The organism is Ornithinimicrobium tianjinense (assembly GCF_014636495.1).
GTDB lineage: Bacteria > Actinomycetota > Actinomycetes > Actinomycetales > Dermatophilaceae > Ornithinicoccus > Ornithinicoccus tianjinensis.
In genome coordinates, this window is sequence record NZ_BMEM01000001.1 from 1053773 (window position 1) to 1109947 (window position 56175).

51 protein-coding genes (1 of these 51 running past the window's edge) are annotated in these 56175 nt (G+C 73.1%); 30 read left to right on the top strand and 21 right to left on the bottom strand.

All coding sequences use genetic code 11. The features are described 5' to 3' along the window. Positions 1-155: 155 nt before the first annotated feature. Entirely contained in the window at positions 156-404 is a 249-nt protein-coding gene (locus IEV65_RS04935) for a ribbon-helix-helix protein, CopG family (protein ID WP_188428441.1), read from the bottom strand. Positions 405-668: 264 nt separating this feature from the next. Between IEV65_RS04935 and IEV65_RS04940 the strand changes: the two genes are divergently transcribed. Continuing rightward, positions 669-1313 carry a methyltransferase domain-containing protein gene (locus IEV65_RS04940; protein ID WP_188428442.1) on the top strand — a complete coding sequence of 215 codons (645 nt, stop codon included), beginning with the start codon at positions 669-671 and terminating at the stop codon, positions 1311-1313. A 62-nt stretch (positions 1314-1375) separates the two neighbouring features. Here IEV65_RS04940 and IEV65_RS04945 read toward each other — a convergent pair whose 3' ends face one another. From IEV65_RS04945 to IEV65_RS05000, 12 genes are all read right to left on the bottom strand, one after another. Beyond that, the gene (locus IEV65_RS04945; protein ID WP_188429479.1) at positions 1376-2353 is read right to left on the bottom strand and encodes a double zinc ribbon and FHA domain-containing protein; all 978 of its coding nucleotides are present in this window, start codon (positions 2351-2353) and stop codon (positions 1376-1378) included. Beyond that, entirely contained in the window at positions 2353-3639 is a 1287-nt protein-coding gene (locus IEV65_RS04950; protein WP_188428443.1) for a vWA domain-containing protein, read from the bottom strand. The genes IEV65_RS04945 and IEV65_RS04950 overlap by 1 nt, the downstream gene beginning before the upstream one ends. After that, complete coding sequence (locus IEV65_RS04955) at positions 3632-4762, bottom strand: PP2C family protein-serine/threonine phosphatase (RefSeq protein ID WP_188428444.1); 1131 nt, start codon at positions 4760-4762, stop codon at positions 3632-3634. Before IEV65_RS04955 ends, IEV65_RS04950 begins: the two co-directional genes overlap by 8 nt. Continuing rightward, positions 4759-7014, bottom strand: a complete 2256-nt coding sequence (locus IEV65_RS04960; RefSeq protein WP_188428445.1) for a tetratricopeptide repeat protein — start codon at positions 7012-7014, stop codon at positions 4759-4761. Before IEV65_RS04960 ends, IEV65_RS04955 begins: the two co-directional genes overlap by 4 nt. Then, entirely contained in the window at positions 7011-8141 is a 1131-nt protein-coding gene (locus tag IEV65_RS04965) for a hypothetical protein (protein ID WP_188428446.1), read from the bottom strand. Before IEV65_RS04965 ends, IEV65_RS04960 begins: the two co-directional genes overlap by 4 nt. Then, positions 8138-9565 (bottom strand): hypothetical protein, encoded by a 1428-nt coding sequence (locus IEV65_RS04970; protein ID WP_188428447.1) that lies wholly within the window; start codon positions 9563-9565, stop codon positions 8138-8140. The genes IEV65_RS04965 and IEV65_RS04970 overlap by 4 nt, the downstream gene beginning before the upstream one ends. A 28-nt stretch (positions 9566-9593) precedes the next feature. Next, a complete protein-coding gene (locus tag IEV65_RS04975; RefSeq protein WP_188428448.1) occupies positions 9594-10754 on the bottom strand; it encodes a hypothetical protein in 1161 nt (386 codons plus the stop codon). Beyond that, positions 10751-12334, bottom strand: a complete 1584-nt coding sequence (locus IEV65_RS04980) for an AAA family ATPase (protein WP_188428449.1) — start codon at positions 12332-12334, stop codon at positions 10751-10753. The genes IEV65_RS04975 and IEV65_RS04980 overlap by 4 nt, the downstream gene beginning before the upstream one ends. Next, positions 12331-12936 (bottom strand): hypothetical protein, encoded by a 606-nt coding sequence (locus tag IEV65_RS04985; protein WP_188428450.1) that lies wholly within the window; start codon positions 12934-12936, stop codon positions 12331-12333. The genes IEV65_RS04980 and IEV65_RS04985 overlap by 4 nt, the downstream gene beginning before the upstream one ends. Continuing rightward, on the bottom strand, positions 12936-14177 hold the full coding sequence (locus tag IEV65_RS04990) for a toxic anion resistance protein (RefSeq protein WP_188428451.1): 1242 nt from the start codon (positions 14175-14177) through the stop codon (positions 12936-12938). Before IEV65_RS04990 ends, IEV65_RS04985 begins: the two co-directional genes overlap by 1 nt. A gap of 70 nt (positions 14178-14247) precedes the next feature. Beyond that, entirely contained in the window at positions 14248-14805 is a 558-nt protein-coding gene (locus IEV65_RS04995; protein WP_229734906.1) for a GNAT family N-acetyltransferase, read from the bottom strand. Further along, positions 14802-15098, bottom strand: a complete 297-nt coding sequence (locus IEV65_RS05000; RefSeq protein ID WP_188428452.1) for a DUF1905 domain-containing protein — start codon at positions 15096-15098, stop codon at positions 14802-14804. The genes IEV65_RS04995 and IEV65_RS05000 overlap by 4 nt, the downstream gene beginning before the upstream one ends. Positions 15099-15147: 49 nt before the next feature. Between IEV65_RS05000 and IEV65_RS05005 the strand changes: the two genes are divergently transcribed. From IEV65_RS05005 to IEV65_RS05030, 6 genes are all read left to right on the top strand, one after another. Beyond that, on the top strand, positions 15148-15786 hold the full coding sequence (locus IEV65_RS05005; protein WP_229734907.1) for a cation efflux transmembrane domain-containing protein: 639 nt from the start codon (positions 15148-15150) through the stop codon (positions 15784-15786). 102 nt (positions 15787-15888) lie between these two features. Beyond that, entirely contained in the window at positions 15889-16539 is a 651-nt protein-coding gene (locus IEV65_RS05010; RefSeq protein WP_188428453.1) for a PadR family transcriptional regulator, read from the top strand. Continuing rightward, positions 16536-17258, top strand: coding sequence for an ABC transporter ATP-binding protein (locus tag IEV65_RS05015; RefSeq protein WP_188428454.1), 723 nt, complete (start codon positions 16536-16538; stop codon positions 17256-17258). Before IEV65_RS05010 ends, IEV65_RS05015 begins: the two co-directional genes overlap by 4 nt. Further along, entirely contained in the window at positions 17255-20059 is a 2805-nt protein-coding gene (locus tag IEV65_RS05020; protein WP_188428455.1) for an FtsX-like permease family protein, read from the top strand. Before IEV65_RS05015 ends, IEV65_RS05020 begins: the two co-directional genes overlap by 4 nt. Before the next feature lie 46 nt (positions 20060-20105). Next, positions 20106-20900 (top strand): DinB family protein, encoded by a 795-nt coding sequence (locus IEV65_RS05025; protein WP_188428456.1) that lies wholly within the window; start codon positions 20106-20108, stop codon positions 20898-20900. Next, the gene (locus tag IEV65_RS05030; protein ID WP_188428457.1) at positions 20893-21186 is read left to right on the top strand and encodes a DUF1905 domain-containing protein; all 294 of its coding nucleotides are present in this window, start codon (positions 20893-20895) and stop codon (positions 21184-21186) included. Before IEV65_RS05025 ends, IEV65_RS05030 begins: the two co-directional genes overlap by 8 nt. On the opposite strand, the gene IEV65_RS15585 is transcribed toward IEV65_RS05030, so the two are convergent. Then, entirely contained in the window at positions 21176-21520 is a 345-nt protein-coding gene (locus tag IEV65_RS15585) for a DUF202 domain-containing protein (RefSeq protein WP_229734908.1), read from the bottom strand. The two genes, IEV65_RS05030 and IEV65_RS15585, sit on opposite strands and share 11 nt — an antisense overlap. Then, on the bottom strand, positions 21517-21888 hold the full coding sequence (locus tag IEV65_RS15590; RefSeq protein WP_229734909.1) for a YidH family protein: 372 nt from the start codon (positions 21886-21888) through the stop codon (positions 21517-21519). Before IEV65_RS15590 ends, IEV65_RS15585 begins: the two co-directional genes overlap by 4 nt. A 101-nt stretch (positions 21889-21989) precedes the next feature. Between IEV65_RS15590 and sqr the strand changes: the two genes are divergently transcribed. The 6 genes from sqr to IEV65_RS05065 all read left to right on the top strand — a co-directional run bounded on the left by sqr (position 21990) and on the right by IEV65_RS05065 (position 27142). Continuing rightward, positions 21990-23225 (top strand): type III sulfide quinone reductase, selenoprotein subtype, encoded by a 1236-nt coding sequence (gene sqr, locus IEV65_RS05040; RefSeq protein ID WP_188428459.1) that lies wholly within the window; start codon positions 21990-21992, stop codon positions 23223-23225. A gap of 2 nt (positions 23226-23227) precedes the next feature. Beyond that, positions 23228-23542 carry a TusE/DsrC/DsvC family sulfur relay protein gene (locus IEV65_RS05045; RefSeq protein WP_188428460.1) on the top strand — a complete coding sequence of 105 codons (315 nt, stop codon included), beginning with the start codon at positions 23228-23230 and terminating at the stop codon, positions 23540-23542. A gap of 12 nt (positions 23543-23554) precedes the next feature. Continuing rightward, a complete protein-coding gene (locus IEV65_RS05050; RefSeq protein ID WP_229734910.1) occupies positions 23555-24202 on the top strand; it encodes a DsrE/DsrF/DrsH-like family protein in 648 nt (215 codons plus the stop codon). Between the two features lie 57 nt (positions 24203-24259). Beyond that, positions 24260-25372: a PLP-dependent cysteine synthase family protein gene (locus IEV65_RS05055; protein WP_308642559.1), complete on the top strand. Its 1113-nt coding sequence runs from the start codon at positions 24260-24262 to the stop codon at positions 25370-25372. Next, a complete protein-coding gene (locus IEV65_RS05060; RefSeq protein ID WP_229734911.1) occupies positions 25369-26631 on the top strand; it encodes a DUF445 domain-containing protein in 1263 nt (420 codons plus the stop codon). Before IEV65_RS05055 ends, IEV65_RS05060 begins: the two co-directional genes overlap by 4 nt. 76 nt (positions 26632-26707) lie before the next feature. After that, complete coding sequence (locus tag IEV65_RS05065) at positions 26708-27142, top strand: hypothetical protein (protein ID WP_188428461.1); 435 nt, start codon at positions 26708-26710, stop codon at positions 27140-27142. A 9-nt stretch (positions 27143-27151) separates the two neighbouring features. Here the strand turns inward: IEV65_RS05065 and IEV65_RS05070 are convergent, their stop codons facing one another. Beyond that, positions 27152-28336: a glycerophosphodiester phosphodiesterase gene (locus IEV65_RS05070; protein WP_229734912.1), complete on the bottom strand. Its 1185-nt coding sequence runs from the start codon at positions 28334-28336 to the stop codon at positions 27152-27154. Positions 28337-28478: 142 nt separating this feature from the next. Here IEV65_RS05070 and hrpA point away from each other — a divergent pair, with 142 nt between their 5' ends. Beyond that, positions 28479-32492, top strand: coding sequence for an ATP-dependent RNA helicase HrpA (gene hrpA / locus IEV65_RS05075; protein ID WP_188428462.1), 4014 nt, complete (start codon positions 28479-28481; stop codon positions 32490-32492). A gap of 142 nt (positions 32493-32634) precedes the next feature. Continuing rightward, positions 32635-33354 carry a 4a-hydroxytetrahydrobiopterin dehydratase gene (locus IEV65_RS05080; RefSeq protein WP_188428463.1) on the top strand — a complete coding sequence of 240 codons (720 nt, stop codon included), beginning with the start codon at positions 32635-32637 and terminating at the stop codon, positions 33352-33354. A 14-nt stretch (positions 33355-33368) separates the two neighbouring features. Here the strand turns inward: IEV65_RS05080 and IEV65_RS05085 are convergent, their stop codons facing one another. Beyond that, positions 33369-34523: a PucR family transcriptional regulator gene (locus IEV65_RS05085; protein ID WP_188428464.1), complete on the bottom strand. Its 1155-nt coding sequence runs from the start codon at positions 34521-34523 to the stop codon at positions 33369-33371. 129 nt (positions 34524-34652) lie between these two features. On the opposite strand from IEV65_RS05085, the gene glyA reads away from it, so the two are divergent. The 11 genes from glyA (at position 34653) to IEV65_RS05140 (ending at position 47215) form a co-directional block, all read left to right on the top strand. Beyond that, entirely contained in the window at positions 34653-35984 is a 1332-nt protein-coding gene (glyA, locus tag IEV65_RS05090; RefSeq protein WP_188428465.1) for a serine hydroxymethyltransferase, read from the top strand. A gap of 57 nt (positions 35985-36041) precedes the next feature. After that, positions 36042-36605, top strand: a complete 564-nt coding sequence (locus tag IEV65_RS05095; protein WP_188428466.1) for a hypothetical protein — start codon at positions 36042-36044, stop codon at positions 36603-36605. 15 nt (positions 36606-36620) lie between these two features. Beyond that, complete coding sequence (coaE, locus tag IEV65_RS05100) at positions 36621-37826, top strand: dephospho-CoA kinase (RefSeq protein WP_188428467.1); 1206 nt, start codon at positions 36621-36623, stop codon at positions 37824-37826. Positions 37827-37886: 60 nt separating this feature from the next. Then, positions 37887-40043, top strand: a complete 2157-nt coding sequence (locus tag IEV65_RS05105) for a S9 family peptidase (protein ID WP_188428468.1) — start codon at positions 37887-37889, stop codon at positions 40041-40043. Positions 40044-40115: 72 nt separating this feature from the next. Next, entirely contained in the window at positions 40116-41066 is a 951-nt protein-coding gene (locus IEV65_RS05110) for a PAC2 family protein (RefSeq protein WP_188428469.1), read from the top strand. Positions 41067-41184: 118 nt separating this feature from the next. Continuing rightward, entirely contained in the window at positions 41185-41907 is a 723-nt protein-coding gene (locus IEV65_RS05115; protein ID WP_229734913.1) for an EcsC family protein, read from the top strand. A gap of 72 nt (positions 41908-41979) precedes the next feature. After that, on the top strand, positions 41980-43134 hold the full coding sequence (locus IEV65_RS05120; RefSeq protein ID WP_188428470.1) for a DUF4192 domain-containing protein: 1155 nt from the start codon (positions 41980-41982) through the stop codon (positions 43132-43134). Positions 43135-43219: 85 nt separating this feature from the next. Further along, on the top strand, positions 43220-43627 hold the full coding sequence (locus tag IEV65_RS05125) for a universal stress protein (protein WP_188428471.1): 408 nt from the start codon (positions 43220-43222) through the stop codon (positions 43625-43627). Positions 43628-43898: 271 nt separating this feature from the next. Continuing rightward, entirely contained in the window at positions 43899-45608 is a 1710-nt protein-coding gene (locus IEV65_RS05130) for an RNA polymerase sigma factor (RefSeq protein ID WP_443093927.1), read from the top strand. A 5-nt stretch (positions 45609-45613) separates the two neighbouring features. Then, positions 45614-46186: a GNAT family N-acetyltransferase gene (locus IEV65_RS05135; RefSeq protein ID WP_188428473.1), complete on the top strand. Its 573-nt coding sequence runs from the start codon at positions 45614-45616 to the stop codon at positions 46184-46186. A 120-nt stretch (positions 46187-46306) separates the two neighbouring features. Beyond that, positions 46307-47215: a right-handed parallel beta-helix repeat-containing protein gene (locus IEV65_RS05140; protein WP_188428474.1), complete on the top strand. Its 909-nt coding sequence runs from the start codon at positions 46307-46309 to the stop codon at positions 47213-47215. Positions 47216-47325: 110 nt separating this feature from the next. On the opposite strand, the gene arfB is transcribed toward IEV65_RS05140, so the two are convergent. From arfB to IEV65_RS05160, 4 genes are all read right to left on the bottom strand, one after another. Then, positions 47326-47790, bottom strand: a complete 465-nt coding sequence (gene arfB, locus IEV65_RS05145; protein ID WP_188428475.1) for an alternative ribosome rescue aminoacyl-tRNA hydrolase ArfB — start codon at positions 47788-47790, stop codon at positions 47326-47328. A 133-nt stretch (positions 47791-47923) separates the two neighbouring features. Continuing rightward, positions 47924-50347, bottom strand: coding sequence for a transglutaminase TgpA family protein (locus IEV65_RS05150; protein ID WP_188428476.1), 2424 nt, complete (start codon positions 50345-50347; stop codon positions 47924-47926). Then, the gene (locus IEV65_RS05155; protein ID WP_188428477.1) at positions 50344-51615 is read right to left on the bottom strand and encodes a DUF58 domain-containing protein; all 1272 of its coding nucleotides are present in this window, start codon (positions 51613-51615) and stop codon (positions 50344-50346) included. Before IEV65_RS05155 ends, IEV65_RS05150 begins: the two co-directional genes overlap by 4 nt. 18 nt (positions 51616-51633) lie before the next feature. Then, entirely contained in the window at positions 51634-52608 is a 975-nt protein-coding gene (locus tag IEV65_RS05160; protein WP_188428478.1) for an AAA family ATPase, read from the bottom strand. Positions 52609-52864: 256 nt separating this feature from the next. Here IEV65_RS05160 and IEV65_RS05165 point away from each other — a divergent pair, with 256 nt between their 5' ends. The 4 genes from IEV65_RS05165 to ftsL form a co-directional block, all read left to right on the top strand. Then, entirely contained in the window at positions 52865-53884 is a 1020-nt protein-coding gene (locus IEV65_RS05165; protein WP_188428479.1) for a hypothetical protein, read from the top strand. A 453-nt stretch (positions 53885-54337) separates the two neighbouring features. Further along, complete coding sequence (gene mraZ, locus IEV65_RS05170) at positions 54338-54772, top strand: division/cell wall cluster transcriptional repressor MraZ (protein ID WP_188429491.1); 435 nt, start codon at positions 54338-54340, stop codon at positions 54770-54772. A 220-nt stretch (positions 54773-54992) separates the two neighbouring features. Further along, entirely contained in the window at positions 54993-56093 is a 1101-nt protein-coding gene (gene rsmH, locus IEV65_RS05175) for a 16S rRNA (cytosine(1402)-N(4))-methyltransferase RsmH (protein ID WP_188428480.1), read from the top strand. Then, positions 56090-56175 carry the start of a cell division protein FtsL gene (ftsL, locus tag IEV65_RS05180; protein ID WP_188428481.1) on the top strand. The gene runs 382 nt beyond the window's last position, so only the first 86 of its 468 coding nucleotides appear in the window; it begins with the start codon at positions 56090-56092; its stop codon lies beyond the right edge, outside the window. Before rsmH ends, ftsL begins: the two co-directional genes overlap by 4 nt.

Below are 56175 nucleotides of genomic sequence, written 5' to 3' on the forward strand. Positions count from 1 at the left end.
CGTCTCCAGGAGCCGCGCCTGAGTGTCGAAGCCGAGCCGCAGCTCCCTGTGCGGCCATTCCTCGTCCTCGAGCGGCTCGATCCACAACGCCAGGTCCGCGGCCTGCGTCGCGTCCTCGGGCAGCACCCCGTGCTTGCGGGCGCTGCGGTGGACCTTCACGCGGCGTAGCCGGCGAGCGCTCGCCGGATCGCCTCCGAGCGTGACAGGTGCTCCCGGGCTGCGTAGGCGTCCAGCGCCGCGACCTCCTCGGCCGTAAGGCGCACGGCGATCACCTGCATCGGCTCAGCTCCGCGCCCGGGGCGTCCTCGCCCGCGGCGCTTGAGCTCCTCCACGTCATACCCGGCCTCGGCCTGGTCCGCCCACTCCTGGACCTGCTCATCCGTCACTCGGTCCTCACCTGCCATGAACAAATCGTATAACGAAAATCTGCCACGGGGTGTCCTCCTTCGGTGTGATTTGCGAGCGCTTTGGCAGCGCAAGGGGCAGCGCGCGATCGGGCCGGTCGGGCGTCCGCAACTCGGCGGTTGAGTGCTGTCATGACCGTCACTCTGGCCGCCTCTCCGGCCGCATCCTCCACGAGGCCCCGGCCCTGCCCTGGCCCTGCGACGCTACGCCGACCAGACAGCCGCGTCCGCGCGCAGCGATCCGTGCGGGGATAGGCTCGTCAGATGAGCGGCTGCTGCGACCCCCTGGGTTGCGACGCGGTGTTCGGCCGGCGTTATGCCCGCGCGACAGCGAGGACCTACCTCCGCCGCGGGCTCGACCCGGCTGCGCAGAGGATGGTCGACTGGGTGGTCGGCCGTGGCATCGAGGGGGCGAGCGTCCTGGAGATCGGTGGCGGGATCGGTGGCCCCCACGTGGAGCTGCTCCGTCGGGGTGCCGCCCACGCGACCAACGTCGAGCTGGTCCCCGCCTACGAGGAGGAGGCTGCTCGCGTGCTCTCGGAGGCCGGGCTGGTCGCCAGGGTGGACCGACGGATCGGTGACCTGGCGGTCGACCCCGACGTGGCCGGGACGGCCGACGTGGTCGTCATGAACCGGGTGGTGTGCTGCTATCCGGACCCTGTCGCGCTCGTGGGTGCCGCAGCCGACCACGCGACGCGGATCGTCGCGCTCACGCACCCGCCGCGCAACGTGCTCACCCGTGCGCTGCTGGCTGTGCAGCGTGGCGTCGGGCGGCTGTTCGGGATGCGCTACCAAGCCTTTGCGCACCCGCCGGAGCTGATCCTGGACACCCTCCGTCGGCACGGCTTCACGGCGCAGCACCTTCCCAGCCGGGGGCTGTGGCAGATCGTGGTCGCGACGCGGGTCTGACTCTGACGCGGGACCGACCTCGGGGGCCTGAGCAGGGTGCCGCGTCAGCTGGCCCCGGCTGCTCAGCCCTCTCCGCGCTTCTCCGCCTCGGTGGCCTGACGCAGCACGAGACGGGTCCACGCCCCGACGTAGATGCGGTCGTCCCGGTCGATCTCGACGCGCTGGCCGGGGCTGAGAGGCTCGGTCGGCAGCGGCTCGCCCACGGTCCCGACAAAGGTCCCGTTGCTGCTGCCCAGGTCCTCGATCCACCAGCGGCGACCGTCGCTCGTCAGTTGAGCATGACGCCGCGACACCGCCGAGTCGGAGCCGGCATGCACCTCGGGCCGGACGCCGAGGCTGCCTGAGGGGCGCCCGATCAAGGCCGTGCTCCGGGTCAGCAGCACGATGTCCGGCACGCCGGCGCTGGGGCACGCGTCCTCGGTCTGCTGCACGGCATACCAGTCCGGGTCGATCCAGACCTCCACCACCCAGGCGTCCGCCAGCTCGCGTGACGGAGGGGTATGCCGCGCCGTGCGGCCTGGCGGTGCCGCAACCGCAGGGGGCGCTGGGTCGGCGACCGGCTCGGCCTCGGCCGCGGGCGGCTCGCCATCATCAACGGCGGTCTCCGGCTCCACGACATCAACCGCCGGCTCCACGACATCAACCGCCGGCGCCACTACATCAACCGCCGGCGCCACTTCGTCAACAGTGGCCGCCGGCTCCTCGTCGGTGGTCTCGGCCGCGTCCGCCAAGGCTTCCTGGACTACCGGCCCGAGCGTCGGAGGCTCCTCGGCGTCGGGCGGTTCGGACCCCAGCGGAGGCGTCCCTGTCGTGAAGTCGTAGCCGCAGGACTCGCAGAACAGCGCGTCCTCGACGTTCAGCGCACCGCAGTGAGGACACGTCTGGGTCGGGACGGCCGCCTCAGGCTCAGCCTTGTCCGGCGCCGAGACGTCACCGGCGCCCTGCCCGGACGCGGGGCTCGTGCCGGTGGCACCCATGGGGGAGCCGCACGTGTCGCAGTAGTCCGTCGACGCGCTCTCGTGACCCTCGGGGCACAGCATCACTGAGGCCGCACCCGCGTCGTCTTCGTCGAGGCCGTGTCGAGCTCCATCTCGTCGAGCTTGTCGACGTGGCGGCGCAGCCGGACCCGGCCGGTGGCGGCGTCCTCGATGTCCACGACACGCGCCAGGCGGGAGGTGGCGGCCTCGTCACCGGTCTCGCGCGCCAGCTGCACCGCGCGCCCCAGCTTGGACGTCGCGGTCACGTCGTCGCCGATGGCCTTGGCCCGCAGCCCGTCCTGGATCGCCGAGGCCAGCTCGGTCTGCCCGGTGTAGTGCGCGACCTCGGGGCTGATCTGCGCCGTCAGCAGGCTGTCTGCCGACCAACGGGCCTTGACCAGCCCCTGCGCGGCCACCTCCCCGCCCACGACGAGCTGCACCCGCGCCGCCAGCTGCTCCTGCCCGATCGCCTTCGGCGCCAGCCGCACCGCCACGTGGTAGTCGCGCGTCTCGTCGCCCCACGCGCCCGTGTCGTAGCCGCCGGTCAGGGCGTTCACCTCGACCCGTCGCCCGGACAGGTCCTCGAGCGTGGGGGAGACCTGCTTGACGAAGAGCACCTCGGCTCCCTGCGGCGCCCACACCCTCAGCTGCGTGTCGCTGATGCCGCGTCCCATCGACTGCTGCATGAGCTGGGCGAAGTCCTGGGGCAGTCCGTCCCACGTGCGGATGAGGTCGACGGTGCCCATCAGCGCCTCGGCGATCCGCCGCACCTCGGCCACCTGCCACGCCGCGCCGAGGCCGCGGCAGTCCGCCTGGAAACGGCCCCGCACCTGCTCGATCGCCCAGGACAGCTCGTCGGGAGTCTCGTGCTGGTTGGCCCCGTCGGTGAGCAGGATCGCGTGCCGCTTGGACAGCGTCGGGACGGTCCCGAAGAGCTGGCCGGCCGCGAGCAGCCAGCGGCCCATCGCCGTGCCGCCACCGGGCGCGAGCCGCTGCAGCGAGCGCTTCGCCTCCAGCCGGGTCTGCGGCGACATCCGTGCCATCGCCGCCGTCGTCCCGTTGGGGTAGCAGAGCGCGGCCTCGTGGTTGCCGGCCACGATCGCGAACCACACGCCGTCGATGATCTGGTCGAGGGCGGCGGACGCGGCATACGCGGCGGCCTGCACGCCCTGCACGTCCATCGACCCGGACACGTCGACGATGATGATCTCGCCGCTCTCGCCCGAGGCCGAGCTCATCGGCGCCACCGTCCCGGCGCCGGAGCAGGTGACCGACACGATGCCGTGCACGTCGGTGCCGCCGTCCGGCAGGAACTCGTTCTGGTGGACGGTCGCCGTGAAGTCAGCCATGTGCCCCATCCTGCCCCGCCCCGTCGGCGGGTTTCATCTCGGTCTGACCCGTGCCCTCCGGCACGCTGTCCGGGTATGCCGCGCGCCCCGCCTCCGCAGGGCGCTCGCCGCCGCCGGTCCGGAGCAGCGCGACCGTGATGTTGTCGGCGCCGCCGCGGGACACGGCCCACGCGACCAGAGCCTCGCCGAGTGCGAGCGGGTCCGTCCCGACCCGCTCCTGCTCGGCCAGCAGCACGTCGTGCAGCGCGACCGGCTCAGAGGCGTAGTTCCAGAGCCCGTCAGAGCAGAGCAGCAGCCAGCCGGGTGCAGAGACGTCGGCGGTCGCGACCCGGGGCGTGTGGTCGGGGGCGTCGGGACCGAGCCACCGGGTGATGGTGTGGCCGAGGGGGCCCGCCTCCGCCACGGACCGCTCGAGGCCGGCGTCGACCTGCTCCTCGGCCATCGAGTCGTCCCGGGTCAGTCGGTGCGGCTGCCCGAGGTCGGGCATCCAGTAGGCACGGCTGTCCCCGACGTTGCCGACCGTCGCGAGACTGCCCTCGACCACGCCCGCGACGAAGGTGCACGAGGGGGCCGACTCCGGGAACTCCACGCCGACCCGGGCCACCGCCTGGGCCGCGGCGTCCGTCGCCGTGACGAGACGGTCCTGGGGCGGCGCATCGCTGGTGGAGAGGACCTCCAGCGCCGCGTAGGCCGCCGCCAGGCTGGCCTCGGCGGACCGGGTGGCGCTGCTCACCCCGTCGCAGACGACCAGCGCGGCGCGCAGTCCGCCCTCGGCGTCCCGCTCTCCCCAGACCGCCATCGCGTCCTCGTTGTCGGCGTGCCTGACGCCGCGGTCGCACACCGCGGCGAGCTCGGGGAGCGGGTGCGCCGTGAAGTGGTGCCGAGGGTCGGGCCGCGGCTCCCCGCAGCTGGTGCAGTAGCCGTCAGCGTCGAAAGCGCCGCCGCACCGGCACGTGCCGTGGTCGACAGGCTCGGCTGCGGGGGCGTCGGGGAGGTCGGGCAGCTCGCCGTCGAGCACCAGCATGGGCCGGGGCAGCGGCGGGGGACCGTCCGAGAACGGCTCTGGCTCCTCGGCCGAGCCGTCGGTCGTCGGGTCCGGCGTGCTGTCGGGTGCGTCGGTCATGTCCAGCTCCAGGGGCGGACCGCGTTGGCGCGGTCGATGAGGGCCGCCCGTTCGAGCGGGTCGGGGGTGTAGTCGGCGAGGTAGCGGTACTCCTTCTCCAGGGCGCGGCGCAGCCCGTCGTGGGTCACCGGCACCTCGCCCAGCCGCCAGCCCGGCTGCTCGCCGTGCTCGTCGACCTGCCGGAGCGCCTGCTCGTAGATCGTCACGTTGAAGGAGGAGCGTTGCCGCGGGTCGAGGGTCAGGCGCGAGACGCCGTGCACCGACTCGCGCAGGTCGGCCAGAGAGCCGCGCTGCCGCAGCAGCTCGGCGCGCAGCCACCGGGCCCTCGGGTGCGCCCGGCTGCTCGCCGGCACCGAGTCCAGGGCCGCGATCGCGCCGTCCTCGTCGTCGCGCGCCCGCCGGACCCGGTACAGACCGAAGGCGGCGGGAGCGACATACCCGGCATCGGTGCGCCAGACCCGCTCGTAGTCGAGCTCGGCCGCCTTGCTGTAGCCGCCCAGCTCGCTGGCCAGCGCGAGCGCCAGCCGGGGCGCCACCTCGCCGGGCAGCGCGTCACGCACCGCGGAGAAGTGCCCGGCGGCGACCTGACCGGCGGCGCGGACGGAGTCTGGCGCCTCGCCGGCCTGGGAGAGGGCCCACAGCCCGCGCAGCCAGGAGGCCCGCCAGTCCCACGGGTCGTGCTCGATCATGCCGCGCACGGCCTCGTCGAACCACGCCTGCTGACCGGTGCGGATGCCCGCGTGGGCCCGCGCGACGAGCACCTCGGGGGTGACCTCCGCAGCCTGCAGCAGCGCGGCATGCAGGGCGATCGGGTCGGCGGCGGGCAAGGAGGCGACCCAGTCCATCTGCGGGTCGCTCTCGTCGTGCGAGAGCGCCGGCAGCTCCCACCAGCTCAGCGTCTCGGCGGTCGCGACCGGGGGCTCGAAGGTCGTCGAGTGCGCGGACAGCGTCGCGGCCTGGGTGGCGCCGGCGGCGACGACCTGCCGCAGGACGCCGATCATCTGCAGGCGCAGCTCCTCGACCGTCAGGAAGCGGTCGTTGGGGTCGGGCGCGCAGCACCGCGCGACCAGGCGGTAGAAGGCGTCGTGCTCCTGGAAGGGCGGGACCTCGCTGACCGGGGGCAGGGAGGCGGCGTACTCGCTCTGGTAGCCACGGAACTCGAAGGTCAGCACGCACAGGGTCCGCCCGATCGTCCAGATGTCGGAGGCCACCGAGGGTCCGACCTCCGCCACCTCCGGCGCCTGGTAACCGACGGTGCCGTAGATGGGGGACTCGAGGTCGTCCTGGCGGCGCACGCCGCCCAGGTCGATCAGCTTGACGGCGTCGCCCTCCTGGATGAGGTTGTCCGGCTTGAAGTCGCAGTAGAGCAGGCCGAGGTCGTGCAGGTGCGAGAAGGCCGGAAGCGAGTCGAGCACGAACGCCAGCGCCTGGTCGACGGGGAAGGCGTCGTAGCGCCCCCGCCGCGCCATCCGCTCCTTGAGCATCTGCTTCAGGCTCGTGCCGCCGACGTACTCCATGACGGTGTAGGCGTCGCCGTCGTGGGTGACGACGTTGTAGATCTCCACGATGAGCGGGTGCTTGACCTGGGCGAGGAACTGCTGCTCGGCGACCGCGGCCGCCAGGGCGTCGGCGTCACCGGTGTTGAGCAGGCCCTTGAGGACCACCCAGCGGTCCGAGACGTTCTTGTCCCGCGCCAGGTAGATCCAGCCCAGGCCGCCGTGCGCGAGCGCGCCGACGACCTCGTACTGGCCGGCGACGAGGTCCCCGGGGGCCAGCTTGGGGGTGAAGGAGTAGGGGGCGCGGCACTGCGGGCAGAACCCCTGCTGACGGCCGCCGGCCTCGCCAGCGGCCTGCCCCACCTTGGCGCCGCAGTTGGGGCAGACGCGGCGCTCCTCGGGGACCACGGGGTCGGTCATGAGCGCGCGGGTCGGGTCGCCGGTGGGCACCGGCGCGACCTGGGTGAGCCCCATGCCGAGGCGGGACCGCCGCTGGGCCGCCTGCGCGCGCTGGCGCCGGACGACCGCCGCACGCACCGCGCGCGTCGACCTGCCCGGGGCGGGCGTGGCGACGTTGGGGGCCGCCGAGGCCGGGTTGCCGGTCTCCTCGCCCGGGTCCGCACCGGTCGGCGCCATGGCCTGGGCCGGGGTCGGGGTCACGGTCTCCGGCACCTGCGACGGCTCGGGCGAGCCGCAGACGTTGCACCAGCCGTCCTCGTAGAAGCCGGGGCAGCCCGGCTCGACGCACGGGTTCACCGGCTCGCTCCCATCGTCCGCGCGAAGGTCTCCTGCGCCTGCACCAACGCCTCCAGCCGGACCAGGTCGGTCGGCCTGGCGTCGAGCAGCGCCTGCACCTGCTCCACCAGCGGCGCCATCGACGCCGCGGCGTCGCCGGACAGCCCCTCACGCACCCGCTGGGCACGCTCGGCGAGGTCGTCGCGACGGGCGAGGGCGGCGGCATACGTCGTCTGGGCGACGGTGAGGGCCCGGTCGACGCGCTCGAGGCGGGCCAGGAACTCGGTGAGCTCGGTGGGGTCGCCCGGCACCTCCCCGAGGGCCCCGACCTCCGGTATGCCGAGGGTCGGCGCCGGGGTCACGCCCGCCCGGGCGCGCTCGGCGAGGGCGCGGACGGCCTGACCGCGGGCGGCCAGCTCGGCGACCTCGCGGGTCGCCTGCGCGTGGTCGGCCCGGGCGTGGGCGCGGGCCGACGCGGCGACGATGAGGTCGCGCTCGGCGGTGGCCGCCTGGGCCTCGAGCGGGCCGAGCAGCCCGCCGACATCGGCGCCCCGGCGGGCTCGTTCGGTCACGTCGTCGAGGCGCTCGTCGAGCTGACGGTGCATCTCCGACGCGGAGCCGCGGCGCTTCTCGGGGATGAGCGCCACCTGGTCCGCGATCCGCTCGACGGTCTGGCGCAGGTCGCGCAGCCGTCCGGCCAGGTCGGGGTCGGAACCCTCCAGGCGGAGGCGTGAGCGGAGCGAGGAGGCCAAGGAGTCCGAGAGGCGGCAGGCCTCGGGGAGGGAGACGGCAAGGGCCTGGCCGCCACCGCGGGAGCCGGGCTGCTCGAGGCTGCCCCACACCAGCGTGGTGATCCGGCGTCGCTCGCTCTCGCCGACCCGGCCGCTGTCCCAGGTGGCGAGCAGCAGCTCAAGCCGGTCCGAGACGGCCTGCCACAGCGTCATCGACAGGGTCACGTCGGGGGTGACCGCGGCCCGCTCCTCGGGCGTCCCGAGCTCCATCGCCGCCTGGTCCAGCGCGTGCAGCTCGCTGCGGCGCTGGTCCCTCCAGCGCAGCAGGGCGTCGAGATAGCGCAGGAGCTCGGGGGCCGGGACGTCGCTCCCGAGCGACCCGGGGGCGGTCGGGGCGACGGCATACTGCGAGGTCACGTGTCGCGCCCCCGCCCCCGCGAGAGAGCGATCCCCACCGCGGCGAGCATCGCTCCCAGGGCGCCGAGGCCGAAGGCGGGCGCCCACGCGGAACGCGCCCGGGCGAGCTCGTCAGCCAGCTCGACCCCTGCCGACCGCGCGACAGGCAGCTGGGCCTCGACGACGGTCCGCCCCACGGCCACGAGCCCCAGCGCCCCCTCGGCCATGACCTGCTCGTCCGCCTCCATGAGCTCGCCCATCCTGGCGCGCTCCGCGACGTAGTCGCCGGCGACGGCCGGGACATCGCCGTAGAACGGCCGGTGGGCCCAGTACTCCTCCCGGAAGGAGTAGATCGAGGTGCTGATCCCGTAGACGACCTCCAGGTCCCTGCCGATCTGGTCGTAGACCTCGTCGGCCACGTCGGCGGCCTCGTCCTGGGCGGCTGTGGCACGGCGCAGGTCGGCGTCGGCCACCCCGACAACGGACAGGGAGGTGACCGCCAGGCCCAGGGCCACGACGACCATCGCCAGCGAGACCCACGAGCCGGCGACGAGGGCGAGGACGCACAGACCGAGCAGGCCGAGCACCCCGACGGCGAGGAGCACGTAGGACCAGGCGTCCGGGCCGCGAGCCTCGTCGGCGAGGTCCCCGACCTCCCAGGAACCGACGGCGTAGCCCGCACTGCGCCGCGTCTCGGCCCACGTTGACAGGGCACGCACGTCCGAGGTGTCGGCGTCCACCATTGCCTCGGTGCTGGACTCCATCTCCTCGACGTAGTGCTCGTTGCCGGGGCTCAGCAGCTCCGCCTCTCGGGCCAGGCGGACGCTCTCGTAGGTGCCGTCGGGACCTGTCGGGACGTCCTGGCCTGCCATGCGGAGGGCGATGATCTCGTCCGACGCCAGACCCGACCGCAACCACGTCGCCCGCGACTCGGTGGCGGCGACGACCTCCGAGCGCAGCTCCTCGCCGTCGCCGGAGGGGACGGCGGTGAGCAGCCCGACGAGCAGTGCGGCGGCCCCGCCCAGGCCGAGCACCTGGGCCCAGCCGGAGCCGCGCAGCCCGCGCTCGCGCAGCGGGGGGGTGGGGGGCCTGCTGACCAGCCGCTCCTTGGGGGTGCCCCCGCTGGCCGACAGCTTGCGGCGCAGCGTGGACTCGCGCCGGAAGAGCGTGCGCTGGGCCCGGTCCAGCTCGCGCTGGCGGGCGGCGAGCTCGCGCTCCTTCTCCGCCTCCAGCTGCTCGATCTCGCGCTGGGCCGCACGTCGCTTCCGCTCGATCTCCTGCTCCGCCCTGCGGCGGGCCTCCGCGATCTCGCGCTGTGCCTCCTCGTGCTGCCGGCGAAGCTGCTCGGGTGTGGTGTCCTCCACGTCCAGACGGTCCTCGCCCAGGACGAGCATGGGCCGCTCGTCCGTGCGGCCGGGGGTGGTGTCGTCGTCGGTGCTGCTCACCGGCATCCTTCCCTGTCGACGGCGCAGGTCATCGGTAGTCCCTCAGGCGGCGGGTCAGGCCCGTCCAGGCGGCGGCGGCCGCGACGATGCCGAGGACCAGCGCGAGCCCGGAGGTGATGCTCGCCGAGCGTCCCAGGGCGACGTCGACCGTGGTCACGTGCTCGCTCAGCGACTGCTCGACCCGGGCGAACTGCTCCTGCGTCTGCTCGATGGCTGCGAGCTGGGCCTCCGCGCCGTCGGCGGACGAGAGCTCCGCCTGCCCCGCGGCGACCTGCGCCCACTGGGCCTCCACCGCCGGCATGTCCAGGTCCTCCACGGTCTCGGCCGTGGCGTCGACGGCCTCGTCGGCAGCGCCCAGACCCATGACCTGGGCGTACTGCGCGGACCGGGTCTGCCGGACCTCCTGCAGCGCGTCGGCCGCGGCGACCGTCGACTCGATGCGCTGGTCGTACTGCACCGGCAGCGCCGCAGGGTTCAGGGAGACGTAGGTCAGCCCCCCGGTGATGGCCGTCGCGACCAGCAGGGGGACGTTGAGGATGCGTCGGGTGACCAGGGCCAGCCAGACGAGCAGGCCCAGCAGCAGGAGGGTCGACACCCCGCCCACGACCGAGGTGAGGACCGACCGGGAGCCGGTCATCAGGGCGTCGGCGCGGTCGGCGGCCACCGTGTCGGTGACCGTGAGCGCCCTGTTGGTGAGGTCCTGGAGCTCGACGTACTGCTGGGTGGCCGCGTCCGGGTCCGCGGCGGCTGAGCGGATCGCCCGGTCTCCCGTGATCGCCAGGTCCGTGAGGCCCGCCGACGTCGTCACACCGGTGTGCGAGTGGTCGTCGGCGGCGGCGAGGACAAGGTCGGGGAACGTCGTGGGAGCCTCGTCGGCCTCGAGCCCGGCCACGGCCTCGGCGACGGTGCGCGCGACCTCGAGGTCGGCGGCGGCGACCTGCGTGCCGGCACGCTCGGCGGCCTCCCACTGCGCCGCGACGACGTTGGGGGTGGCGTTGACGCCGTCGGTGTCGAACGTGCCGGTCGCGACCACGCCGGTGAGCAGCGCCGCGGCCGTGGCCAGGCCACGGGCCAGGCGCAGGCGCGACGGGGTGCTCGACCGTTGCGCGGTGGCCGGCGACGGCTGTGCTGCGGGCAACGGTGCCGACGCCGGGGCGGGCGCCGGATGCTGGGCCGACGGCGTGCTCACGTCGCGTCCTCGGACGGGTCGATGCCGTCGCGGTCCTCGAAGTCCTGGCGCTCCAGGGTGCGCAGCTGCTCGACGGTGGCGTCCTCGACGTCGCGCAGGCGCCAGGCGTGCCGGCCGATCGCGGCCTCCAGCAGGTTGCGGGCGAACCGCCCGTTGCCGAACGACGGGCCGCGCGGCGTGGCGGCCAGGATCTCCCGGAAGCGTTCGGTCGCCTCGGGCGCGAGGTCGTAGTCCATCTTCTCGGCGAGCACCCGCTGGATGGCGACCAGCTCGTCGTCGGTGTAGTCGTCGAACTCGATGATCGTCCGGAACCTGCTCTCCAGCCCCGGGTTGATCGCGATGAACTCCGCCATCGGCTCGGGATAGCCGGCCACGATGACCACGAGGTCGTCTCTGTGGTCCTCCATCTCCTTGACGAGCGTGTCGACGGCCTCCTTGCCGTACTGGTCGCCACCGAGGCTGTAGGCCTCGTCGATGAACAGCACGCCGCCGAGCGCGGAGGCGACGACCTCGGAGGTCTTGACGGCGGTCTGCCCGAGGTAGCCGGCGACCAGTTCGGAGCGGTCGACCTCGACGAGCTGGCCGGTCGACAGCAGACCCAGAGCGCGGTAGATGCCGCCGACCAGGCGTGCGACCGTCGTCTTGCCCGTGCCGGGGTTGCCCACGAAGACGAGGTGGCGGGTCAGCGTGGCCACCTTGAGGCCGGCCTCCTGCCGGCGGGCGTCCATCTTGAGCACGGCCACCTGCCGGTGGATCTCGGCCTTGACCCGCGCGAGCCCGATCAGCGCGTCGAGCTCGGCCAGCAGCTCCTCGAGGGTGCGCTCCGGCTGCGGCGGTGCCTCAGGCCCGGCAGGAGACGTGTGTCCGGGGGCTTCCTCCTGCGCCCCCACACCCCCACCGAGCGCGTCATGTGCTTGCCCCTGACCCCCACCGAACGCGTCATGTGGTTGCCCCTGACCCGCACCGAACGCGTCATGTGGTTGCTGTCCACCGATCCCGGTCTGGCTCCCGAGCTGGCCCAGCATCTCCCGGACGCGCTCTGACTGGTCCATCGCCCGGTGCAGCAGCTCGGCGGACCAGTCGCGCAGACCTCCCGCCGGTGCCGTGGACGGGGAAGCGTCCACGCCTGAGGAGACAGGGGCGGGCTCGAGCGTCGGTGCCACGGCCGGTGCAGGCGGCGCGAAGCCGGCGGCAGCGAGCTGCGCGGCGCTCACCGACGCCGCCCGACCGATGCTCGTCGGCCCCGCGCCCGGAGCGGTCACGGCCGCCTGCGCGACATCGGCGAGGGCACGGGCATATGCGCCGGCGGAGGGGTGCCGCCCGGCGACGAGCGTCTGCAGCGACGACGTCGCGATGTGGGCGTAGCGCCGTCCGCGGGGGACCGCGCCGAAGAAGTCGCTGGCGGGGTGCCCGAAGATCGCTGCCCAGGTGCGCGCGACGTCGCTGGCGCCCGTGGACTGCTCGAGGACCGCAGCGGCGAGCACCTCGCCCTCGGCGCGAGCCGTCGACTCGTCCAGGCCGGCCTCACGGCCGATCCGGGCGAGCACGTCGACGGCGTCACGCAGCGGCTGGCTGGTCATCGGACTCCTTCTGGCGGCGTGAGCGGGGACACGGTGCTGGTCGGGTCGTCAGGCTCCTCGGGCATCGACGGCACCGGAGCCGCGGCGGGATCCACGCGCAGCGAGCCGCCCGCGCCGGCCGAGCCGAACTTCTCGGCGATGAAGCGGCCCTGCGCCACCAGCTCGCGCGCGTCCTCGCGGTAGACCGCGTCGAAGACCCGGTCCATCGTCAGCCCGAGCAGGTCGAGCTGGTCGACGAGCACCATGAGGGACGTCTTGCCTCCGTCCACGGGGCGGGTGTCGGCATACCGCCGGGGCAGCCGCTGGTAGGCGCCGATCGCCTCGGGGAGGTAGTCGGTCGCGGTGGCGATCACCGTGTAGCCCAGGTCGCTGCCGTTGAGCCGGGCCAGCCGCGGCACTGTGTCGCGCACGGTGTCCACCACCCGCGCGGCGCGCGCGACGACGGGCGAGGGGAGCGGCGCCGAGGCGAGCAGCTGCGCGGTCTGGTCCAGCGCGGCATACACGTCCTCCGCGGTGGGCGGAGGCGGGAGGACCAGACGGTCCTGCTCGGGCGTGGCGGGCGCCCGCCCCAGCATCCGGTCGAGCAGGTCTGCGAAGCCCATCAGCGGCTCGTGGCCGGTGAGTCACCCAGGTCGAGGGAGCCGCCGACGAGGCGAGCGTCGGTGCGCTTGGCGCGCTCGAGGTACTCCTGCGACTTGTGCACCTCGCCCTCGAGCACGCCGATCGTCTGCGCCATCGAGTCCAGCGCCTGGCTGCGGAAGGCGTCGATCGCGTCCATCGTCTCGTAGATGTTGGCGAAGGCGGCCTGCAGCTGCTCCAGGCCGAGGGTGGAGGAGGCGGCCTGCTGCTGGATGGCCACGGAGTTGTCGCGCAGCATCTCCGAGGTGCGCTGGATCATGTCCGAGGTCGTGCTGTTGAGCGCGGTGATCTGGTCGAGGACGAGACGCTGGTTGTTCAGCGCCTGCGCCACCAGGACGGCCGTGCGCAGGGCGCTGACCGTGGTGGTCGACGCGCGGTCGACGCCCTTGATGAGCTCGATGTTGTTCTTCATGATGATGTCGATCGCCAGGTAGTTCTGGATCGACACCGCCAGCTGGGTGAGCAGGTCCTGGTGCTTCTGCCGCACGTAGAACAGGACGTCCTCGCGCATCGCCTTGGCGTCCTCGGGGTTGCTCTCCTCCAGCATCGCGACGTGCGCAGAGACCTTGGCGTCCAGCTGCTCGGCGATGTAGACGTACTGGTTGAGGCGACCCATGGTGTCCCACAGGTGCTGCTTCTCCATGTTGAGCGCGGCGTTGTCCTTGCTCAGCTCGTCCTGGCCGCTGCGCAGCGCGTGGAGGATGCCGTCGAGGTGCTTCTCGGCCGACTCGTACTTGCGGAAGTAGTCGCGCAGCCGGTCGCCGAAGGGGATCATCCCCAGCACCTTCTTGGTGCCCTTCGCCTGGGCCGGGTCGAGGTCCTCGACGGTGCGGCGCAGCTCCATGAGCGTCCGGCCGACCTTCGACTCCTTGGAGATGCCACCCTCGTTGAGCGCGCGCACCGGGGACTTGAGCAGCCGGTTGGAGGTCTCGGCCGCGCTGCGGATCTCGGCGTCACCCATCGTGCGGACGTCGGCCGCGCGCCGCGCGAACTCCGGGCTCTTGGTCTCGGTCTGGGTCAGGCCGTGCAGGAACTCCTCGACCTTGGCGTCCAGCGCCGGCACCGCCTCGGGTGCCACCTGCGGCGCCATCTTCGGCGCCGCGGTGTCGGCGACCGGTGCGGTCGGCGCGGGGGCCGTCAGGACGAGGGGCTCCGGTGCGGCCAGCGGCTGGGGCGCGGCGAGCGGCTGGGGCTGGTCGGTCATCAGATCTCTCCTCGAGTCGGGACGGCGCGACGTCCCCCGGTGGACCCCGCCGGGGGGTCGGACGCGCCCATCATGCCGTCGGTTCCCACCCTGCCACACGGGGGTTATCCCGCGGATCCGACGGGGGGTGGAGGAGCTCGTCGTCGGTCAGGAGGAGCCGGTAGGCCTGGAGGTCCACGCCGGGCGACGGGGTCCAGTCCCGCTCCGGTATGCGGTGGAAGCCCGCCTTGTCGTAGAGCCGGTGGGCGGCGGTCATCCAGGTGGCGCTGGAGAGGACGAGCGCGGCATACCGGTCCTGGCGCGCCCGCCGGACGACGGCGTCCACGAGCGCCGTCCCGATCCCGCGCTCGTGCGCATCAGGGTCGACGCCGAGCATGCGGAACTCCGCCTCGTCGTCGGCCGAGATCTCCCGCTGCCCGGAGCCGCGCCCCGCCCAGGTGACCGTGCCCACGACGTGGCCGCCGAGCTCGGCGACCCAGACCTCGGCGTCCTCCGTGCGGCCCGCGGTGTCCCGCAGGCTCGACCAGTAGGGCGCGTCGGGGGGCATGCCGCTGGGAGCGTAGGCCGCCATCAGGATGCGGGCGACCTCCGCGTGCTCCTCGGGACGGGCGGGGCGGACGAGGATCACTCCAGGACCTCCAGCGAGATGGTGACCGGCTCGCCCTCCTCGAGGTCCTCCGCCAGCCGGACCGACCTCTTGACGGGGAGCAGGTATGACGCGCTCGCCCGGTCGGGGAACACCGACGTGCGCCAGATGGTGCTCCCCACCCTCACCTGGACGCGGACCGACCCGAAGCCGCGCTGCGGCCGGGGTCGCTCACCCACCAGCGCGGCAGCGTCCGGTGGGAGCGTCACGAAGTGCCACGCGTCGACGGTCTGCGAGCGCCACAGCGGTGCGGTGAACCGGCTCCCCTCGGTCATGCCTGCACCCTAGGCCCACCCTCCGACACGGTGCGCGACACTGGTCGCCGTGACCGAGCCGCAGTCCTCGACCGACCTCATCGAGCCCCGCCGCCTGCGGCGCACCGTCCTGACGGTCGCCGGGCTGAACCTGGGCTACTTCTGGGTCGAGGCCGTCGTCGCGCTGGCCATCGGGTCCGTCTCGCTGCTCGCCGACAGCGTCGACTTCCTCGAGGACACCTCGATCAACCTGCTGATCTTCATGGCCCTCGGCTGGTCGGTGGCGCGGCGGGCGCTCGCGGGCAAGGCGCTGGCGCTCATCATCCTCGTGCCGGCGCTCGCCGCGGCGTGGGCCGCCTTCCGCAAGGCGGGAGACCCTGTGCCGCCCGACGTGCTCGCCCTGATTCTCACCGCGGGCGGCGCCGCGGTGGTCAACGGCGTGGCGGCCTGGCTCATCTCCGGGGTGCGGCACCACGGCGGCTCCCTCTCCCGCGCGGCGTTCCTGTCCGCCCGCAACGACGTGCTCGTCAACCTGGCCATCATCGCGATGGGCCTGGTGACCCTGTGGACGCGCAGCGGCTGGCCCGACATCGTGCTGGGCGCGCTCATCGTCGTGCTCAACGTCGGCGCGGCCAAGGAGGTCTGGGAGGTCGCGACGGAGGAGCGGCTCGCGGCCAAGGCGCTCGCGGGCGAGGAGATCGACGACTAGAGCCGGCGTCGCCACGCCGGGCGAGCTGCTTGCGCGCCCCACTGCATACCGGGTATACATGACCTGACCACGGGGAATACTCGGTATACAGGGAGGTGGACCATGTCGGTCAAGCACAGTCTTCTCGCGCTCCTGGGCGAGGGCCCGCAGTACGGCGCCGCGCTGCGCAGCGAGTTCGAGTCGCGCACGGGCGGCACCTGGCCGCTCAACGTCGGCCAAGTCTACACCACGCTCGGACGGCTCGAGCGCGACGGTCTCGTGGTCAAGGAGGTCGTCCCCGAGGGCGCGGGCGACTCCTCCATCCGGTATGCCGTCACGCCCGCCGGGCGCGACGAGGTGGCCCGCTGGTGGGTCGAGCCGGTCGACCGGGCGAGCACGCCGCGGCAGGAACTGGCGATGAAGCTGGCGCTCGCCGTCACGGTGCCGGGCGTCGACGTCACCCGGACCGTCCAGGTGCAGCGTCGGGCGACGATGCAGCACCTCCAGGAGCTCACGCGGCTCAAGCGCACGGGCGGGGCCGATCTCGCCTGGTCGCTCGTGCTGGAGAACCTCATCTTCACCGCAGAGGCCGAGCTGCGGTGGCTGGACCACGTCGAGGCGCAGGTGACCCGGGCGGCAGGGGCGGCCCGGGTCCGCGCGCACAGGGGCGACGTGGCCTCGTCGGCGGTGACGGAGCAGGATGCGGAGGCCCCCGGGACAGGGCCGGCCCACCCCTCCGTCACCGCCGGCGCTCGTCCGGGAGCGCGGCGATGAGCGCGCCCGTCCTCGAGCTGCGGCACGTGACCCGCATCCACGGCGAGGGCCCGACGCAGGTCCGCGCGCTCTACGACCTGTCGCTGACCGTCGCGCCGGGCGAGCTCGTCGCCGTCATGGGACCGAGCGGCAGCGGCAAGTCGACCCTCCTCTCCCTGGCCGGGGCGCTGGACGCCCCGACCGACGGCACCGTCGTCATCGAGGGCCAGGTCCTGGACGACCTCACCCACGCCCAGCTCGCCGCTGTGCGCCGGCGGCACGTGGGCTACGTCTTCCAGGACTTCAACCTGCTGCCCGCCCTGACCGCGGCCGAGAACGTCGCGCTCCCGCTCGAGCTCGACGGCTCCCGCCCGCGCCGCGCGCGCCGCATGGCCGTCGAGGCGCTGCGCGAGGTCGGCCTGCAGGCCGAGGCCGACCGCTTCCCCGAGCAGCTCTCCGGCGGCCAGCGCCAGCGGGTCGCCATCGCCCGCGGCCTGGTGGGGGAGCGGCGCCTGATCCTCGCCGACGAACCCACCGGCGCGCTCGACTCCACCACGGGCGAGGCGGTCCTGCAGGTGCTGCGCGCCCGCTGCGACGCCGGAGCCGCGGCGCTGCTGGTGACCCACGACGCGCGCCTGGCCGGCTGGGCGGACCGCGTCGTCTTCCTCAAGGACGGCGTGGTCGTCGACGCGACCCAGGGACCTCTGTCGGCCGACTCCCTCCTCGGAGCACGGGTATGACGCGGGTCGGCCCCAGCGGCACCCGCCGCGGACGTCCTGGCTCGCGGTGGGACCGCTGGCTCGCGTCGTGGCGGTTCGCGCTGCGGCTGGGCCGTCGCGAGGTGCGGCGCCGCCCCGGCCGGAGCGCGCTGATCATGGCGCTCGTCGGTACGCCGGTCCTGCTGATCACGGCCTTCCTGACCTTCTTCACCACGCAGGACATCAGTGTGCGGGAGGGGATCGACCGGGAGCTCGGGCACGCCGTTGCCGCCGTCACGCCGGCGAACGGTCCGGCTGGGCATGTCCTGGGGGTGGGCGAGAGTCCACCTCCTGGAGAGGTCAGGGTCGCTCAGGGCTATTCGCCGACCGACCCGTGGGACGGCGAGCGGGTGGCGGCGACGGTCGGCGCCGAGGTGTCGCGCGTCGGACGCACCGAGGCCGTTCCTGCCGGGGACCGCACGAGCTACGCGGCGGACGACGGGATCGTGCCCCTGCGGGCACTGGTGCTGGAGGGGCCGCCGTCCGGCGTGACCCGTCCACTCGTCTCGTTGCGGGAAGGGCACTGGACCGAGGGTGCGGACGAGATCCTCGTCACTCCCGCCGGCGTCGCACGGGGGTTCCCGACGACGGGGAGGGTCGATCTCCAGCTCGGGCAGGACACTGACCACCCGCAGTCCTTCACCGTGGTCGGTGTCGCGGACGCGGCATACTCCGGCTCGAACAACGCGGAGATCGTCCTGCCCGCCGTCGCGGCTCCTGAGGGGACGACCTGGCAGTGGCTGGTGGACCGGGCCGAGCCGGTCGGTCTCGAGGAGGCCCTCGGCTGGGCGGCGTACGGGCTCGACGTCACCAGCAGGCAGGTCCTGCTCGACCCTCCGCGCGAGTACGACGTCGAGGCGCAGAACAACCGCACCGAGGCGCTCTACTTCTCCATGGTCGGGCTGGCCGTCCTCGCCGAGACGGTGCTGCTGGCCGGGCCCGCCTTCGCCGTGAGCGCGGCGCGGCAACGCCACAGCCTCGCCCTGGCGGGCGCCCAGGGCGCGTCCCGCGCGGACGTCCGGCGCGCCGTCGTCGCCCACGGGCTCGTCCTCGCCGTGCTGGCCACCGTGTCCGCAGCCGTGCTGGGGGCGGCTGCGGGTCTGGGCGGTGCGGTCGTGCTCGCGCGACTGCGCCCGGATCAGCACGTCGTGCTCGAGATGCCGTGGCTGTGGGTCGGCCTGCTGATGCTCACCTCGGTGCTGGCCGCCGGCGTCGCGGCCTGGTGGCCGGCCCGGGGTGCGACCAGGCTCGACATCATGTCCGTGCTGCGCGGCCAGGCGGTCTCGAGGCGGGTGGGTCGCGGATGGCCTCTCCTCGGCTGCGCGCTGGTCCTGGTTGGAGCGGGGCTGCTGGGCTGGAGCCTGACCGTGGAGCCCTACCTCGCGACGTGGTGGGTGGTCGGTGGGGCTGTCCTGCTCGGTCTGGGGGCGATGGCCCTCGTGCCCTCGGTGCTGGCCCTGCTGGCGAACCTGAGCGCGCGGGCACCGCTGCCCTGGCGGCTGGCGGCCCGAGACTCGGTCCGGCAACGATCGCGCGCCGTCCCTGCGGTGCTCGCCATCGTGGCGGCGATCGCGGTGATGACCGGCCTGCTGACCTCCGAGTCGTCATCCACCGCCAACCGGGAGCGGCAGTACACGCCCTCGGTCCCGTTCGGCACCCTGGGCGTGGCGACCGGAGACGCGACAGACCGGGCCGACGACGTGCGGGAAGCGGTCGACCGACTTCTGCCCGGCGCGACGACCTACCCGCTGGTGTCCCTGCCGGGCGGGCCTGGGTGGGACGACTCCGGGAACCCCACGGACCGTCCTTTCCAGACGGTCGTGCCCGGCGACTGCGCTCCCTCGGACCTCACCACGGATGCGGGGCCGGTCAAGCCACCACGGTGCTGGGTGGATCCGGGGCTCACTTTCGTGGCCGCCCCCGTGGAGGCGCTGGAACGCACCGGCGCGTTGACGCCCGCCATGCGCGAGACGCTAGAGCAGGGTGGTCTGCTGCAGCTGGAGGGCACCGACCGGACCGGCCAGGAGGACGGGCTGCGGGAGGCGCTCGCGGTGTCAGCGCCGGGTCGGCTGACCGACGGTGGCGCAGCGGCAGAGGCGACCGAGCCGTTCGAGACCGTCCGGGTGCCGGTGCTGGAGCTCAGCGCGACACAGATCGACGCGCTGCGCGTCGGGACGCAGCTCTGGGCGTCGGGATACCTGACGGCGGAGACCGCGGAACGGCTCGGCTGGGTCGGTACGCAGAGCTCCTTCCTCGTGGCGGGCGACGACTCGTTCACGGTGGAGCAGGCCAGCGCCCTGCAGGAGGCGCTGCACGACGATGCCTTCGTCTACCTCGAGCGGGGCTTCACGCCTGACCCGGCGGTGCGGATCGTCAACCTCGTGGCGCTCGCGGTCTTCTCGCTGATCGCGCTGGCGGCGGTCGTCATCAGCACCGCCCTGGCGATCTCGGAGGGTCAGCAGGACTCGGCGACGCTGGCCGCCGTGGGAGCGGCTGTGCGCACCCGGCGGCTCCACGCCACGCTGCAGGCCGTGCTCGTCGGGAGCGTGGGCGTGGGGATGGGTATGGCGCTCGGCCTCGCGGTCGGAGGGGTCATGTCGTGGGTGACCACGTCGGCGAACCGCTACGGCACGGGCTACGCCGTGGCGGAGAACCTCACCGGCATCGTGGACGTGCCGTGGCTGCAGCTCGGCGCCGCCGCCGTGGCCGTTCCGCTGCTCGCGGCGGTCGTGGCGTGGCTGAGCGTGCGCCGCGCCCCGGTGCTGGTGCGCATGGCCGGCTGATGGTTGCGGACGTCGGCTGTCCGTGGGTAGGTCTAGCGTGCTGACCATGAGCGAGCCGCCACAGCAGTTCCGTGACATGGAGATGCCGGACGCGACCTTCCGGCCGGTGGACCTCTCGCGCGCCCGGATGCACAACGTCCTGCTACCAGGAGCCAGGCTCACCGGCGTCGTGCTTCAGGACGCCGTGATCGACGGTGACATCCGGGGTCTGGTGATCAACGGCGTCGAGATCGGCCCGCTCGTCGAGGCCGAGCTGGACCGGCGCTACCCGGACCGGGCCCTGATGCGCCCCGCGGACGCCGACGGGTTCCGAGCGGCGTGGTCCCGGCTCGGCGAGCTCTGGGACGGCACCGTGGAGCGGGCGCGAGCGCTCGAGGAGCGATCGCCGGGCGCCCTGCACGAGAACGTCGACGGGGAGTGGTCGCTCGTCGAGACGCTGCGGCACCTCGTGATGGCGACCGACGCCTGGATCGGGCGCGTGCTCCTGGGCGACCCCGCGCCATACCACCCGCTCGGGGTCCCGTTCGAGGAGGCGCAGTCCCTCCCGGGTCTCCCGTATGCCGCGGACGCGCGCCCCGCGCTCGGGGAGATCCTTGAGGTGCGCGAGGGTCGGCGGTCGCAGGTGACGTCGGTGCTGCGGGACCTGACCGACGAGCGCCTGGCCGAGCGCACCGAGCCGGTCGAGGGTGCGGGCTGGCCGCCCGCCCGCGACTACCCCGTGCGGGAGGTGCTGGCTGTCGTGGTCAACGAGGAGTGGGAGCACCGTCTCTTCGCCGAGCGTGACCTCGCGGTGCTGGAGTCCCGTCTCGTCGAGGCTGGGGGAGGTGTCAGCGATGGATGACCTGGAGTTCACCGGCGAGGTCGTCGAGTGGCGCGGTCCGGCTCCCTTCCACTTCCTCGTCACGCCCCCGGAGGAGTCGGAGTGGCTGCGCGAGGTGATGCGGGACGTGACCTACGGCTGGGGGATGATCCCGGTGACGGGCCGGATCGGTCAGACCGAGTTCAGCACCTCGCTCTGGCCGCGCAAGGGCGTTGCCTTCTGGGTCCCGGTCAAGGACAGCGTCCGACGCTCCGAGGGGATCGAGCTCGGCGACGTGGTGACGGTGAGCCTGGCCGTCAGGGGATGAGCTGGGCCGAGGCGGACGCGAGCTCGCCGAGCGCCAGACCGACCACGATCGCCGTGACGACTCCTGGGACGCGCCCGTCGACGAGGACGCGGTCGAAGTGCGGCTCGTCGGGATGGGCGGCGGCGTAGCGCCCGCCCCGCAGCGTCACGCCGACCACCCACAGCGCGAGCGCCGCCGCGATGCCGGCGGGCAGGAGCACGCCCGTGCCCAGCGTCTCCATCGTCAGGCGGCCGATGCCGAGGGCTCCGGCGACGAGGGCCAGGCCGGTGCGGCGCCAGGCGAGCGCGGTGCGCTCCTGCGGCAGGCCCGGGTCCCGCGGGAGCGGGTCGGTCACGCCAGACCCCGCATCAGGCTGGCGACGAGCAGCACGACGCCGGCCAGCCCCACGCCGACCGTGACGACGATCCCCGCGGCGTTGCCCGGCATCGGCAGGTCGCGGCGCATGGCCTGCTCGGTCCGGGACCAGTCGCGCCACGCGTGCACGGCCGCGACCAGGCCGGTGAGGGCCAGCACCGTGGACAGCAGGGCCTGCGCGCGCACCCCGATCCCGAGGGGCAGGGCGTCGACGGCGGCCGCGACGGCCAGCAGCGCCAGCGCGGTCCTGATCCAGGCGAGGAAGGTCCGCTCGTTGGCGAGCGAGAACCTCGGGTCGGGCTCGACGCCCTCGCCGTAGACGGACCTGGGCCAGCGGTGGGAGCTCACGAGCCGATGGTAGGCGGGCCGCGGTGTCTGGTCGGTCACAACGCCCCCTACGGACGCGCCGGCGAGCCATCTACTACATACCGTAGGGGTATTCTTGAGGCATGAGAAAGCTCCTGATCCTGGGGGCGGGCACCGCCGGCACGATGGCCGCCAACCACCTGCGCACCAAGCTCGGCACCGACTGGACGATCACCGTCGTCGACCGGGACCGGGGCCACCACTACCAGCCGGGGTATCTCTTCGTCCCGTTCTGGATGGAACCCGAGCGGGTCGTCCGCGACAGGGTGCCGCTGCTGGCCGACGGGGTCACCTTCGTCGAGGGTCAGGTGGCGCTCGTGCGCCCGGAGCACCGCAGGGTCGAGCTGGCCGACGGTCGGGTCCTGGACTACGACTGGCTGGTCATCGCCTCCGGCACGCGGCCGGACCCCAGCCTGGTCGAGGGCATGGCCGAGGCGCTCGCCGGGAAGGACGCGGTGCACCACTTCTACACGCTCGACGCCGCGACGGCCTTGCGCGACGCCCTCGCGCGCTTCGACCGCGGGCGCCTGCTCGTCCACGTCTCCGAGATGCCGATCAAGTGCCCGGTGGCCCCGCTGGAGTTCGTCTTCCTCGTCGAGGACCACTACCGCAAGCGCGGGATCAGGCACCAGGTCGACATCACCTACGTGACGCCGCTGGACGGGGCCTTCACCAAGCCGGTCGCCTCGGAGGCGCTGGGCGGCCTGCTCAAGGACCGCTCCATCCGGCTCGCCCCGGATTTCGCTGCCGAGCGTGTCGACGGGCCGGGCCGCCGGCTGGTCGCCTATGACGGCCGCGAGCTGTCGTTTGACCTCCTGGTGACCGTCCCGCCCAATGTCGGTCAGCAGTTCGTCATGGACTCCGGCCTGGGCAACGACGCCGGCTTCGTGCCCGTGGACAAGCACACCCTGCGGTCGGTCGAGCACGAGCGGATCTTCGTCCTGGGCGACGCGAGCGACATACCCACCTCCAAGGCTGGGTCGGTGGCGCACTTCGCGACCGAGACGTTCATCGACAACTTCCTGGCGGCGGTCGACGGACGCCCTCTGCCCAACGTCTTCGACGGGCACGCCAACTGTTTCATCGAGTCGGGGCGCGGCCAGGCGATGCTGCTCGACTTCAACTATGACACCGAGCCGCTTCTCGGCAGCTTCCCGGCGCCGGTCGTGGGACCGATGGCGCTGCTGAAGCCCTCGCGGGTCAACCACCTCGGCAAGCTGGCGTTCGAGCAGATCTACTGGCGGATGCTCCTGCCCGGCCACCGCCTGCCCGTCCCCACTGCGATGTCGATGGCCGGCAAGCGCCGGCCGAAGGAGTGATCATGCCCACCAACACGCTCAACGGCCGCACCTTCGAGGTGGACGCCGAGGGCTTCCTCACCCGGCGTGACGACTGGGACGAGGAGCTGGCCCAGGACCTGGCGGCGTTCATCGGCGTCGAGCTCGACGAGCCGCACCTGGCCCCGCTGCGCTTCATGCGCGAGGACTCGGCGACGACCGGCGTGACCCCGACGCTGCGCCGCATGCAGTCCGTCGGCGGCTTCACGGTCAAGGACCTGTTCGCGCTCTACCCCGGCAAGCCGGCCAAGAAGATGGCCTGGCTCGCCGGCCTGCCCAAGCCCGTCGGCTGCGTCTGAGGAGGACCCGCCATGACCACGACGACCGCACCCCGCGTCACCACCCCGCCTCCCGGGTTCGTGATGCCGGACTTCGGCGACACCCGCGGCCCGGTGCCCGGCTCGGCCCCCGCCCATGGTGAGCAGTCCGTGCCCGCCGGCGTGGCGGCATACCAGGGGCGCCGCAAGATGGCGTTCATCTGCTCCAAGGGCAACCTCGACATGGCCTACCCGGCGTTGATCATGGGCAACGCCGCCCTCGGCGAGGGCATCGAGGTGCACATCTTCTTCACCTTCTGGGGCCTGGACATGATCAACACCAGGACCAACGACAGGCTGAAGTTCACGCTCTCGGGCAACACCGCCATGCACATGCCTGACCTGGGGCGTCTGCGCCCGGGCCTGGAGCACGTGTCGATGCCTCAGGCGATGGGCAACCTCCCGGGCATGACCAGCTTCGCCACGCGGATGATGAAGAAGCAGATGGAAGACCTGGACATCCCGACCGTCCCGGAGTTCCTCGACCTGCTCGCCGCCTCCGGCGCGCACCTGTATGCCTGCCGCCTCACCTACGACATGATGAAGATCATCGAGGCGGACCTGCACCCGGCCGTCGAGGGCGTGATCAGCGCCTCGGACTTCATCGAGATCGCCGAGGGCGCTCAGATCATCTTCGTCTGACGCAGGAGGGGCGACGTCGGATCGGCTGATGTCGGACGCGCACGGTAACGTCACGACGTGACCGCGCCCGTGCCGACGCCCCTCACCGACCACCCCTCGCCCGTGCCCACCGACCGGGCCTGGGTCGACGAGGCGGTGCGCCGGCTGCGCGCGGACGCCAACCGCAGCGCCGACACCCACCTGGTCAGGATCCCGATGCCCGCCGGGTGGGACGTCGACCTCTACCTCAAGGACGAGTCGACGCACCCGACCGGCAGCCTCAAGCACCGGCTCGCGCGCTCGCTGTTCCTCTACGCCCTGTGCAACGGCTCGCTGCGCGAGGGCACGACCGTCATCGAGGCCAGTTCGGGCTCGACGGCGGTGAGCGAGGCCCACTTCGCCGCGATGCTCGGGCTGCCGTTCGTCGCGGTCATGCACAAGGACACCAGCCCGGAGAAGATCGCCCTCATCGAGCGTGAGGGTGGCCGCTGCCACCTGGTGGACGACGCCGCCGCGGTCTACGACGTGAGCCGCGAGCTGGCCGCTCGCTACGGCGGCTACTTCATGGACCAGTTCACCTACGCCGAGCGCGCCACCGACTGGCGCGGCAACAACAACATCGCCGAGTCGATCTTCGAGCAGATGGCGATGGAGCCGCACCCGGTCCCGGAGTGGATCGTCGTGGGCGCCGGCACCGGCGGGACCTCGGCCACCATCGGCCGCTACGTCCGGCTCAAGGGGCACGCCACCCGGCTCTGCGTGGTCGACCCGGAGGGGTCGGCGTTCCTCCCGGCGTTCGCCGGCCGGGCCGGGGACGACGAGCCGTGCGGCTCACGCATCGAGGGCATCGGGCGACCGCGCGTCGAGCCGAGCTTCGTGCCGGGCGTCGTCGACCGCATGATGGGGGTGCCCGACGCCGCCTCCGTCGCGGCGATGCGCTTCCTGGGCGAGACCACCGGGCGCTCCTGCGGTCCGTCCACGGGCACCGCCCTGTATGGCGTGCTGCGGCTCGCGTGCGAGATGCGGGCTTCGGGGGTGGCGGGGTCGATCGTCACGCTCCTGTGCGACGACGGCTGCCGCTACGAGGACACCTACTACCAGGAGGACTGGGTGAGGGGCAGGGGATGGGACCTCACGGCATACCGGGACGTGCTCGAGACCGCGTGGCGGACGGGGGAGTGGACCGGATGAGCGCGCCCACCACGGTCACCGCGGCGGGGCGCGTCACCGACGAGGAACGGCGCGCCGGGCTGCGGCGGATGCGGACGGTCGCGACCGGCCTGCTGGTCGTGATGGCGGTGATCTACGTGATCACCCACGGGCGCGCGGGGGGATGGGGCTTCGTCAACGCCGCGGCGGAGGCGGGGATGGTCGGCGCGATCGCGGACTGGTTCGCGGTGACCGCGCTCTTCCGCCACCCTCTCGGGCTGCCCATCCCGCACACGGCCCTCGTCCCGCGCCGCAAGGACGACCTCGGGGCCAGCCTCGAGCAGTTCGTGACGGACAACTTCCTCACCCCCCAGGTCCTGCGCGACAAGTACCTCGACGCGCAGGTGGTGCAGCGCCTCGCCGGGTGGGTGAGCAGGCCGGAGAACGCCGAGCGCGTCGTCGCCGAGGCCGTGCCCTTCGTGCGGCGTGGCGTGGAGCGCATCGACGAGGCCGAGCTGCGGACCTTCGTCGAACGGGTGGTGCTGCCGCGCCTGCGCGCCGAGCCGCTGTCGCCCGTCGCCGGGCACTTGCTCGAGCGGGTCGTCGCGGACGGCTCGCACCACGGGCTCGTCGACCTCGGCGCGCGCGAGCTGCACGCCTGGCTGGCGCTGCACCAGGACGAGGTCGAGGCGATCGTGCGGTCGAGGGCGCCGTCGTGGGCGCCCCAGTGGGTCAACGACCAGATCACCCGCCGCGTCTACGTCGAGGTGCTGCGCTGGGCCCGCGACGTCAAGGACGACCCGCAGCACAACGTGCGAGCAGCGCTCGACTCCTATCTCGAGGACCTGGCGCGGGACCTGCAGGAGGACCCCCGGACCGCCGAGCGCTTCGAGCGGCTCAAGGAGCGGCTGCTCGACCACCCGCAGGTGGCGACCACCGGGGTGCGGCTGGGGGAGACGCTGCGCGCGACCGTGCTGGAGGCGCTCGACGACCCCGCCGGTCACCTGCGCACCCGGTTCGCGACCGAGCTGGCCGGCATGGGCCGGCGCGTGGTGGAGGACGACGACCTGCGCGCGCGGCTGGACGCGTGGAGCGCGGACGTGGTGGTCGGTCTCGTCGAGCGCTACGGCCCCGAGCTGACGTCGGTCATCTCATCGACCATCCAGCGCTGGGACGCGCGGGAGGCCTCCGAGAAGATCGAGCTGCACGTGGGGCGGGACCTGCAGTTCATCCGCCTCAACGGCACCGTCGTCGGTGCGCTCGTGGGCCTGGTGATCCACACCGTCTCCCTGCTCCTCTGAGAGCAGGGACGGGCCGGCGCACGCGCCCTGTGGACAACTTCTGCGCCGGGTCGGGCGATCCGGGCAGGCTCGGCCCATGAGCTTTGAAGACCTTCCTGACAACTGGCCCGAGCGGTCCCTGGCGGACCCCACCTTCGCTGCCGACGTCGTCGACCTGTGCGTCAGCGACGCCGACCGCAGGATCGGCGGGCTGAGCGTGCTGCTCGCCAGGCTGGACGGTGCCCTCAGCCAGCCGATCTTCGTCGGCAGCATCCCGGCGGAGGAGCTGACAGACGCCGTGACGCGGCTGGTGGAGGTCGCCGAGCACCTGCCCGGCGTGGGCGGCGTGGTGCTCTCCCTCGTCCGCCCCTGGGGCGCGGTGAGCGACGCTGACCGGGTCGTCCACCAGCACGCGATCGAGGTCTGCCGCGCGAGCCCGGTGCCCCTGCTCGGGACGTATGTCGTGACCCGCGCCTCGGTCACCCACCTGCCGGTCGCCGAGGAGCTGCGGATCCCCGGCGACGCGGCGTGAGGAGGTGCGTCAGCCCTGCGGGCGGACCTTCTTGTCGGACATCCATGCGTCCACGGCCTGGCGGCCGAGGTCGGGCTGGTCGGTGAAGAAGCCGTCGACGCCGACCTCGAGCATCGCGGTGATCTGACCGATCATGTCGCCGTGCGCGATCGGGTCGGCGCTGCTGCGGAAGTCGGTGTAGAGGAAGGTGTTCTCGGCGCGCATCGTGTACGGGTGCACCGTCAGCCGGGCGTCGTGCGCGCGGTCGACGAGGCCGGTGTCCGCGCCCATCGAGCCGTCGGCCTCGCGGGAGATGACCATGGTCATCTCCGGCCCGACACCGTCGACCTGGGCGTCCACGATCTCGCGCAGCCCCTCGGGGGTCGTGTAGTGGGCGTAGTCGCGGACGGTGTCGCCGGCGACCTCGGAGTCCCAGGGGTAGCCCGAGTGCCACAGCAGGAAGACGCTCGGCGCGCGCAGCTTGAGGTTGGTGTTGAGGTCGGCCAGGTTGGCGAGCTCGAAGGACTGGACGAAGACCGGAGCCTGCGGCTTGTTGAGGCCGTACTGCTCCAGGAGGCCCACCAGCGGCTCATCCAGGGACAGGCCGAGGCCGTCGAAGTAGGAGGGGTGCTTGGTCTCGGGGTAGACACCGATCTCGCGGCCCAGCTCGGCGGACAGGCGCTCGCGCAGCTCGAGGACCTCCTCGAAGGTGGGGACCTCGAACTGTCCGTCGTAGGCGGTGTTCGCGGGCCGGACCTGGGGCAGACGCTCCTTGGCGCGCAGCGTCTTCAGCTCGGCCAGCGTGAAGTCCTCGGTGAACCAGCCGGTCAGCGCCACGCCGTCGATCATCTTGGTGGTCTTGCGGTCGGCGAATTCCGGGTGGAGGGCGACGTCGGTGGTGTCGTTGATGAGGTTCTCGTGTCGGGCGACGAGGACGCCGTCCTTGGTGGCGACGAGGTCGGGCTCGATGAAGTCGGCGCCCATGCGCGCAGCCAGCTCGTAGGAGGCGAGCGTGTGCTCGGGGCGGTAGCCGCTGGCGCCGCGGTGACCGACGACCAGGGGAGCGGTGGTGGGCGCGCCGGTGTCGGCCTTCGGGCCGAGGCCGAGGCCGTGGTCGGCGCCCTGGCCGGGGGTGGCGCCGGCGGCGGCGCCGGAGAGAGCGAGGGGCATGGCCAGGCAGGCTACGGCAGCCAGGCGGGCGACGGGGCGGAACATCACTGAGTCTCCTTGCGCGAGCGGGTGCGTCGGGGCTTCCCGACCTGCCCATCCATCCCGAGGGGGGTGAGGTGTGGCTGACGTCGACACGACCAGCGGGCGAACGTCCGGCGACGGTCCGGTGCCCACGTAGAGTTGGACCATGCCCGCGCCAGACCGAACCGAGCGCGAACGGCATACCCGCAAGAAGGAGCTGGTCGCTGCGCGACGGGCCGCGCTCCCCGCGCCCGAGGACCTTCACTATCCCCCTGAGCTGCCGGTCAGCGAGCGTCGCGAGGACCTCAAGGCGGCCGTCCGCGACCACCAGGTCGTCATCGTCGCGGGGGAGACGGGGTCCGGCAAGACGACCCAGCTGCCCAAGATCTGCCTGGAGCTGGGACGCGGCGTCGAGGGCATGATCGGCCACACCCAGCCGCGGCGGATCGCCGCCCGCTCGGTGGCGGAGCGCATCAGCGAGGAGCTGGGCGTCGAGCTCGGGACCACGGTCGGCTACCAGGTGCGCTTCACCGACCAGAGCCGGCGGGACACGCTCGTGAAGGTGATGACGGACGGAATCCTGCTCTCCGAGCTGCAGCGCGACCGGCAGCTGCGCCGCTACGACACCCTCATCATCGACGAGGCCCACGAGCGCAGCCTCAACATCGACTTCATCCTCGGCTACCTGCGCCAGCTGCTGCCCCAGCGCCCCGACCTGAAGGTGATCATCACCTCCGCGACCATCGACGTCGAGCGCTTCGCGGCGCACTTCGCCGACGCGCAGGGCCGGCCCGCGCCCATCGTCGAGGTCAGCGGGCGGACCTACCCGGTCGAGATCCGCTACCGCCCGCTCGTGCGGGAGGTGGCGCCCTCCCGGGGCGGGGCGGACCGCGCGCCGGTCACCGTCGAGATCGACCAGGTGACCGGTGTCGTCGAGGCGGTCGAGGAGCTGTGGACCGAGGGGACCGGCCGCGACGGCCGGGGCGAGGACGTGCTGGTCTTCTGCTCGGGGGAGCGCGAGATCCGGGACGTCGTGGACGCCCTGGAGGGTATGGCGCTGCCCTCCACCGAGGTCCTGCCCCTCTACGGTCGGCTCTCCGCGGCCGAGCAGCACCGGGTCTTCGCGCGGCACGCGGGGCGGCGGATCATCGTCTCCACCAACGTCGCCGAGACCTCGCTGACCATCCCCGGCATCCGGTATGTCGTCGACACCGGCACCGCGCGCATCAGCCGCTACAGCCAGCGGCTGAAGGTGCAGCGGCTGCCCATCGAGCCGATCAGCCAGGCGTCGGCCAACCAGCGCGCCGGCCGCGCCGGGCGTCTGGCGGACGGGATCGCGATCCGGCTCTACTCCGAGGAGGACTTCGAGGCCCGGCCGCGGTTCACCGACCCGGAGATCCTGCGCACAAACCTGGCCAGCGTCATCCTGCAGATGACCAGCCTCGGGCTGGGCCAGATCGAGCGGTTCCCCTTCATCGAGCCGCCGGACTCGCGCCAGGTGGCCGACGGCGTGCGGCTGCTGACCGAGCTGCAGGCGATCGACCCCGACGCGCCGGCCCACGTGCCGCGCAAGCGCATCACGCCCTACGGCCGGGCGATCGTCGCGCTGCCCGTCGACCCGCGGCTCGCGCGGATGCTCGTGGAGGCCGAGCGGCAGGGTGCGCTCAAGGAGGTCCTCGTCATCGTCGCCGCGCTGTCGATCCAGGACGTGCGCGAGCGGCCGTCGGACCGGCAGCAGCAGGCCGACCAGGCGCACGCCCGCTTCCGCCGTGCCGGTGGGGTGCCGCGCGGGCCGGGCGGCCGGCCGGGCGCCGACAGCGAGGGCGGTGCGCAGGACGTCGTCGACTCCGACTTCCTCGTCCTCCTCAACCTCTGGCGCTACCTCCAGCGCCAGCAGAAGGAACTCTCCGGCAGCGCCTTCCGCCGTCTGTGCAAGAACGAGTTCCTCCACTACCTGCGCGTGCGCGAGTGGCAGGACCTGCACACCCAGCTGCGCCAGGCGGCCAAGAGCCTCGGCCTGGAGGCCAACGAGCACGCGGCCAAGCCCGACCAGGTGCACCAGTCGCTGCTCGCGGGCCTGCTCTCGCACGTGGGGATGTGGGAGCGGGAGAAGCGAGACTACCTCGGCGCCCGCGGGGCCCGCTTCGTGCTGCAGCCCGGCTCGGTCCTGCACCGCCGCAACCCCGACTGGGTCATGACCGCCGAGCTGGTCGAGACCTCGCGGCTGTGGGCGCGGACCAACGCGGTCGTCGACCCGGCGTGGGTGGAGGCCGCCGCGGCCCACCTCGTCAAGCGCTCCTACTCCGAGCCGCGCTGGTCACGCTCCAGCGCGTCGGCGGTCGCCGACGAACGGGTGACGCTCTACGGCATACCCCTGGTCGCGGGGCGCACCGTGCCGCTGGGCCGCATCGACCCCGAGCTCGCCCGCGAGCTGTTCATCCGGACCGCGCTGGTGGAGGAGGACTGGGACACCCGGCACGAGTTCTTCCACGCCAACCGCAAGCTGGTCAAGGAGCTCGGCCAGCTGGAGGCCCGGGCCCGGCGGCGCGACATCCTCGCCGACGACGAGGCGCTCTACGCCTTCTACGACGAGCGGATCCCGGCGGAAGTCGTCTCCGGGGCTCACTTCGACACCTGGTGGAAGCAGGCGCGCCGCACGGACCCCCGCCTGCTCACCTTCACCGAGGAGCTGCTCGTCGGCGACGCGGGGGCGGCGGTCAGCGCCGACGACTTCCCGACGACGTGGACGCAGGGCGAGCTGAGCTTCGGGCTGACCTACCAGTTCGAGCCGGGCGCCGACGCCGACGGCGTCACCGTGCACCTGCCGGTCGAGGTCCTCAACCAGGTGTCCGAGGACGGCTTCGACTGGCTCGTCCCGGGGCTGCGCGAGGAGCTGGTCACCGCGCTCATCAAGGCGCTCCCCAAGGACCTGCGCCGCAACTTCGTCCCCGCGCCGGACCACGGGCGTGCCGCCCTGGCCGGTATGCAGAGCGCCGGCCTGGTCGGGGCCGTGCCGGTCCGCGAGGCGCTGGCCGAGGAGCTCACCCGACGCGGGCTCGTCCGCGTGAGCGCGTCCGACGTCGACTGGGAGCGGGTGCCCGACCACCTCAAGATGACGTTCCGCGTCGAGCGGGCCGTCGGCCCGCGCGACCCGAAGGCCAAGGGGCGCAGGGGATCCCGGGGGCGCGGTCGGGTCGAGGTGCTCGGCGAGGGGAAGGACCTCGCGGCGCTGCAGGCGCAGCTGGCCGGCCAGGTGCGCACCACGATGGCCGCGGCCGCCTCGCGCGTGGAGCGCCAGAGGTTGACCGGCTGGCCCGAGGGCGAGGCCTACGACCCGCTGCCCGAGACGTTCAGCCGACAGGTGGGACCCCGTGCAGTGCAAGGCTTCCCGGCGCTGGTGGACGTCGGCGACGCCGTCGACGTGCGGGTGCTGGCGACGCGGTCGGAGGCCCAGCGCGAGACGCTGCGTGGGGTGCGCAGGCTGCTCCTCCTCAACACCCAGCCGCCGTGGAAGCGGCTGCTGGCGCTGCTGACCAACCAGCAGAAGCTCTCGCTCGGGCACAACCCCCACGGGTCGGTGCCGGCGCTGCTCGAGGACGCCCTGGCCGCGGCGGTCGACTCCGTGGTGGCCGAGCAGCCGGGCGCGACGGTGCGCACGCCCGCACAGTTCGAGGCGGCGCTGGCCGGGGTGCGCCAGCAGTCGGTGCCGCGGGTGCTGGAGATCGTGGAGTGGCTGGTGCCGATCCTCGACACGGCGCGCGAGGTGTCGCTCCGGCTGCAGCGGCTCACGACCCCGGCCGCGGCCGACCTGGCCGTCGACCTGCGCCGGCAGCTCGACGCCCTCGTCCGGCCCGGCTTCGTGGCGGACGTCGGCTACCGCCGCCTGCCGCGGATGGTGGTCTGGCTGCGGGCGATGGCCGAGCGGCTCGACAAGGGGGTGCAGGACCTGCCCCGCGACCGGCAGCGGATGGGTGAGGTGCACCTCGTCGAGGAGGAGCTGGCGAGGTTCCTGGACTCGCTGCCCCCGCACCGCCGCCAGGACCCTGACGTCATGGACATCGTGTGGTCGGTGCAGGAGCTGCGCGTCTCGATGTTCGCCCAGCGGCTGGGCACGGCCGGCCCGGTCTCCGCCAAGCGGATCTACGCCGCGATGGACGCGGCCGAGGACGCCAGCGCCTGAGACGCCCGTGGTGCGCTGATACGTCACTCGTGGCGCAACGTGACACGTCACTCACCTGTGGACGGTGTCTGCGGAGGTGGTCTCGTTCACGATGCCACCCGGTCGTCGAGCACCTGTCGGCGTGCGGTGGCACCCTGGGGGCATGAGCGAGGACCCCAGCACCGACCGGCCCGAGGGCGCGACGGAGACGGCATACCAGGTGCAGGAGAGCCTGTCGCGGGACCCTGAGCTGGCCCACTGGCGGGTGGTCCTGGGCCGCCTCGTCGCCAGGTGGGAGACGGGCGGGTTCAGCCGGGGCGCCGAGTTCACGTCGCGGATCGCTGCCGCCGCCGACGAGCTCGACCACCACCCGGACGTCGACCTGCGCTACCCGCACGTGACCGTGACGACCGTGAGCCACGACGTGCAGCGGCTCACGGGTCGGGACCGGCGGCTGGCGCTGGCCGTCAGCGCGATCGCCGACGAGCTGGGGCTGACGCCGGTGCCGGAGGAGGTCAGCACGCTGGAGATCGGCCTGGACGTGATGGCCGCCGCCGACGTCGCACCGTTCTGGCGCGCGGTCCTGGGCTACACCGTCGAGGGTGACCTTCCCGAGACGGACGTGCTCGTCGACCCGGCAGGGCGCCTGCCGGCACTCTGGTTCCAGCAGATGGACGAGCCGCGGGTGGAGCGCAACCGCTTCCACCTCGACATCACCGTGCCTCATGACGTCGCCGAGCAGCGGCTGGAGGCTGCGCTGGCGGCCGGCGGCCGGCTGGTCTCCGACGAGGCGGCGCCGTCGTGGTGGGTGCTCGCCGACGCGGAGGGCAACGAGGTGTGCATCTGCACGTGGCAGGGGCGCGGCACCGCAGGCACCGACTGACCCGCGGCCCGGACCTACGCCCCCCAACCTGGCGGCAGCCGCACCCCGCGCGCCCGGCGTGCCTTGAGCGCGACGTGCAGGTCGAGCCGGGTGAGCCCGTCCGAGAGGTCCACCCCGAGGGCGTGGGCCACGCGTTCGAGCCGGTGGTAGAGGCTGCTGCGGTGCAGGTGGAGGGCAGCGGCTGTGCTGCGGACGTCGCAGCCGTGGTCGAGCCACACCTCGAGGGTGTGCTGGGCACCCATCTCGCTGTCGGCTCCCGACTCCAGCCGCGCCAACGGGTCGCTGCCGGTGGGGAGACCGCCAGGGCCGACGAGCGTCCGGTAGACCCCCGCATCGGCCCACGCGAGCAGGCCGGTGCCGGAGCGGTCGGCGAGGGCAGGGTCGAGCCGGGTCAGCTGGGCCGCGACCCGGGCCTGCCCGACCGCACGACGCACGCCTGCGAGACCTCCGACGGACGGGTCACCGACACCCGTCGGCAGGCGGGTGCCAGACGGGCCCCCGGAGGCCTCCGTGTGACGGCCGCCGCCGGCCGTGGTGGTGACCGCACCCGCGGCGGTCACGACCACGAGCGTGCCGTCGACCACCGTCCAGACGAGCCGCCCGGGCCAGCGCCGCCCGGCCTCCGCCCCGCCGCCGAGCACCGCCACGGCGACCAGCCCCGGCTCCTCCAGCGCCGGTGCCTGCGGCACGAGCCTCGACCACGGGCCGCGGGCCTCGCGCTGGGAGCGCGCCGACACCACCTGCGCCAGCAGCTGGTCGGGGTCGTCGGACAGGCCCGCGGCGAGCAGCGCCGCCGCCTGCTCGCCGGCCCGCGCGAGCAGGTCGTCGTCCTCCGTCGTCCACGGCCGGTCCCCGCTGAGCACTGTCACCCGACCCAGCACCGCGCCGCGGTGCACGAGCAGGACGGCCCGGCGCGACGACATACCGAGGTCGGGGTTGGCCGGGATCTCGTAGGGGCCGCGGCTTCCGGCGGACCCGAAGCGTGACTCCCACGCCAGGACCGCCGCGTCGCTCGTCCGGCCGAGGATGGCCTGGACGCGGGCCGCGTCGACGTCCTGGCCCTGGGCGCTGTAGGCCATCAGCCGGCCCGACGCGTCGTCCACCGTGACCCCGCGACCCAGCTGCAGGGCGAGCTCGTCGACGACGACCTGGAGCCGGGCTCCCGCCATCCGCGCCTCCTGTGGACGATCCGACAGATGTCGCAAGGATAGGCCTGCGGACGCCACCGGTGACCGGTGACCGCGGGGACGGACACGTCATACGGTGCCGGGAGAGCCCCGCCGTCGGAAGGAACAGCCATGACCGCACTCGCGCCCCGCCCCTGGATCCCCGCCGCGCCCGCCGCTCGCGTCGAGGCGCTGGCCGACGCCGCCGCCGCGCGGACCCCGGACGAGCAGCTCGCCGAGATCGACCGGCTCGTCGCGGAGAACCACCAGATCCACGACCTCGACTGCTTCAACCTCAACCCCGCCACCAACGTCATGAACCCGCGCGCCGAGGCGCTCCTCGCCGCACGACTGGGGTCGCGGCCGTCCCTGGGCTACCCGGGCGAGAAGTACGAGACGGGCCTGGAGGCCATCGAGCAGCTCGAGGTGATCGCGGCCGAGCTGGTCGCGGACGTCTTCGGCGCGACGCACGCCGAGATCCGCGTGCCCTCCGGCGCCATCGCCAACCTCTACGCCTTCCTGGCCACCTGCGAGCCGGGCGACACGATCGTCGCGCCGCCGCCGTCCATCGGCGGCCACGTCACCCACCACGCCGGCGGCTCGGCCGGCATGTACCGGCTGCGCACCGTCCCTGCACCGGTCGACCCGACCCGCTACACCGTCGACGTCGACGCGCTGCGCGAGACCGCGCACGAGGTGCGCCCGCGGCTCATCACCCTCGGCGCCAGCCTCAACCTCACCCCGCACCCGGTCGCGGCAGTGCGCGAGATCGCCGACGAGGTCGGGGCACGCGTGCTCTTCGACGCCGCGCACCTGTGCGGGATGATCGCCGGCGGAGCCTGGGAGAACCCGCTCGCCCTGGGCGCCCACCTGATGACCTTCAGCACCTACAAGAGCCTTGGCGGACCCGCCGGCGGCGTCGTCGTCACCAACGAGCCGGACCTCGCCGAGCGGCTCGACGCGATCGCCTACCCCGGCCTGACCGCCAACTTCGACGCGGGCAAGACCGCCGCGCTCGCCGTCACCATGGTCGACTGGCAGGTGCACGGGCAGGGGTATGCCGCGTCGATGGTCGGCACCGCCCGTCGCCTCGCGGAGGAGCTGGCCGCGCTCGGCGCGCCGGTCTTCGAGACCGTCGAGGGCCACACCCGGTCCCACCAGTTCGCGCTCCGCGCGCACCCGTGGGGCGGGGGGCAGGCCGCCTCCCGGCTGCTGCGCCGGGCCAACCTGCTGGCGTGCGGCATCGGCCTGCCGGACGAGCCGGTCGACGGCGACGTCAACGGCCTGCGGATCGGGACCCCGGAGCTCGTGCGGATCGGGCTGACCGAGGAGGACATGCCGCGGCTGGCGTCGCTGGTCGTCCGCGGCCTCGCCGGGGAGCCGGTGGCCGAGGAGGTCACCGCGTGGCGACGCTCCCTCACCGGGGTGCACCACGTCCGCCAGCCGGAGGCCGCCCTCGTCTGAGCCGGGCCCCGCGGGGCGCGCGGACGGGACCGCGCGCGGACGGCATACCCTGTGCCCATGCTGAGTGAGTGGGTGCGGAACCTCCGCAAGATCCTCCTCACCCGGCACACCTGGCGACACGTGTGGCTCTCCGCGCTGATCGTCGGGGTCTTCGTGGCCGCCGGCTGGATCCGGCCGCCCGAGCTGCTCTTCGAGACGGCGCTCGTGCTGCACCTGCTCGGGCTGGTCCTCAGCCTCGGCGCCGTGCTGGTCATCGACTGGACCGGCCTCGCGTGGATCGCCGGGCTGCGGCAGGTGCGCGAGGTGCTGCGCACGGCGGAGGCCGCGACCCCGCTCGTCTGGATGGGGCTGGTGCTCCTGCTCGCCTCCGGCCTCTTCCTCGAGCCTGACCTCAGCACGCCGCTCCCGTGGGTCAAGATGGGCGCGATCCTCGTGCTCGCCAACAACGGCCTGGTCGTCGGCCAGGTGGAGCAGCGCCTCCTCCAGCTGCCCCGCGAGGTGCGTCGCGAGGACGTGCCCGCCTCACTGCGCTGGCGCGTCAACGGCAGCATCGTCGCCTCGCACCTCGGCTGGTGGCTGGCCGTCGCGGTGGGCGTGGTCACGATGGTGCAGCGGCGCTGACCTAGTCTGTGCCGCATGCTCTGGGTCGGACTGTCGGGCGGGATCGGGTCGGGCAAGTCGACCGTGTCGGCGAGGCTGGCGGCGCTGGGCGCCGTCGTCGTGGACGCGGACCGCGTCGCGCGGGAGGTCGTCGAGCCCGGTATGCCGGCGCTCGCCGAGATCGTCGACCGGTTCGGTCCGCAGGTGGTCGGCGCGGGCGGGACCCTCGACCGCGCCGCGCTCGGGGCCGTGGTGTTCTCCGACGCGGACGCCCGGCGCGACCTGGAGGCGATCACCCACCCGCGGATCGCCGCGCGGACCCGGGAGCTCGTCGCGGCCGCGCCGGAGGACGCGGTGGTCGTGCACGACATACCTCTGCTGGTGGAGCTGGACCGCGCCGCTGACTATGCGCTCACCGTGATCGTCGACGTGCCCGCCGAGGTGCGGCTGCGGCGGCTGGTCGAGCTGCGGGGCACGCCGGAGGCGGAGGCCCGCCGCCGGATCGCCGCGCAGGCCGACGACGCCAGTCGTCACGCAGCCGCTGACGTGCTCCTCGACAACAGCGGCACGGTCGAGGAGCTGCACGCACAGGTGGACCGGTTGTGGTCCGGGAGGCTGGTGCCCTACGAGGCCGCGCTGCGTGCGGGTCGGGCCGCGAGGAGGCCGGAGACGCTGGCCGTGGTCGAGCACGACGACAGGTGGCCCGACCAGGCGGCGCGGCTGCTGGACCGGCTGCGGGCCGCGCTCGGCGACCGCGCGCAACGGCTCGACCACATCGGCAGCACGAGCGTGGCGGGTCTGCCGGCCAAGGACGTCGTGGACCTCCAGGTCGTCGTGGCAGACCTGGCCGTCGTCGATGACCCCGCGGTGCGACGGGAGCTGGCTCGCCGGGGGTTCGTCGTGGTCGACGACGGGCGTGAGTGGTTCGACCACGCGCACGGCGCCGGGGGACCGGCGGATGCCACGTGGCCCAAGAGGATGGTCGCCACGGCCGACCCGGGACGGGTCGTGCACTGCCACGTGCGGGAGAGCGAGTCGCCCGCGTGGCGTCTGGCGCTGCTCTTCCGGGACTGGCTGCGCGCCGAGCCGGGGGAGCGCGAGAGGTATGCCGCGCTCAAGGCCGGTCTCCTCGCGCAGGGCCTGAGCACCAGTGCCTACGCGGCCGCGAAGGAGCCGTGGTTCGCCGAGGCGTTCCCCCGGGCCGAGGCGTGGGCGGCGCGCACGGGGTGGCAGCCGGGCTGAGCCACTGGGTGCCGCGCACCGACCGTGCTGCTGTCGGTGCCGGATGGTAGGACTGACTGCATGAGCGCACCCGCGAGCGTCTTCCACGACCTGGCCCACTACGTCGCCGTGCCCCGACTGTCTGGGCTGACCCTCTCTCCCGACGGCTCCCGGCTGGTGACGACCGTCGCCACGCTCAACCGGAAGGGCACCGGCTACGCCTCGGCCCTGTGGGAGATCGACCCCACGGGCGAGCGTCAGGCCCACCGCCTCACGCGCAGCACCAAGGGCGAGTCGGGGGCCGCGTTCGCCGCCAACGGCGACCTCTACTTCACCTCCTCCCGGCCCGACCCAGACTCCGACGAGGACGAGCCCCAGGCGGCCCTCTGGCTCATCCCCGCCCGCGGCGGCGAGGCGCGCGTCGTGCTCAGCCGGCCAGGGGGCGTCGCCTCGGTGCGCACGGCGCGCGAGGCCGACCGCGTGCTGGTCACGGCGGGCCTGCTGCCGGGCGCCAAGGACGAGAAGCAGCACGCAGCGCTGTTCAAGGCCCGCAAGGACGGTGGGGTCGACGCGATCCTCCACGCCGGTTACCCGATCCGTTACTGGGACCACGACCTCGGCCCGGAGCAGCCGCACGTCTTCTCGGTGGAGCGAGGTGCGGACACGACGGCTACCGCGCCGGACGTCGTCCCGGCGACCGGCGAGGGCTCGGGTGCCGAGGCTGAGGAGGAGGCCGGGCCGCCGCTGCCCGGCACCGTCGACCGGGCCCCCGAGCTGCGGCTTCGGCTGCTGACCGGGGGTCTGCCGGCGCCGCTGCACGAGCCGGACCCGTCCGTCGCCCCGGACGGCACGTTCGCGCTGCTCACCGTCACGGTGCCGATGGCCTCCCTGGAGCGCCGCCACGTCCTGGTGCGCCTGGACCTGAGCACGGGGGAGCAGACCACCCTGGTCGACCTGGGCGACGCGGACGTGGAGCCGGGTCCGGTGAGCCCGGACGGGAGCCGGGCGGCGGTCGTGGTGACGCGGATGTCGACGCCGACCCAGGCGCCCGCCGTCGAGCTGCACCTGCTCGACACCGCCACGGGCCGCACCGAGCGCCTGGCCGCCGACTGGGACCGGTGGGCGGACCCGGTGGCGTGGACCCCCGACGGCACGGGGCTGCTGGTCCTGGCGGACAGCGACGGGCGCCGTCCTGTCTTCCGTGTCGACGTCGCCTCCGGCGCCGTCACCCAGCTCACCCAGGACGACGCCGCCTGGTCCGACCTCGTGGTCGCACCCGACGGCCGCACCGCCTACGGCGTGCGCAGCTCCTACCTCTACCCGCCGGAGGTCGTGCGTCTCGACCTGGGCAGCGGCGAGGTCGTCCGGCTGCAGGGACCCGTCGAGCGTCCTCTGGTGCCCGGTCGCCTCGAGGAGGTCGAGACCACGACCGCCGACGGCACCCGTGTCCGGGGCTGGCTCGCCCTGCCGCACGACCGACCGGCCACGGAGGGCGGCTTCCCGCTGCTGCTGTGGATCCACGGCGGCCCGCTGGGCTCGTGGAACGCCTGGACCTGGCGATGGAACCCCTGGCTGCTCGTGGCCCAGGGCTATGCGGTGCTGCTCCCTGACCCTGCCCTGTCCACCGGCTACGGCCAGGACTTCATCCAGCGTGGTTGGGGCGCGTGGGGCGAGGCGCCCTACACCGACCTCATGGCGATCACCGACGCGGTCGTCGCGAGGGACGACGTGGACGAGACGCGGACGGCGGCCATGGGCGGGTCCTTCGGCGGCTACATGGCCAACTGGGTCGCGGGCCACACCGACCGCTTCCGCGCCATCGTGACGCACGCCTCCCTGTGGGCCCTCGACGGCTTCGGGCCCACGACCGACGCCGCCTACTACTGGCAGCGCGAGATGACGCCCGAGATGTCGGAGGCCAACTCCCCGCACCGGCACGTCGAGGACATCCGCACCCCGATGCTGGTCATCCACGGCGACAAGGACTACCGCGTGCCGATCGGCGAGGGCCTGCGGCTGTGGTACGAGCTGCTGTCGCGCTCGGGACTGCCGGCCGCGGAGGACGGCTCGACCGTGCACCGTTTCCTCTACTTCCCGCACGAGAACCACTGGATCCTCAGCCCCCAGCACGCCAAGGTCTGGTATGCCGTGGTCGGCGCCTTCCTGGCGGAGCACGTCCTGGGGGAGGAGCCGGAGGCGCTGCCCCAGGAGCTCGGCCTGGTGGCGCCGGTGGACTGAGAGACGCAGCCGCACGGAATCTGCCGGGCCCCTCCGGCGTTGAGAGGACGTCCGACGAGAGGAGACCACCCGATGACGACGCACTCGCGTCTGTTCCGCCTGGAGATCGACACCGCACGCCAGCCGCAGCACGCCCCGCTGCTCATGGTGTCGCTGGAGGGCTTCCTGGACGCCGGACACGTGCGCAGCACCCTCGCTGAGCACCTCCTGGACACCCTGCCGCACGAGGTGGTCGCCAGCTTCGACGTCGACGAGCTCGTCGACTACCGCTCGCGTCGCCCGCTCATGACCTTCGACGCCGACCACTACTCCGACTACGAGGACCCCTCGCTGGTCCTGTACCGGCTGACCGACGCCGCGGGCGAGCCCTTCCTCCTGCTGCACGGGGTCGAGCCCGACTACCGCTGGGAGGCCTTCATCGAGGCCGTCCGCCAGCTCGGGCTGGCCTTCGGGGTGCGGCGCATCGTGAGCGCGCACGGCATACCCATGGCGGTGCCGCACACCCGCCCCGTCGGACTGACCCGCTACGCCAGCGACACCTCGCTGCTCGGTGACCACACGCCCGTCTTCGGGCAGGTCAAGATCCCGGCCAGCGCCGAGGCGCTCCTGCACCTGCGGATGGCCGAGACCGGTCTCGAGACGCTCGGGGTCGCGGTCCACGTGCCGCACTACCTCGCCGAGACCGAGTTCGGCGACGCCGCGGTCGCGGCTCTCGATGCCGTCATGGATCTCACCGGCCTCGTGCTGCCCACGGCCGACCTGGTCGCCGCCGCAGCGCTCAACCGTGGCCGGATCGAGGAGGAGCTCTCCCAGAGCGAGCAGGCCCAGGAGGTGGTCGAGACCCTGGAGACGGGCTACGACCGCTTCGTCGAGGGTCAGCGTCGCCGCAGCCTGCTCGCGGCCGAGGTCGCCAACCTGCCCAGCGCGGACGAGATCGGTGCCCAGCTGGAGGCCTTCCTGGCCGACCCCGGCGCCGTGGACGAGACGCTCCACGACGACGACAACGACGAGCCGCAGGCCTGACGGCGAGGACCGCGCACCCCCGCTGGTCGCGTCGACCCGAGGGTGTCCTCACGACGGGCGACGCGACGAGCCGCGTGCGACGATAACCGCACCATCACCGACCTCGAGGAGGACGCACGTGGGTCTTTTCGGATCCGACGACACCCGCCCCGCCACCACTGACGCCGCGCCCGAGCCCGACGGACCCCTGGACGCCATGGCCCAGTCGCTCGTCGGGCGTCTCATGGACCTGGGGATCGACGGCGTCGGCCCTGTCGACTCCGTCCAGCAGGTCGTCGACAAGGCACGCGCCAAGCGCGGCACCGACGTGGAGAAGGCCATCGACGAGGTCGTGCGCGACCACGTCAAGCTCGCCGGCATCGGCGGTTTCGTGACCGGCTTCGGCGGGATCGTCACCCTGCCCGTCTCCCTGCCGGCCAACGTCGTCGAGTTCTACGCGCTGGCGACCCGCATGGTCGGCAGCATCGCGCGGCTGCGCGGCTACGACGTCGACACCCCCGGCGCGCGGGCCGCGATCATGCTCAGCCTGGTCGGCGCCGACGCGGACGACCTCATCAGCAAGGCCGGCCTGTCGGCCGCCTCGATCACCGGCTCGGGCCGCCTGGCGCGGATGGCCATGTCCCGGATGCCCAAGGCGGCGGCGATGATGGTCAACAAGGCCGTCGCGTTCCGCCTGCTGACCTCGGTCGGGGGCAAGGCGCTGAGCCGCCTCGTCCGCTTCGTGCCGGTGGCGGGAGGCATCGTCGGGGCCGGGCTGGACGGCTTCCTCATGAAGCGCATCGCCGACCACGCGCGCCGCGAGTTCCCGCCGCGCGACACGATGGAGGACCTGGACGCCTGAGGCGGCAGGAGTTATCCACAGATCCCGAGGACGGGCCAGCGCGTGCTCGCCCGTCTTCGGCACTGTGGGGGTATGACGACACACCACTCCTCCCCGTCCGTCCTACGGGGTGCAGCACAGCTGCTCGCCGGCGTCCCCTACCTGCTCAACTACCGACCCGAGCGCTCGCTCGTCCTCGTGGGCAGCCTCGTCGACCGCGCCCGCCTGGGTCGCCAGGACAAGCTCCAGCTGCCGGTGACGATGATGCTGCGGGTCGACCTCCCGGCGGCCGAGGACGTGGCCGCCCTCGTGGACCAGCTCGCGTCCCCGGTGCGGCTCGCGGTGCGCGAGCGGGGGGCCGGGCTGCTCGACCCGCTCCTGCTCCTGCACCTCTTCCTCTACGACGCGGACGACGACCTGGCGCAGGCCCTCGTGCCGGCCGCCCAGGAGCGTCTGCGGGCGGAGGGGGCCGAGGTGCACGCCGCCCTCCTGACCCGGGACGGGGCCTACCGCTCGCTCATGCCGGAGGGTCCGCCCCGCGACGAGGCTGCCGGCGCAGCGGTCGACGCGTCCCCAGAGGGCGACCCCGAGCACCGGGTGCCCGCGGTCTGGACGCCGCTGCCCGACCCGTCGGGGGTGCCGGCGGTGGCCGACCTCGTCCTGCAGGGTCGCAACCCGGCACGGTCCCGGGCGGATGTCGCGGCCACGGTGCGCACCAGGGACGAGCGTGCGGCGGCGCGCACAGGTCTGTCCATCGCGGTGCAGGACCTCGACGACCTCGGTCCCGACCCCCTTCCTGCCCTGGAGACGCTGGGGCGCATCGTGCGCGGCGAGGTCGCACCCACCCCCCACGACCGGGCAGTCGTCGCGATGAGCCTGGCCGACCGCTGGGTGCGTGACCTCGTGCTGGGGCACTGGCTGCCCGACGTCTTCACCCTCCAGGGCCTCGAGCTCGACGCCTACGACCGCAGGCTCATGCGCTCGCTGGGGGCCCTCCCGGACGACCCCTCGGACGGGCTGCACCGGCTCTTCCGGCTCTCCGGCGCCGTCCCCGTCGACTGGTCGGCCCCGCTGCTCACGCTGGCGGGCTGCCTGGCCTGGCGCCACGGCGAGGGGACGGTGGCCAACGAAGCCGTCGACCTCGCTCTGGAGGCCGATCCCGACTACCGGATGGCGCAGCTGATGCGACACGCCCTGAGCCACGGCGTCCCGCCCTGGGCGGTGCGCCGACGGGCCGAGGCGGCGTGACGGAGCTGATGCGGGTCGTCTGCTCGGCGGCCCGCGACGTGCGGTAACCTCGCCCGCAGGACCACCCCAGGAGGAGACAGCGCCCATGTCGATCATCGTCGGCTACATCCCCACCCGCGAGGGCCGTGCCGCCCTGCGCAAGGCCTCGTCGGAGGCTCAGCTTCGCAGCACCAAGCTCATCGTCGTCAACTCCCACCGCGGTGGACGTGACTTCGACGCCCACGAGGCCCAGCGCTTCGAGGACGCGCTCAACCAGGTCAAGCACGACCTGGACGAGGCCGGTGTGGAGCACGAGGTGCGGGCGCTGGTCCGCGGCAACGAGCCGGCCGAGGACCTCGTGGCCGTCGCCGAGGAGAGCTCTGCCGACCTGATCGTCATCGGTCTGCGTCGCCGGACCCCCATCGGCAAGCTCATCCTGGGCTCCAACGCCCAGCGCATCCTGCTGGAGGCGCAGTGCCCCGTGCTCGCCGTCAAGGCGGACGACGAGGACTGATCTGCCTCTCCGCCGCAGCCCGCCGACCCGCCCGGTCGGCGGGTTCGGCATATCTGGCGGACCCATGACGTTTTATAATGATCAGGGTCGCCTGCTGTGAGAGAGGCCGGAGGCGCACCCTGACCCCTCAGGAAGGACCTCCACGGTCCGTCGCCCGCTCCCCGCGCCCCATACGCCACACGCCCGAAAAGAGTTGGTTTCTGTCGTGACTGCCAAGACGCCCCGCACCCTGGCGCCCACCGAGCTTCCCCCTGCTTTCGAGAACGCAGGCCTGCGCACGCTGCTCGCACAGGGGACCGAGCAGGGACACGTCGCGGTCACCCAGTTGCGCGAGGCCCTGCAGGCCGCCGAGCTGACCCCGGCAGCGCAGAAGAAGGTCCTCCGCGTGTTCAGCGACGCCGCGATCGAGGTCCGTGACGACGGCACCTCCATGGCCACGACCGGCCGCACCCGCAAGCCCGCCGCGCGCAAGACCGCGGCTAGCAAGGCCACCGCCGCCAAGACCACCGCTGCGAAGACGACCGCTGCGAAGACGACCGCTGCCAAGACGACCGCCGCGAAGACCACCGCTGCGAAGTCCACCGCGGCCCAGCCGGCCACCACGGAGGTCGCGGAGGAGGGCGCCGCCACCCCGGCGCGCAAGGCTCCGGCCCGCAAGGCTGCTGCCAAGTCCGCCGCGTCCCAGAGCGCCGGCACGACCAAGCGCGCGGCCGCCAAGAAGGCCACGACGACGCGCGCCGCCGCCGACGCAGCCGCCGGCGATGCACCGGCCCCCCGCAAGCGCGCGGCCGCCAAGAAGACCACGGCCAAGAAGGCCGCTGCCAAGGGCGCCGCCGGTGAGCCCGAGGAGGTCGAGGACACCGAGGGCGAGCCGGACGAGTCGGCGATGGAGGAGGTCGACGTCGCGCTCGACGCCGACGACGCCAAGGCCACCGACGACCACGCGGACACCGATGGTGACGAGGAGGAGGCCACCCCGGCCAAGGCCACCACCTCCGCCGACGACGACAGCTTCGTGCTATCGACGGCCGACGACGACGACGCCCCGGCCCAGCAGGTCGTGACCGCGGGGGCGACCGCCGACCCGGTCAAGGACTACCTCAAGCAGATCGGCAAGGTCGCGCTCCTCAACGCCGAGCAGGAGGTCGAGCTCGCCAAGCGCATCGAGGCCGGTCTGTTCGCCGAGGAGAAGATCAACTCGGGCGAGAAGCTCGACGCCAAGCTCAAGCGTGAGCTGTGGTGGATCGCCAACGACGGCAAGAACGCCAAGAACCACCTCCTCGAGGCCAACCTGCGCCTGGTCGTCTCGCTGGCCAAGCGCTACACCGGCCGCGGCATGCTCTTCCTGGACCTCATCCAGGAGGGCAACCTGGGCCTGATCCGCGCCGTCGAGAAGTTCGACTACACCAAGGGCTACAAGTTCTCGACCTACGCGACCTGGTGGATCCGTCAGGCCATCACCCGCGCGATGGCCGACCAGGCCCGCACGATCCGCATCCCCGTGCACATGGTCGAGGTCATCAACAAGCTGGCCCGCGTCCAGCGCCAGATGCTGCAGGACCTGGGCCGCGAGCCCACCCCGGAGGAGCTGGCCAAGGAGCTGGACATGACGCCCGAGAAGGTCGTCGAGGTCCAGAAGTACGGCCGCGAGCCCATCTCGCTGCACACCCCGCTCGGCGAGGACGGCGACAGCGAGTTCGGTGACCTCATCGAGGACTCCGAGGCGGTCGTCCCGGCCGACGCCGTCTCCTTCACCCTCCTGCAGGAGCAGCTCCACTCCGTCCTGGACACGCTCTCCGAGCGGGAGGCGGGCGTGGTCTCGATGCGCTTCGGCCTCTCCGACGGCCAGCCCAAGACGCTGGACGAGATCGGCAAGGTCTACGGCGTGACCCGCGAGCGGATCCGCCAGATCGAGTCCAAGACGATGTCCAAGCTGCGCCACCCCAGCCGCTCGCAGGTCCTGCGCGACTACCTCGACTGACCGGTATGCCGTCGCCCTCGCCCCGCGCGGGTGACCCTGGCGGCTCCGGTCCGTCCGGCCGCCCGCCGGGGCTGCACGTGGTCCGGCTCACCCCGGACGACTGGCGCAGCTACGCCGAGCTGCGCGTGGCGATGCTGCGTGACGCGCCCGACGCCTTCTGGACCCGTCTGGAGGACGTCGAGCATCGCACGGAGACGCAGTGGCGCAGGAGCTCAGGCCCCGGCACGCTGCAGGCGCGCGACGGGCACGGCGCCCCGTTGGGGACGCTGACCGTCTTCACGGAGGAGACCAGCCCAGCCCTGGGGATCAGGCCCGGCCCGGGCGACGCGCTCGTCCTGGCCGTGTACGTCATACCCGAGGCGAGGGGGAGGGGCGTCGTGGACGCCCTCCTCGACGCCGCACTGACCCTGGCGCGCGAGGAGCTCGGGGCGCGCCGGATGGTGCTGCAGGTCAACGAGCACAACCACGCGGCCCGGCGCGTCTACGAGCGGCACGGCTACGCGCTGACCGGGGAGTTCCTGCAGCACCCGGAGCGTCCCGGCGCGCGCGACCTGGAGATGGCGCGCCCGGTCTGGTGACAGGTCGGGTCGGGCGGGTGTATACCGATCTGGTGCGCCGGCCGGGCTCGTGACGCCGGCACGAGAACGACGCACGGCCCCGCGGCCCGGCCTCTCGTGGCCGTCAGAGGATGGTCTGCCATGCCTGTCTCGCTCCGCGTCCGACCGCTCGCCGCTGCCGCGGGCGGCGCTGCGCTGCTCCTGTCCGGCCTCGCCCTGCCTGCGCAGGCCGACGCCCTCTCCTGCGGTGACGTGGTGATGTCCAGCACGGTGCTGACGACCGACCTCACGTGCGCGTCCGGCCACGGCCTGGTCATCGGGGCCGACGGGGTCGTGCTCGACCTCGGTGGTCACTCCATCACCGGGCCTGGTGCGTATGGCGCCGGCGCGGGGGCGGGCGTGTGGATCCATCAGCGCACCGGGGTGACGGTGATGAACGGCGAGATCGCGCACTTCGCGACGGCCGTCGAGGTGCAGCAGTCGTCGACCGTGCTGGTCAGCGAGGTCCGCGCCCACCACAACGACCGAGGCATCAACCTCGGCACGGGCGGCGGCCACGTGCTCGAGAAGAACGTCATCACCGACAACGGGCGCGACGCCGTGCGGATCGCCGGCTCGGCCGACGTCCGCGTGTCGAAGAACGTGGTCGAGCGCAACGTCTTCGGGATCGGCGTCGCCAACGGCGCGGTGCGCACGATCGTCGAGAAGAACGTGGTCAGCGGGTCCGGTCCGTGGGGCGTCGCGCTCTTCGAGGACGCGAACGACACCGTGCTCGACAAGAACGTCGTCACCAGCTCCAGGGGCGACGGGATCCAGGTGCAGTGGCAGACGCAGCGCACCATGCTGACCAAGAACGAGACCTCGGGCAACGGCGACGACGGCATCGACGTCGACAGCACCAGCGCCACGCTGATCAAGAACCTCGCCGTCGGCAACGGCGACCTCGGCATCGAGGCCATCGATGGTGTGACGGACGGCGGCGCCAACATGGCGGCCGGCAACGGCAACCCGCTGCAGTGCACCGGGGTGGTGTGCATCGCGCCGATGTGACGAGCCGCCCACGTTGGATGTGCGCGGCTGGCGTGACACAACGAACGTCAGGGCATTCGTTGTGTCACGCCAGCCGTGCACATCCTTGCTCCGAGGCCCCGGGCGCCGCTCTACTCGTTGTTCTGGGGCCGCGACCGGCCGGCCTTCAGCTCGGAGCGTCGGCCCTTGGCCTCGAGCCTCCGGCGCTGCGACCCGCGGGTGGGTCGGGTCGGCCGGCGGGCAGGGGGAGGCGGTGCCAGCGCCTCACGGAGCAGCTCGGCGAGGCGCTCACGGGCGGCCTTGCGGTTGCGTCGCTGCGAGCGGTGCTCGGCCGCGACGATGCGCACCTTTCCCCCGATGAGGTATGCCGCGAGCCCGGCGGTCGCGCGGTCCCGCTGAGCCTCGGTGAGGGCGGTCGAGGCAGCCGGGTCCCACCACAGCTCCACGCGGCTGTCGGTGGTGTTGACCCCCTGGCCGCCCGGCCCGCCCGCGCGGCTGAAGCGTTCCTCGAGCTCGGCCGCCGGCACGACCAGGCCGTGGCGCAACCCGGGGCAGGGCGCCACCACGAGGTCGAGATCGGCTGGTTGAGGGGCCACCTCGACAGTCTTGCAGGGTGACGGGATGTGTCCGTTCGTCCAGGTGCCGGAGCAGGAGCTGGAGCTGATGGCACCCCGAGGCAGCGGAGCACCGGCACCGCGAGGAGCTGGCGTGGGGGTGACCGGGCAGGCGTCAGCCGCGCCGAGCGTGACCTCCCCAGGCCCGCAGCCCGTCGAAGCCGCTGCGGGGCAGCACGGCGGCGTTGGCGCGGACGTTCCACGGGGTGGCGTGCCGCACCTGGTCGACGATCTCGCGGACGTCCTCGTCCATCCGGTCGACGTCCTGCTCGCGCACCGCCGTCGCAGGAGCGTAGCGAGTGCGCTCCAGGGTCTCGGTCACCCGGCCGAGCGCCTGCTCCCCGCGGCGGTCGAGCACCGTCTCCTCCCGGTAGTGACGGCCCATCCCGCGCGGGCTCCGTGCGGGCGGAGCCGGCACGCCCAGGTCCTGCAGCGTGCGCACGAGGTAGGTCCAGCGCCCCTCGACCTGCTCCGGGGTGGTGGTGGCCGACCTCAACCCGGCCTCACGGTGGCGTCGTCCGACGACCGGCACGACCGCGAGCAGCAGGGCCAGCACGAGCAGCCCCAGCAGCACCCGCCCGAGCAGCGGCAGCATCTCGCGGAGCTGGTCGAGCAGGGACGGCGCGGCGGGTGCGGCGCTGGTCGGCTCGGGGGCCACCGTCTCCGTGCGGGTCACCGTGGTGGTGGTCTCGGTCGCGGTCTCGTCCTCCCGGTCCTGGGCGTAGGCCGGCGGCTGGTTGGCCCGGATGCCGGGGGTGGGCTCGAACCTGGTCCAGCCCATGCCGTCGATCCACAGCTCGGGCCACGTGTGGGCGTCGGCCGCGACGACCTTGCGGCTGCCGTCCACCTGGATCTGGCCGGGCAGGAAGCCCACGGCCATCCGGGCCGGGATGCCCTCCGTGCGCGCCATCATCACCATCGCCGTCGCGAACTGCACGCAGTAGCCCTGCCTCGTCGCGAGGAAGCCGCCGATCGGGTCGCCGGAGTCCGCCTCGGCGGAGGGGGCGAGGTCGAGGCTGTAGCGGTAGGGCGCCCGGCGGAAGTGGTCCTGGATGAGGATGGCCACCTGCAGCGCGTTGGTCTCCTCGCCCACGACCTCGTCGGCGAGCTCCGCGATCGCGTCGGCGCTCGCCTCGTCGATCTCGAGGAGCTCGGCGTCGAAGTCCTCGGGGTCCGCGGGCCGTTCGCCGACATCTGCCGGCAGCTGCGCGCCCCCCTCGATCGCGAGGTACTCGACCTCGTAGCTGGACGTGGCACCCTGCACGACGACGGTGTCGTCCCGGGGGTCGAAACGGTATGCCGCGCCGTCGCCCAGGCGCACCGAGGTCAGCGGGCTGGGTGCCGCGAGGTGCGGGGGCGGCAGCTGGTTGCCTGTCACCCGGAGCTGCTGGGTGACGGTCTGCACGTCCTCGGAGAGACCGTCGGGGCCCGGCAGCTCGGCGTTGAGCGGCAGCAGCCCGGAGGTCGGGCGGTCCTCGGCACGCCACTTGCCGTTGCTGAACTCCTCCGCCGCGGTCACGCGGAGAGGTTCGAGACGGGGGGCGTTGGTGCGGTAGTTGAGCACCGGCGCCTGGGACTGGCTGCGGAGGTCCTGGGAGGGGTCCATCGTCTCGGTGAAGGACACCTCCGCGCCGCCGCTGCCCCCGGAGCGGGCGTCGGGGTTGCGGGCCAGCCCGTCGCTGAAGTAGGTCGGAGGCAGGTGCGGGACCACCGAGGCGCCCACCACGGCCGCGATCAGCGCGAGGGCGCCGAGCAGCTGGGCCAGCCCACGGTGGTGCGGGGTGCCCGAGGACACGTCGTCCGCGCCGAGGGACTCGCGGCGCTGCTCCGAGGGCCAGGCGCCGACGACGCGGTGCCCCTGCTGGGCCAGCATGACCAGCCAGAGCCCGGCGATGGCCGCGAAGAACCACGGCTCCATGGCCTCGCCGGAGTTGGACACGGACACCAGGAAGCCTGCGGCCAGGGGTATGCCGGCGCTCGCCGGCGCGCGCCCCGTCACCCCCATCGAGTCGACGGAGACCGCGGTGAGGGTGAGGACGGCCACGACGAGGAAGGCGACGCCGGCGGTGGTGGGGGCCGGCGCGGCATACGTCTGCAGGACCGTGCCCGCCTGGCGCAGCAGCTCACCGACCCGGTCGAGCGTGTCCGCGGTGGGCACCAGGCCCCGCCAGAGGGTGTCGCGCAGGTAGGTGCCGGTGAGCCCGCCGAGGCCGACGAACAGCTGCCCGAGCGAGACCAGGCTGGGCGGCACGTCGAGCGTGCGGAGCACCGCTCCGGTGACGGCGACGAGGGCGACGAGCAGGACGGCAGGCAGCAGCCACGACCGCTCCCGCAGGAGCGTGGTCAGCGGCCAGGCCACGGCGAGGGTGGCCAGCGCCGCGACGAAGCCCTCGGCCCACATCCCGCGGCGGAAGGCGTCCACGTCCATGCGCCCGCGCGCGCCCGTGAGCGCGCGGGGCTCCCGACGGCTGGACGGCGGTGTCGACGGCGGTGTCGACGGCGTGGGGGGTGCCGGGGGCGCGGGGGTCTGGGTGCTCATCGTCGCTCACCACCCACGCCGGTGACCGCGGTCATCGCGGCCCACGCCGAGGGGAGCTCGGTGTCCGGCCCGACGACGACGGTCTGCCAGCCGGTGTCGGCGAGCAGCGCGGTGGGCGCGGGGCGGCGCGGTTCGTCCGGCTGCTGGGCGCCGCGACGCGACCGCGCGAAACGGTCGGGGTCGAGGACGAAGGCCATCGCCCGCGAGCCCGGCTGGCGGATCGCGCCGAGGGTGCGGAGGGCGTCCTCGTCGGCGGCGACGACCGCGGCGATCACCAGGACCCCACCGGCGGTGAAGGGCGCGGCGGCCGCGGAGAGCCGGTCCAGCCGGGAGTCCTCCTCGAGCTGCGCCCGGGCCAGGGCCGCGAGGGCCGAGTCGAGCTCGATCTGGTGGTCCGCCGTGCCGTCCCGGAGCGAGGCGTCGGTGAGCAGGTGGACGACGAAGCCTTCCGCCACGAGGTGGCGCGCGACGCTCGCGATGGCGGAGACCGCCCACTCGTAGGAGGCCCGCATCCCCGAGCCCGGGTGCGCGGACGCGCGCGAGTCGAGGAGCAGCAGGGCCCTCCGCCGAGCCGGCCGGTCCTCCTGGCGCACCATGAGCTCACCGCGGTGCGCGGTGGCCGGCCAGTGGACCCGGCGCAGCTCGTCGCCGTCGCGGTAGCTGCGGATGCTCACGTCGTCCTCGCCGTGGAGCGCCACCATCTGCGGGAGCTCGCCCTCGCTGCCTCGGGACGTGCCGCGGACGCGCGAGCCTCCCAACGCGTGGATCCGGGGGAGCACGAGCACCTCGGTGCGCGAGGACAGGTGGAGGGTGAGGAACGTGAGCCCGAAGGGGTCACGCTGCCGCAGCACGATCGGCCCGAGCTGGTAGGCGCCGCGGTGGCGACTGCGCACGGCATACCGAAGACGGCGTTCCTCGCCGTGCGACATGCGGGGGAGCACGAAGCGGGGGCGGTCACCCAGGCGGTAGTCGATGTGCTCCTCGGCGAGGTAGACCGCCGTGCGGCGGCCGGAGACGTTGGTGAACCGCACCTCGACCGTGCCGCGCTCGTCGGGGCTGAGACGCACCGGGTCGACCTCGCGGAGCACGCGGATCTTGGGTGCGCGGCGCGGCATGAACAGGAGGGCCAGCACGGGCAGCGCGACGAGCACCAGGCCGATCCGGGTGACGTCGGGGAAGCCGATCAGGATGCCCGTGACCACGACCACGACCCCCAGCACCGCGAAGACCTTCCCCCGGGTGGTCAGCAGGCTCCACGGCGACGTCATCGCGACCTCCGGCCGGGCTCAGCGACCGGGGACGGCGGTGCGGCCGACGAGGTCCCGCACGAGGTCTGCGGTGCTGTGGCGAGCCAGCGAGGCCTCGCCGGTCGGCAGCACGCGGTGGGCGAGCACGGGGACCGCCATCTGCTGGACGTCCTCGGGCAGCACGTGGTCGCGCCCGCTGAGCGCGGCGCGGGAGCGGGCGGCCCGCAGCAGCTGCAGACCGGCGCGGGGCGAGGCACCGAGACGGAGCATCCGGTGCGCGCGTGAGGCACTGACGATGTCGACGACGTACTGGCGCAGCGCGGTCGAGGTGTGCAGGCTGCGGATCGCCTCGATCTGCTGCTGCACCGCGTCGGCGGTGGTCACGGGGGTGAGCGCGTCGAGCGGGCTCACCGCGCCGTGCGTCTCCAGCATCTGCAGCTCGGAGCTGCGCGAGGGGTAGCCCATCGAGAGCCGGGCCATGAAACGGTCGCGCTGCGCCTCGGGGAGGGGGTAGGTGCCCTCCATCTCGATCGGGTTCTGCGTCGCCATCACCAGGAACGGCCGCGGCAGCTGGTATGTCGTGCCGTCCACCGTGACCTGGCGCTCCTCCATCGCCTCGAGGAGGGCCGACTGCGTCTTGGGAGAGGCGCGGTTGATCTCGTCGCCGACGACGACGTTGGCGAACACGGCGCCCTTGCGGAACTCGAACTCCCGCGAGTCCTGGTTGAACACGCTCACGCCGGTGATGTCGCTGGGCAGCAGGTCTGGCGTGAACTGCACCCGCGAGACCCGGCAGTCGATCGCTCGCGCCAGCGCCTTGGCGAGCATCGTCTTGCCGACGCCCGGCACGTCCTCGACGAGCAGGTGGCCCTCGGCGAACAGCACCGTCACGGCCGTCGTCGCGACGTCGTCCTTGCCCTCGATCACGGTGGTGATCGCCCGGTGGATGGCGCCGGCGACGTCGCGGACGGCATCCAGGTCGACCGTGGAGGATGCCGGTGTGATGGCAGACATAGGTCGATCTTGCCCCAGACAGGGCCCATCCGACGAGTGCCCATTCAAGACGGGTGCTCGATGCTGTGCGGTGCCCCGCGCGAGGACCCTCGCGCCTGGGGTGGCCGCCAGGGCGAGCACCGATGCACCCACTGGCTGCTTGACGTGAACGTCCGTGGCGAGTTGTGGCCCTCCCAGGGGCCACAAGTCGCCACAGTCATCGCGTGCCTGTGGACGATCGGCACGATCTGGCCGACGTCCGTGGGACGGTCGGCGCATGGGTGGGGTCAGAACACGCAAGCAGGCGCTGGAGGAGTGCAGCGCCAAGGCGTACCGCGAACACCTCGCACGCGGCCGGTGGCAGTCGGTGTTCCCGGGTGTGGTCGTGACCCACAGCGGCACGATCAGCTGGCGTGAGCGGCTGGCTGCGGCGCTCCTGGCAGCAGGGGACGGGGCGGTGGCCAGCGGCGAGTGCGCGTTGCGCCTCTGGGGGCTGGCGACGCGCGAACCCAGCATCCTCACCGTGGCCATCCCTGCGTCCCGCAAGTCGGTGAAGTCCCTGCCGGGCGTCCGGATCCGCCGCCGCCGACGCCTCACCGGAGCGACCAGGAAGGGCATCGCCGTCACGGGGCTGCACCAGACCGTGATCGACGTGCTGGCCCTGTCTGCCTGGACGCTCGACGATGCCGTGTCGCTGCTGGCTCGAGCGTGTGAACCGCGGCGGTCGAGCCCCGCTGCACTACGAGCGGAGCTGTCCCATCACCCGCGGCACCCTCGCCGAGCGATCCTGTCGACGCTCCTTGAGGCGGCCGAGCTGGGTATGGAGAGCGGTGCGGAATGGAGATATGTCGAGAGCGTCGAGCGCGCTCACGGCCTGCCACCGATGACGCCGCAGCGTCCGCTCGACCCGCCGCACGACGGAGCGTCGGGTGCCCGGCCAGCCGGCTCGGCGCAAGGGCCGGCCTCAGACGAAGCGCAGCCCGCACGGCCGCCGACGCCGCGCCGACGCCGGCGGCTCGACTTCCTGGACGAGGAGCGGGACGTCGCCGTGGAGATCGACGGTGAGCTCTTTCACCGAGCGACCTTCCGGCAGGACCGGGCCCGTGACCGACGCAGCGCCGGGTGGGGGCGCGTCGTCCTGCGTGCGTGCTGGGTAGACGTCGTCGTGACGCCTTGCGAGCTGGCCGCCGACGTCGCCGTGGTGCTCCGGGCACGTGGCTGGCGCGGTATGCCGGTCCCCTGCTCTCCCACCTGCCCGGTCGGGAGCGACCCGCGTCTGCACCCGCAAGCTGCCTAGTTCTTCCGCGCAGCGGTGGACTGTGGCGAGTCGTGGCCCCTCAGGGGGCCACAGGTCGCCACAGTGCCTCCAGCCTGAGCCACTCCACTTCGCTCCACCGGTGCACTCCACTTCGCTCCACCGGTGCACTCCACTTCGCTCCACGGATGCCACTCCACTTACCTCCACCGAGCCGACCGGGGCCTGTCGCTGAGCGGCTGGCGACGCGCTGACCTGCGGGTATGCCGTGTGGCGGCGGCCTCTGCAGGTCGCTGTAGCGCCTAGGTGACGGGGTGTTCCGACGCAGCGGACGAGATTTCCCTCCACCTCGCTCCACCGGCTCTGACCTGCATTGATAGGGCGTCGATCACCTGACGAAAGGCGGAATTGCCACGCAGGTGGGGCAAAGTGGAGTACAGTGGGGCGCACTGGAAGCGACATACGACCTCGTGAGTGTGGGAAGGGGTGGTCCGAGTGCTCTTCCTCGGCACCCACACGCCCAAGCTCGACGACAAGGGCCGGATGTTCCTCCCAGCCAAGTTCCGCGACCGCCTCGCAGCCGGCCTCGTCATCACCCGGGGCCAGGAGCGCTGCCTGTACGTCTACCCGCTCGCCGAGTTCGAGCGGATCGCCACGGAGATGACCGCCACCACCACGACCTCGCGCGACGTCCGTGACTACCAGCGTGTCTTCCTCTCCGGCGCGAGCGACGAGATCCCCGACAAGCAGGGCCGCGTCACCATCCCGCAGGTGCTGCGTGACTACGCCGGCCTCGCGACCGAGTGCACCGTCATCGGTGCTGGCAACCGCGTCGAGGTCTGGGACAGCGCGGCGTGGAACTCCTACCTCGACCAGGTCGAGCCCGCCTTCGCCGAGCGCTCGGAGGAGGTGGTGCCCGGACTCATCTGAGCCGCACCGCGCGGCCCGCTCCCTGGCCCCTCACCGTCCGCCCGCTCCGACGCGACTTCCCCCGCGCCGGAGCACGCACAAGGCTCGGACGCCGGCACGACTTCCCCCGTGCCGGACCCGACAGCCCTCCGGCACACTTCCCCGGTGCCGGGCGGCCACCCGATCAGGACGGTGGGGGACCAGGGGGCGGGAGGCGTAGCGGCCCACCCGGGCAGACGACATGGCCAAGGCTCCCGACAACAGCACCCCCGACGCCATCCCCACCAGCGACCGGCACGTCCCGGTCCTGCTCGACCGTTGCGTCGACCTGCTCGCCCCGGCGCTGCAGCACGAGGGCGCGGTCTTCGTGGACGGCACCCTCGGCATGGGCGGCCACACCGAGGCGGTGCTGCGCCGCTGCCCGCAGGCTCGGGCCGTCGGCATCGACCGCGACCCGCAGGCCCTGGCGCTCGCGACCGAGCGGCTGGCGCCGTTCGGCGACCGGTTCACCGGTGTCCACGCGGTCAGCGACGACGTCCCGGCGGTCCTCGCCGACCTCGGCCTCGACCGGGCGGACGCGATCCTGTTCGACCTGGGCGTCTCCTCGCTCCAGCTCGACGAGCTCGACCGCGGCTTCGCCTACCGCGCCGACGCGCCCCTCGACATGCGCATGGACCAGACTTCCGGTCTGACCGCCGCCGAGGTCCTCAACACGTATGACGTGCGCGAGCTCGAGCGGATCCTGCGCGAGTTCGGGGAGGAGCGGTTCGCGCGCCCGATCGCAAGGGCCGTCGTCCGCCGTCGGGAGAAGGAGCCGTTCACGACCTCCGGGCCGCTCGTCGAGCTGCTGCACCAGGTGGTCCCGGCCGCGAGCCAGCGTTCGGGTGGGCACCCGGCCAAGCGGACGTTCCAGGCGCTGCGCATCGAGGTCAACGCCGAGCTCAGCGTCTGGACGAATGCGCTCGACGCCGCTCTCCGGGCGCTCGCGGTCGACGGCCGGATCGTCGTCCTGAGCTACCACTCGCTCGAGGACCGCATCACCAAGCGGGGCCTGGCCGCGGGCGCGACCAGCTCGGCCCCGCCCGACCTGCCCTTCGAGCTGCCGGAGCACGCGCCCTGGCTGCGCCTGCTGGTGCGCGGCGCCGAGCAGGCCGACGACGCGGAGGTCGCCGCCAACCCGAGGTCCGCGTCGGTGCGGCTCCGCGCCGCCGAGCGCACGCGGCCCACGCCCGACCAGGCGCCGGAGCGGCGCACCCCCGACCGCCCACCTGCTGACGGACCCGACCACCAGACCCCCGACCACCAGACCCCCGCCCGCCCCGACCCCCAGGAGCTGCCATGAGCCAGATGACCGTCTCCGCGCGCCTCGGACGAGGCGCCGTCGCCGCACCGCGTCCGCTCGTCGACGCGCGGGCCGGGCGCCG

What these genes read in the sequence shown, in the direction of transcription:
- IEV65_RS05140 (WP_188428474.1), top strand. Translation starts at nt 46,307, where the DNA reads ATGCCTGTCTCGCTCCGCGTCCGACCGCTCGCCGCTGCCGCGGGCGGC.
- IEV65_RS05065 (WP_188428461.1), top strand. Translation starts at nt 26,708, where the DNA reads ATGAGCTTTGAAGACCTTCCTGACAACTGGCCCGAGCGGTCCCTGGCG.
- IEV65_RS05070 (WP_229734912.1), bottom strand. Translation starts at nt 28,336, where the DNA reads ATGTTCCGCCCCGTCGCCCGCCTGGCTGCCGTAGCCTGCCTGGCCATG.
- IEV65_RS04955 (WP_188428444.1), bottom strand. Translation starts at nt 4,762, where the DNA reads ATGACCGACGCACCCGACAGCACGCCGGACCCGACGACCGACGGCTCG.
- coaE (WP_188428467.1), top strand. Translation starts at nt 36,621, where the DNA reads ATGCTCTGGGTCGGACTGTCGGGCGGGATCGGGTCGGGCAAGTCGACC.
- IEV65_RS05165 (WP_188428479.1), top strand. Translation starts at nt 52,865, where the DNA reads ATGGGTGGGGTCAGAACACGCAAGCAGGCGCTGGAGGAGTGCAGCGCC.
- IEV65_RS05010 (WP_188428453.1), top strand. Translation starts at nt 15,889, where the DNA reads ATGTCGGTCAAGCACAGTCTTCTCGCGCTCCTGGGCGAGGGCCCGCAG.
- IEV65_RS05045 (WP_188428460.1), top strand. Translation starts at nt 23,228, where the DNA reads ATGCCCACCAACACGCTCAACGGCCGCACCTTCGAGGTGGACGCCGAG.
- IEV65_RS05135 (WP_188428473.1), top strand. Translation starts at nt 45,614, where the DNA reads ATGCCGTCGCCCTCGCCCCGCGCGGGTGACCCTGGCGGCTCCGGTCCG.
- hrpA (WP_188428462.1), top strand. Translation starts at nt 28,479, where the DNA reads ATGCCCGCGCCAGACCGAACCGAGCGCGAACGGCATACCCGCAAGAAG.
- IEV65_RS05085 (WP_188428464.1), bottom strand. Translation starts at nt 34,523, where the DNA reads ATGGCGGGAGCCCGGCTCCAGGTCGTCGTCGACGAGCTCGCCCTGCAG.
- IEV65_RS04945 (WP_188429479.1), bottom strand. Translation starts at nt 2,353, where the DNA reads ATGCTGTGCCCCGAGGGTCACGAGAGCGCGTCGACGGACTACTGCGAC.
- IEV65_RS05125 (WP_188428471.1), top strand. Translation starts at nt 43,220, where the DNA reads ATGTCGATCATCGTCGGCTACATCCCCACCCGCGAGGGCCGTGCCGCC.
- sqr (WP_188428459.1), top strand. Translation starts at nt 21,990, where the DNA reads ATGAGAAAGCTCCTGATCCTGGGGGCGGGCACCGCCGGCACGATGGCC.
- IEV65_RS05015 (WP_188428454.1), top strand. Translation starts at nt 16,536, where the DNA reads ATGAGCGCGCCCGTCCTCGAGCTGCGGCACGTGACCCGCATCCACGGC.
- IEV65_RS05025 (WP_188428456.1), top strand. Translation starts at nt 20,106, where the DNA reads ATGAGCGAGCCGCCACAGCAGTTCCGTGACATGGAGATGCCGGACGCG.
- IEV65_RS05160 (WP_188428478.1), bottom strand. Translation starts at nt 52,608, where the DNA reads ATGTCTGCCATCACACCGGCATCCTCCACGGTCGACCTGGATGCCGTC.
- IEV65_RS05050 (WP_229734910.1), top strand. Translation starts at nt 23,555, where the DNA reads ATGACCACGACGACCGCACCCCGCGTCACCACCCCGCCTCCCGGGTTC.
- IEV65_RS04950 (WP_188428443.1), bottom strand. Translation starts at nt 3,639, where the DNA reads ATGGCTGACTTCACGGCGACCGTCCACCAGAACGAGTTCCTGCCGGAC.
- IEV65_RS05000 (WP_188428452.1), bottom strand. Translation starts at nt 15,098, where the DNA reads ATGACCGAGGGGAGCCGGTTCACCGCACCGCTGTGGCGCTCGCAGACC.
- IEV65_RS05105 (WP_188428468.1), top strand. Translation starts at nt 37,887, where the DNA reads ATGAGCGCACCCGCGAGCGTCTTCCACGACCTGGCCCACTACGTCGCC.
- IEV65_RS05080 (WP_188428463.1), top strand. Translation starts at nt 32,635, where the DNA reads ATGAGCGAGGACCCCAGCACCGACCGGCCCGAGGGCGCGACGGAGACG.
- IEV65_RS05150 (WP_188428476.1), bottom strand. Translation starts at nt 50,347, where the DNA reads ATGAGCACCCAGACCCCCGCGCCCCCGGCACCCCCCACGCCGTCGACA.
- glyA (WP_188428465.1), top strand. Translation starts at nt 34,653, where the DNA reads ATGACCGCACTCGCGCCCCGCCCCTGGATCCCCGCCGCGCCCGCCGCT.
- IEV65_RS04985 (WP_188428450.1), bottom strand. Translation starts at nt 12,936, where the DNA reads ATGGGCTTCGCAGACCTGCTCGACCGGATGCTGGGGCGGGCGCCCGCC.
- IEV65_RS05020 (WP_188428455.1), top strand. Translation starts at nt 17,255, where the DNA reads ATGACGCGGGTCGGCCCCAGCGGCACCCGCCGCGGACGTCCTGGCTCG.
- IEV65_RS05120 (WP_188428470.1), top strand. Translation starts at nt 41,980, where the DNA reads ATGACGACACACCACTCCTCCCCGTCCGTCCTACGGGGTGCAGCACAG.
- IEV65_RS05155 (WP_188428477.1), bottom strand. Translation starts at nt 51,615, where the DNA reads ATGACGTCGCCGTGGAGCCTGCTGACCACCCGGGGGAAGGTCTTCGCG.
- IEV65_RS04980 (WP_188428449.1), bottom strand. Translation starts at nt 12,334, where the DNA reads ATGACCAGCCAGCCGCTGCGTGACGCCGTCGACGTGCTCGCCCGGATC.
- IEV65_RS04935 (WP_188428441.1), bottom strand. Translation starts at nt 404, where the DNA reads ATGGCAGGTGAGGACCGAGTGACGGATGAGCAGGTCCAGGAGTGGGCG.
- IEV65_RS05095 (WP_188428466.1), top strand. Translation starts at nt 36,042, where the DNA reads ATGCTGAGTGAGTGGGTGCGGAACCTCCGCAAGATCCTCCTCACCCGG.
- IEV65_RS04990 (WP_188428451.1), bottom strand. Translation starts at nt 14,177, where the DNA reads ATGACCGACCAGCCCCAGCCGCTCGCCGCGCCCCAGCCGCTGGCCGCA.
- IEV65_RS05030 (WP_188428457.1), top strand. Translation starts at nt 20,893, where the DNA reads ATGGATGACCTGGAGTTCACCGGCGAGGTCGTCGAGTGGCGCGGTCCG.
- rsmH (WP_188428480.1), top strand. Translation starts at nt 54,993, where the DNA reads ATGGCCAAGGCTCCCGACAACAGCACCCCCGACGCCATCCCCACCAGC.
- IEV65_RS04940 (WP_188428442.1), top strand. Translation starts at nt 669, where the DNA reads ATGAGCGGCTGCTGCGACCCCCTGGGTTGCGACGCGGTGTTCGGCCGG.
- IEV65_RS05060 (WP_229734911.1), top strand. Translation starts at nt 25,369, where the DNA reads ATGAGCGCGCCCACCACGGTCACCGCGGCGGGGCGCGTCACCGACGAG.
- IEV65_RS05110 (WP_188428469.1), top strand. Translation starts at nt 40,116, where the DNA reads ATGACGACGCACTCGCGTCTGTTCCGCCTGGAGATCGACACCGCACGC.